General features: G+C 62.1%; 55 protein-coding genes, 2 tRNA genes and 2 pseudogenes (1 of these 59 cut by a window edge). 43 read left to right on the top strand and 16 right to left on the bottom strand.

Going from position 1 to position 56,401, the window contains the following annotated elements:
- The 4 genes from FJ418_RS02960 to FJ418_RS02975 all read left to right on the top strand — a co-directional run.
- Positions 1 to 1,725: type I secretion C-terminal target domain-containing protein (locus FJ418_RS02960; RefSeq protein ID WP_140863460.1), on the top strand; the 1,725-nt coding region annotated here is incomplete at its 5' end.
- Between the two features lie 72 nt (positions 1,726 to 1,797).
- On the top strand, positions 1,798 to 2,166 hold the full coding sequence (locus FJ418_RS02965) for a hypothetical protein (protein WP_140863462.1): 369 nt from the start codon (positions 1,798 to 1,800) through the stop codon (positions 2,164 to 2,166).
- 182 nt (positions 2,167 to 2,348) lie between these two features.
- Positions 2,349 to 3,053 (top strand): lytic transglycosylase domain-containing protein, encoded by a 705-nt coding sequence (locus tag FJ418_RS02970; protein WP_246682914.1) that lies wholly within the window; start codon positions 2,349 to 2,351, stop codon positions 3,051 to 3,053.
- A 230-nt stretch (positions 3,054 to 3,283) separates the two neighbouring features.
- Positions 3,284 to 4,531: a penicillin-binding protein activator gene (locus tag FJ418_RS02975; protein WP_140863464.1), complete on the top strand. Its 1,248-nt coding sequence runs from the start codon at positions 3,284 to 3,286 to the stop codon at positions 4,529 to 4,531.
- Between the two features lie 70 nt (positions 4,532 to 4,601).
- Here the strand turns inward: FJ418_RS02975 and FJ418_RS02980 are convergent, their stop codons facing one another.
- From FJ418_RS02980 to FJ418_RS03005, 6 genes are all read right to left on the bottom strand, one after another.
- Positions 4,602 to 5,699 (bottom strand): phosphatase PAP2 family protein, encoded by a 1,098-nt coding sequence (locus tag FJ418_RS02980; RefSeq protein WP_140863466.1) that lies wholly within the window; start codon positions 5,697 to 5,699, stop codon positions 4,602 to 4,604.
- Positions 5,700 to 5,730: 31 nt separating this feature from the next.
- On the bottom strand, positions 5,731 to 6,270 hold the full coding sequence (locus tag FJ418_RS02985) for a prepilin peptidase (RefSeq protein WP_140863468.1): 540 nt from the start codon (positions 6,268 to 6,270) through the stop codon (positions 5,731 to 5,733).
- Positions 6,271 to 6,275: 5 nt separating this feature from the next.
- Positions 6,276 to 6,815: a tetratricopeptide repeat protein gene (locus FJ418_RS02990; protein WP_140864050.1), complete on the bottom strand. Its 540-nt coding sequence runs from the start codon at positions 6,813 to 6,815 to the stop codon at positions 6,276 to 6,278.
- 66 nt (positions 6,816 to 6,881) lie between these two features.
- Positions 6,882 to 7,838 (bottom strand): type II secretion system F family protein, encoded by a 957-nt coding sequence (locus FJ418_RS02995; protein ID WP_140864053.1) that lies wholly within the window; start codon positions 7,836 to 7,838, stop codon positions 6,882 to 6,884.
- 12 nt (positions 7,839 to 7,850) lie between these two features.
- Entirely contained in the window at positions 7,851 to 8,822 is a 972-nt protein-coding gene (locus FJ418_RS03000; protein WP_140863470.1) for a type II secretion system F family protein, read from the bottom strand.
- Positions 8,822 to 10,207 carry a CpaF family protein gene (locus tag FJ418_RS03005; RefSeq protein ID WP_140863472.1) on the bottom strand — a complete coding sequence of 462 codons (1,386 nt, stop codon included), beginning with the start codon at positions 10,205 to 10,207 and terminating at the stop codon, positions 8,822 to 8,824. The genes FJ418_RS03000 and FJ418_RS03005 overlap by 1 nt, the downstream gene beginning before the upstream one ends.
- Before the next feature lie 492 nt (positions 10,208 to 10,699).
- Here FJ418_RS03005 and FJ418_RS03010 point away from each other — a divergent pair, with 492 nt between their 5' ends.
- From FJ418_RS03010 to FJ418_RS03060, 11 genes are all read left to right on the top strand, one after another.
- A complete protein-coding gene (locus tag FJ418_RS03010) occupies positions 10,700 to 10,936 on the top strand; it encodes a Flp family type IVb pilin (protein WP_140863474.1) in 237 nt (78 codons plus the stop codon).
- A gap of 55 nt (positions 10,937 to 10,991) precedes the next feature.
- The gene (locus FJ418_RS03015; RefSeq protein WP_140863476.1) at positions 10,992 to 11,228 is read left to right on the top strand and encodes a Flp family type IVb pilin; all 237 of its coding nucleotides are present in this window, start codon (positions 10,992 to 10,994) and stop codon (positions 11,226 to 11,228) included.
- Between the two features lie 116 nt (positions 11,229 to 11,344).
- Entirely contained in the window at positions 11,345 to 12,361 is a 1,017-nt protein-coding gene (gene cpaB / locus FJ418_RS03020; RefSeq protein ID WP_246682916.1) for a Flp pilus assembly protein CpaB, read from the top strand.
- 58 nt (positions 12,362 to 12,419) lie between these two features.
- Positions 12,420 to 13,862, top strand: a complete 1,443-nt coding sequence (locus FJ418_RS03025; protein ID WP_140863480.1) for a type II and III secretion system protein family protein — start codon at positions 12,420 to 12,422, stop codon at positions 13,860 to 13,862.
- Entirely contained in the window at positions 13,849 to 14,142 is a 294-nt protein-coding gene (locus tag FJ418_RS03030) for a hypothetical protein (RefSeq protein WP_140863482.1), read from the top strand. Before FJ418_RS03025 ends, FJ418_RS03030 begins: the two co-directional genes overlap by 14 nt.
- 68 nt (positions 14,143 to 14,210) lie before the next feature.
- On the top strand, positions 14,211 to 15,791 hold the full coding sequence (locus FJ418_RS03035) for a pilus assembly protein TadG-related protein (RefSeq protein WP_140863484.1): 1,581 nt from the start codon (positions 14,211 to 14,213) through the stop codon (positions 15,789 to 15,791).
- A gap of 5 nt (positions 15,792 to 15,796) precedes the next feature.
- A complete protein-coding gene (locus tag FJ418_RS03040; protein WP_140863486.1) occupies positions 15,797 to 16,339 on the top strand; it encodes a TadE/TadG family type IV pilus assembly protein in 543 nt (180 codons plus the stop codon).
- Positions 16,340 to 16,380: 41 nt separating this feature from the next.
- Positions 16,381 to 16,983, top strand: a complete 603-nt coding sequence (locus FJ418_RS03045) for a TadE/TadG family type IV pilus assembly protein (protein ID WP_246682918.1) — start codon at positions 16,381 to 16,383, stop codon at positions 16,981 to 16,983.
- Complete coding sequence (locus FJ418_RS03050; RefSeq protein ID WP_140863487.1) at positions 16,980 to 18,143, top strand: AAA family ATPase; 1,164 nt, start codon at positions 16,980 to 16,982, stop codon at positions 18,141 to 18,143. Before FJ418_RS03045 ends, FJ418_RS03050 begins: the two co-directional genes overlap by 4 nt.
- Before the next feature lie 13 nt (positions 18,144 to 18,156).
- Entirely contained in the window at positions 18,157 to 18,705 is a 549-nt protein-coding gene (locus tag FJ418_RS03055; protein WP_246682920.1) for a L,D-transpeptidase, read from the top strand.
- On the top strand, positions 18,702 to 19,262 hold the full coding sequence (locus FJ418_RS03060; protein WP_140863491.1) for a hypothetical protein: 561 nt from the start codon (positions 18,702 to 18,704) through the stop codon (positions 19,260 to 19,262). The genes FJ418_RS03055 and FJ418_RS03060 overlap by 4 nt, the downstream gene beginning before the upstream one ends.
- Positions 19,263 to 19,290: 28 nt before the next feature.
- Here FJ418_RS03060 and FJ418_RS03065 read toward each other — a convergent pair whose 3' ends face one another.
- On the bottom strand, positions 19,291 to 19,824 hold the full coding sequence (locus FJ418_RS03065; RefSeq protein ID WP_140863492.1) for a hypothetical protein: 534 nt from the start codon (positions 19,822 to 19,824) through the stop codon (positions 19,291 to 19,293).
- Between the two features lie 205 nt (positions 19,825 to 20,029).
- Here FJ418_RS03065 and FJ418_RS03070 point away from each other — a divergent pair, with 205 nt between their 5' ends.
- Positions 20,030 to 20,734, top strand: a complete 705-nt coding sequence (locus FJ418_RS03070) for a thermonuclease family protein (protein WP_246682922.1) — start codon at positions 20,030 to 20,032, stop codon at positions 20,732 to 20,734.
- Positions 20,735 to 20,988: 254 nt separating this feature from the next.
- The gene (locus FJ418_RS03075; RefSeq protein WP_246682925.1) at positions 20,989 to 21,735 is read left to right on the top strand and encodes a GGDEF domain-containing protein; all 747 of its coding nucleotides are present in this window, start codon (positions 20,989 to 20,991) and stop codon (positions 21,733 to 21,735) included.
- Between the two features lie 45 nt (positions 21,736 to 21,780).
- Here the strand turns inward: FJ418_RS03075 and FJ418_RS03080 are convergent.
- Positions 21,781 to 21,855, bottom strand: a tRNA-Thr gene (locus FJ418_RS03080).
- A gap of 225 nt (positions 21,856 to 22,080) precedes the next feature.
- Between FJ418_RS03080 and FJ418_RS03085 the strand changes: the two genes are divergently transcribed.
- The 10 genes from FJ418_RS03085 to FJ418_RS03130 all read left to right on the top strand — a co-directional run bounded on the left by FJ418_RS03085 (position 22,081) and on the right by FJ418_RS03130 (position 28,339).
- Complete coding sequence (locus FJ418_RS03085; protein WP_140863496.1) at positions 22,081 to 22,299, top strand: hypothetical protein; 219 nt, start codon at positions 22,081 to 22,083, stop codon at positions 22,297 to 22,299.
- 139 nt (positions 22,300 to 22,438) lie between these two features.
- Positions 22,439 to 23,731 (top strand): UDP-N-acetylglucosamine 1-carboxyvinyltransferase, encoded by a 1,293-nt coding sequence (gene murA, locus FJ418_RS03090; protein ID WP_140863498.1) that lies wholly within the window; start codon positions 22,439 to 22,441, stop codon positions 23,729 to 23,731.
- 92 nt (positions 23,732 to 23,823) lie between these two features.
- Positions 23,824 to 24,258: a DUF2948 family protein gene (locus tag FJ418_RS03095; protein ID WP_140648024.1), complete on the top strand. Its 435-nt coding sequence runs from the start codon at positions 23,824 to 23,826 to the stop codon at positions 24,256 to 24,258.
- 7 nt (positions 24,259 to 24,265) lie between these two features.
- Complete coding sequence (hisD, locus tag FJ418_RS03100) at positions 24,266 to 25,558, top strand: histidinol dehydrogenase (protein ID WP_140863500.1); 1,293 nt, start codon at positions 24,266 to 24,268, stop codon at positions 25,556 to 25,558.
- A gap of 2 nt (positions 25,559 to 25,560) precedes the next feature.
- The gene (locus tag FJ418_RS03105) at positions 25,561 to 26,046 is read left to right on the top strand and encodes a UPF0262 family protein (RefSeq protein ID WP_140648026.1); all 486 of its coding nucleotides are present in this window, start codon (positions 25,561 to 25,563) and stop codon (positions 26,044 to 26,046) included.
- A 235-nt stretch (positions 26,047 to 26,281) separates the two neighbouring features.
- Positions 26,282 to 26,731: a low molecular weight phosphatase family protein gene (locus FJ418_RS03110; RefSeq protein WP_281407555.1), complete on the top strand. Its 450-nt coding sequence runs from the start codon at positions 26,282 to 26,284 to the stop codon at positions 26,729 to 26,731.
- 176 nt (positions 26,732 to 26,907) lie between these two features.
- Positions 26,908 to 27,126 (top strand): translation initiation factor IF-1, encoded by a 219-nt coding sequence (gene infA, locus FJ418_RS03115; RefSeq protein WP_006200926.1) that lies wholly within the window; start codon positions 26,908 to 26,910, stop codon positions 27,124 to 27,126.
- A gap of 127 nt (positions 27,127 to 27,253) precedes the next feature.
- Positions 27,254 to 27,880, top strand: a complete 627-nt coding sequence (locus FJ418_RS03120) for a Maf-like protein (RefSeq protein ID WP_140679459.1) — start codon at positions 27,254 to 27,256, stop codon at positions 27,878 to 27,880.
- A complete protein-coding gene (gene yacG, locus FJ418_RS03125; protein ID WP_140659616.1) occupies positions 27,877 to 28,098 on the top strand; it encodes a DNA gyrase inhibitor YacG in 222 nt (73 codons plus the stop codon). The genes FJ418_RS03120 and yacG overlap by 4 nt, the downstream gene beginning before the upstream one ends.
- Positions 28,099 to 28,263: 165 nt before the next feature.
- A tRNA-Phe gene (locus FJ418_RS03130) sits at positions 28,264 to 28,339 on the top strand.
- Between the two features lie 39 nt (positions 28,340 to 28,378).
- Here FJ418_RS03130 and FJ418_RS03135 read toward each other — a convergent pair.
- Positions 28,379 to 29,542 carry a helix-turn-helix domain-containing protein gene (locus FJ418_RS03135; protein ID WP_140863504.1) on the bottom strand — a complete coding sequence of 388 codons (1,164 nt, stop codon included), beginning with the start codon at positions 29,540 to 29,542 and terminating at the stop codon, positions 28,379 to 28,381.
- 453 nt (positions 29,543 to 29,995) lie between these two features.
- Here FJ418_RS03135 and FJ418_RS03140 point away from each other — a divergent pair.
- A pseudogene (locus FJ418_RS03140) lies at positions 29,996 to 31,178 on the top strand (IS256 family transposase).
- A 475-nt stretch (positions 31,179 to 31,653) separates the two neighbouring features.
- Here FJ418_RS03140 and FJ418_RS03145 read toward each other — a convergent pair.
- Positions 31,654 to 32,556, bottom strand: a complete 903-nt coding sequence (locus FJ418_RS03145) for a GNAT family N-acetyltransferase (protein WP_140863505.1) — start codon at positions 32,554 to 32,556, stop codon at positions 31,654 to 31,656.
- Between the two features lie 235 nt (positions 32,557 to 32,791).
- Between FJ418_RS03145 and argE the strand changes: the two genes are divergently transcribed.
- The 6 genes and pseudogenes from argE (at position 32,792) to FJ418_RS03175 (ending at position 39,378) form a co-directional block, all read left to right on the top strand.
- Entirely contained in the window at positions 32,792 to 33,916 is a 1,125-nt protein-coding gene (gene argE, locus FJ418_RS03150; RefSeq protein ID WP_140863507.1) for an acetylornithine deacetylase, read from the top strand.
- A gap of 10 nt (positions 33,917 to 33,926) precedes the next feature.
- Positions 33,927 to 34,850 carry a glyoxylate/hydroxypyruvate reductase A gene (locus FJ418_RS03155; protein WP_140863509.1) on the top strand — a complete coding sequence of 308 codons (924 nt, stop codon included), beginning with the start codon at positions 33,927 to 33,929 and terminating at the stop codon, positions 34,848 to 34,850.
- A gap of 24 nt (positions 34,851 to 34,874) precedes the next feature.
- Positions 34,875 to 35,228: pseudogene (locus tag FJ418_RS03160) on the top strand (cupin domain-containing protein).
- Positions 35,229 to 35,384: 156 nt separating this feature from the next.
- Entirely contained in the window at positions 35,385 to 36,848 is a 1,464-nt protein-coding gene (locus FJ418_RS03165; protein ID WP_140863511.1) for an aldehyde dehydrogenase family protein, read from the top strand.
- 10 nt (positions 36,849 to 36,858) lie between these two features.
- Positions 36,859 to 37,902, top strand: coding sequence for a tartrate dehydrogenase (locus FJ418_RS03170; RefSeq protein ID WP_140863513.1), 1,044 nt, complete (start codon positions 36,859 to 36,861; stop codon positions 37,900 to 37,902).
- A gap of 18 nt (positions 37,903 to 37,920) precedes the next feature.
- Entirely contained in the window at positions 37,921 to 39,378 is a 1,458-nt protein-coding gene (locus tag FJ418_RS03175; RefSeq protein ID WP_140863514.1) for an NAD-dependent succinate-semialdehyde dehydrogenase, read from the top strand.
- Positions 39,379 to 39,412: 34 nt separating this feature from the next.
- On the opposite strand, the gene FJ418_RS03180 is transcribed toward FJ418_RS03175, so the two are convergent.
- On the bottom strand, positions 39,413 to 40,687 hold the full coding sequence (locus FJ418_RS03180) for an FAD-binding oxidoreductase (protein WP_140863516.1): 1,275 nt from the start codon (positions 40,685 to 40,687) through the stop codon (positions 39,413 to 39,415).
- A gap of 16 nt (positions 40,688 to 40,703) precedes the next feature.
- Entirely contained in the window at positions 40,704 to 41,372 is a 669-nt protein-coding gene (locus FJ418_RS03185; RefSeq protein WP_140863518.1) for a haloacid dehalogenase type II, read from the bottom strand.
- A gap of 320 nt (positions 41,373 to 41,692) precedes the next feature.
- Here FJ418_RS03185 and FJ418_RS03190 point away from each other — a divergent pair, with 320 nt between their 5' ends.
- From FJ418_RS03190 to FJ418_RS03220, 7 genes are all read left to right on the top strand, one after another.
- A complete protein-coding gene (locus FJ418_RS03190) occupies positions 41,693 to 42,532 on the top strand; it encodes a GNAT family N-acetyltransferase (protein WP_140863519.1) in 840 nt (279 codons plus the stop codon).
- A 10-nt stretch (positions 42,533 to 42,542) separates the two neighbouring features.
- Positions 42,543 to 43,916, top strand: coding sequence for an aspartate aminotransferase family protein (locus tag FJ418_RS03195; RefSeq protein WP_140863521.1), 1,374 nt, complete (start codon positions 42,543 to 42,545; stop codon positions 43,914 to 43,916).
- A gap of 237 nt (positions 43,917 to 44,153) precedes the next feature.
- Positions 44,154 to 44,876: an HAD-IA family hydrolase gene (locus FJ418_RS03200; protein ID WP_140863523.1), complete on the top strand. Its 723-nt coding sequence runs from the start codon at positions 44,154 to 44,156 to the stop codon at positions 44,874 to 44,876.
- A gap of 63 nt (positions 44,877 to 44,939) precedes the next feature.
- Entirely contained in the window at positions 44,940 to 46,550 is a 1,611-nt protein-coding gene (locus FJ418_RS03205; protein ID WP_140863525.1) for an ABC transporter substrate-binding protein, read from the top strand.
- An 84-nt stretch (positions 46,551 to 46,634) separates the two neighbouring features.
- The gene (locus FJ418_RS03210; RefSeq protein ID WP_140863527.1) at positions 46,635 to 47,585 is read left to right on the top strand and encodes an ABC transporter permease; all 951 of its coding nucleotides are present in this window, start codon (positions 46,635 to 46,637) and stop codon (positions 47,583 to 47,585) included.
- On the top strand, positions 47,582 to 48,433 hold the full coding sequence (locus tag FJ418_RS03215) for an ABC transporter permease (protein ID WP_140863529.1): 852 nt from the start codon (positions 47,582 to 47,584) through the stop codon (positions 48,431 to 48,433). Before FJ418_RS03210 ends, FJ418_RS03215 begins: the two co-directional genes overlap by 4 nt.
- Entirely contained in the window at positions 48,430 to 50,085 is a 1,656-nt protein-coding gene (locus FJ418_RS03220) for an ABC transporter ATP-binding protein (RefSeq protein ID WP_140863531.1), read from the top strand. Before FJ418_RS03215 ends, FJ418_RS03220 begins: the two co-directional genes overlap by 4 nt.
- Positions 50,086 to 50,161: 76 nt before the next feature.
- Here the strand turns inward: FJ418_RS03220 and FJ418_RS03225 are convergent, their stop codons facing one another.
- Positions 50,162 to 50,638 carry an Lrp/AsnC family transcriptional regulator gene (locus tag FJ418_RS03225; protein ID WP_140863533.1) on the bottom strand — a complete coding sequence of 159 codons (477 nt, stop codon included), beginning with the start codon at positions 50,636 to 50,638 and terminating at the stop codon, positions 50,162 to 50,164.
- Positions 50,639 to 50,647: 9 nt separating this feature from the next.
- Positions 50,648 to 52,723: an NADH:flavin oxidoreductase gene (locus FJ418_RS03230; protein ID WP_140863535.1), complete on the bottom strand. Its 2,076-nt coding sequence runs from the start codon at positions 52,721 to 52,723 to the stop codon at positions 50,648 to 50,650.
- A gap of 72 nt (positions 52,724 to 52,795) precedes the next feature.
- On the opposite strand from FJ418_RS03230, the gene FJ418_RS03235 reads away from it, so the two are divergent.
- On the top strand, positions 52,796 to 53,737 hold the full coding sequence (locus FJ418_RS03235; RefSeq protein WP_140863537.1) for a LysR substrate-binding domain-containing protein: 942 nt from the start codon (positions 52,796 to 52,798) through the stop codon (positions 53,735 to 53,737).
- A gap of 44 nt (positions 53,738 to 53,781) precedes the next feature.
- Here the strand turns inward: FJ418_RS03235 and FJ418_RS03240 are convergent, their stop codons facing one another.
- On the bottom strand, positions 53,782 to 54,258 hold the full coding sequence (locus FJ418_RS03240) for an Lrp/AsnC family transcriptional regulator (RefSeq protein WP_140863539.1): 477 nt from the start codon (positions 54,256 to 54,258) through the stop codon (positions 53,782 to 53,784).
- Positions 54,259 to 54,481: 223 nt separating this feature from the next.
- Between FJ418_RS03240 and FJ418_RS03245 the strand changes: the two genes are divergently transcribed.
- Positions 54,482 to 55,807, top strand: coding sequence for an FAD-binding oxidoreductase (locus tag FJ418_RS03245; RefSeq protein WP_140863541.1), 1,326 nt, complete (start codon positions 54,482 to 54,484; stop codon positions 55,805 to 55,807).
- A gap of 140 nt (positions 55,808 to 55,947) precedes the next feature.
- Here the strand turns inward: FJ418_RS03245 and FJ418_RS03250 are convergent, their stop codons facing one another.
- Positions 55,948 to 56,401 carry the 3' end of an FAD/NAD(P)-binding oxidoreductase gene (locus tag FJ418_RS03250; RefSeq protein ID WP_140863543.1) on the bottom strand. 914 nt of this gene lie beyond the right edge of the window, so 454 of the gene's 1,368 nt are visible here — the last part of the coding sequence; its start codon lies off the right edge, out of view; it ends in the stop codon at positions 55,948 to 55,950.

Below are 56,401 nucleotides of genomic sequence, written 5' to 3' on the forward strand. Positions count from 1 at the left end.
TTCACCTTTACGGTGCAGGACGCCTTCGGCAACACCAACACCTCAACCATCACCATCTCCATCAAGGACGACGTGCCACAGATACTCTCCATTCAAAACGCCGTTATGCCGAATGTCGCCGATACCGACGCCCACGGCACATGGCAGCCTGTCTTCGGCGCAGACGGCCCCAGCGCGACCGCCGCGATCGGAGTTGCAATGGGGACCGCACCCTCTGGCGAGACTTACTCGATCACCAATAACGTGGGCACCAGCGCGACCGGCGAGCAAATCAATCTGGTCACTGTGACTCCGACCACGGGGACGGCCTACACATTCTACGAGTACACCCATTATAATGCGGCAACCCATAGTTCGGAGATGCTCGCGTATCAGACGTTGGCTGGCGCTCAGTCGGGGCAGGCAAGCAATGAGTTCTTCACACTCACAATGGCGGCGGATGGGACATATGATTTCCATCTCGCAACGAACCAGTTGCAAACCACGACAACTTTTAATGGATCAAGCATCCCACCCGGTAGCAATTACTACGTGGATGTTGCCGGGACGAGCATAACCAATGGCCAACACGCGAACGATCCAGTGCCTACCTCCGGCTACGACATTCTGATCCAAGGCGGCACCAACTATGTAGTGGCAACCGGTGGATTTATGCAGGGAACTGTCAATTCAAGCCAGAACAGCTTCGGGGTGAATAATGCCCACTTTAACCCTGGCGAGGTTGTGGATTTCAAGTTCGGCACGCCGCAACTCTCGGCCTCGTTCAGCATCGCCACGCCGCCGGCAGGCGAAAGCTTCCAGGTTTACATCTGGAACTCCGCACATACGGCGTACCTGACCGAGATGCTGACGGGGAACAATGTCGGTACGTTCACTGTCGACGCAGCCCACTGGACCGGCACCGGCGTCAATGACCTGGCACATTTCAATGCCTTTGTTGCCGCGAACGGCGGCGGCTTCTCGGAGATGGACGTCGTGAATAACGGGGTCACGGTTGACCTCACATCCATCAAATATAACGAGCAAGTGACGGTGGCCGATACAGCCCTGACCTTCGCTCCCACCATCACCGATGGCGACGGCGATGTTGCCTCTAGCGGCAGCAATCTGACGGTATCCTTGATCGGCAGCCACACCGGATACCAACTGTCTGGAGCCAACGCCGTTCTCGTCGCCAGCGCGAGCGGGCACGACACTTTTACGGGGAATGGAACCAACGACACAGTCGACTTCTCCAACGCGGCGAGCTCCGTCCAGGTCAATCTCCTGACGCACACTTACAGCGGAGCAGCGACTGGCGACACGCTGACGGGAATAGAAAACCTGATCGGTTCCTCGCACGACGACGTTCTAGTTGGCGATGCCAACAATAATATCCTCACCGGCGGCGGCGGGACGAACACGATGACCGGCGGCGCAGGCGCCGACACTTTCAAAATCGACCATCTCGACATCAAGGACATCATCACCGACTTTCACGGTGCCGGTCCTGGCGGCGAAGGAGACCAAATCGATCTGACTGCGTTGTTCGATAAGGCGGACAATGTCGCCCTCAGCAATTACGTGCAATACAACAGCGCGAACGGCACGTTGAGTGTGGACAGCACCGGTTTGGGCAGCAATTTCGTGGTTGTCGCTGAGCTACAGAACGGCCCCCCCGCCACCGGCACGATCAACATTCTGTATGACGACTCGAACCATCACCAGCAGCATGTCACCATTTAGCACTTATGCGTCACCACGCTTCCATGCTAAGCATTAGCAACGCATGAATTCGCAATTCGGAGAGGGGCTTACATGAAACGTTCCGTAAGATTGCTGGCTTCGGCCGCGGCGCTGCTGCTGGCCGGGTCGACGGGGTTCACCGCCGACATCATCGGCGAGCCGGCGGTGAATTATTGCCGCACCGTCGGCACATCGGACCTGGTGCTGACCGACAACATGGTCGAGCTCAAGGACCATGTGGTGAAGCTGATGGACGAATCGGTCGCCGTCGCCAACAGTCCGGAATGGATCAACTCGTCGCGGCCGGCCTTCGTCTGGGCCTCGGAAGCCAAGGTCGCCTGCGGCATGGCCTATGGCTATCTCAAGACGAACTACAAGGACGAAGACACGCTCAACAAATGCGAGTGCTTCCACGACCGCATGGTCGAATATATGCATTGAGCTGACGGGCAAGCGGACACCGGCTGGCTGCGATGGCGGCTGACGGAAAATTGCCGAAGGCGATCGCGCTAGATCGTTTCATTGTTTCACGGAAACGGCGAAACGATCTATCTCCTTGTTTTGACGCAATTCCGAACGGAAAACCGCTACGCACTTTTCCTGGAATTGCTTTAGCGATTGCCTTGCTCGGTCTCGGTCAAACATCCGTCCACGCCAACTGGCTGGAACGGCCGCAGCCGCTGAGGGCGCGGCCGGCGCACTGCGCTGCGGCGCCGGAGCGGACCCGCGAGACATTCAAGGCATTCGCCACTTGCCAGGCGTCGCTCTACGGCCTCGAGCCGGTGCTGGCGCATGCGGTGATGGAGATCGAAAGCGGCTTCGATCCCGGCGTGCGCGGCGCCGATGGCGAAGTCGGCCTGATGCAGGTGATGCCGGCAACGGCGCGGATGCTCGGCTTTCACGGTTCGCTCGACGAGCTCGGCGAGCCCGCTACCAACATCGCGCTCGGCGTCAGATATCTGGCGCAGGCAAACAGGCTCTCCGCGGGCGATCTTTGCACCACCGTGATGAAATACCGGGCCGGGCACGGGGAAACCCGCTTCTCGGTCCGCTCGGTCAATTACTGCCAGCGCACACGCGCGATCCTGGCACGGGAAGGCCTCGATGTGGCCGGGCCGCTGCCGGTGGCGACGATCGGATTCTCCGACGTCTCGACGATCGGATTCTCCGACGCTTCCATGGACGGCGCGGTCACCGGCCAGGAGAAACGCGTCTGCGTGCGCCGATCGTTCGTGCCCGGGCCGCGCTATATGAAATGCGCCGAATATCGCAGCCCGGCGCAAGCAAGGGCGATACAGGCGCTGAGAGCGCGGCTCTTCGATGGCTAAACCATGACGCAAGAATCACGGGACGGCCAAGCAAGCAAGACGGTAAGGTCGGTTGAAGACAGACCGGGGCAAATACCTGGCGGCACATGGGTGGAAGCATCATGAAAGTTGAGCGACACGATCCGGACCTGAAGCGCGCCGCGCCGAAACGGATCGTTGCGGCGCGGTTCAGGTCTTTGTCGGATGCATGTCGTCTCCCCAAAACCGGGACCACTTTTGGGCGACATGCATTGGGGGCGATCGCTCTGGGGCTCGTCGCGGCGCTGTGCGGATGCCAGTCCAAGAGCGGCGCGTCGGATGTGCTCGATCCATCGGCGATTGCAGCACCCGCCGGCCAGGCTGGCGCGCCCGCGGCGCCCGCCCAGCAGGCAAGCGGTTCGACCCCGGGCAGTTCAGCATTGAGCACCGCGACCTCGGGCGGTCCGACCTCGGCCGCCGCCGCCAAGGCCCAGCTGACGCTCGGCGCGGGACCGACCAAGGTGGCCATGCTGCTGCCGCTTTCGGCCCCCGGCAGCACGGGCGAGAACGGCCGGAAGATGTATGACGGCGCGCGGCTGGCGATGGCCGACCTCGGCGACAAGCTTTTGACGCTGACGATCGAGGATACGCGCGGCGACAGCGGCTACGCCAAGGACCTCGCGGTGAAGGCGATCACTTCGGGCACGGCGAAGGTCGTCATCGGGCCGTCCGAGCTCGCGGCGGCGCAGCACCTTGCCAAGCTCTCCGGCTCGAAGCGGCCGCCGGTGCTGGCGCTGGCCGACAATTTCGCCGGCGGCCCCGGCGTCTATTCCGTGCGGCTCAGCGAAGCCGACAGCGCTGCGGCGGGCGCGGCGGCGATCGCCAGCAAGGGCGCCAGGAAATTCGTGCTGATGGTGCCTTCGGGCGCGGATTCGAGCCCCATCGAATCCCGTGTCGCCAACGCGCTCAGCATCTATGGCGCCACGCTTGCGGTGACGCTGCCCTATTCGGCGACGGATGGCGGCGCCAAGGTGGTGTCAGACATGGGCTCGCTAGTCGAGGCGCCCGACGCGGTGGTCGTCGCCTGCGGCGACGGCAGCCCTATCGCCGTGCTCTCGGCGCTGAAGGCAAAAGGCATTCCCGGCAAGGCGGTGACGCTGATCGGCACCGACCGCTGGCTCGAGCGGCCAATGGATCCGCTCTATGAGGGCGCCTATATCGCGACGCTCGACGAGGGCGAGACCGGGCCGATCGCCGACCGCTTCAAGGCGACCTACAAGTACCAGCCGGACGTCAACGTTGCCTATGCCTACGACATGGTGGCGCTGAGCGCTGGCATAGCGAGCTCGGCCGGCCCCGACGGCTTCAGCAAGCGGGTGCTGGAGAACACGACCGGCTTCCGCGGCTCGACCGGCCTGTTCCGCTTCCGCGCCGACGGCTCGAGCCAACGGTCGATGCCGTTTTTCAAGGTGGACAAGGGCCAGCTGAAATTGGTGGAGAAATCGACTTCGGGGTTTTGAGGGGGTAGCTTCGCACGCTGTTAGAGGAGTACGCGCCGCGTATTTGAGGGGGCGAACGCACAATCATAGGTCAGGCTGGTTCACTATCGAGTTGCCACCGAACGGACGACATTGGAAATCTGAAATAGACTAACTTTGATAGATGCCAAAAGATTGGGACTACGCAAAAAGAGGCTATCCCATCTATCGCGTAGTGCCACCCAAGCACGATTGAGCCGACAAATATGACCGCGCAAAACCCGAAAGCGGCCATACCGATTATCCGATTCATGTCGTAAAAAAAGATCGCGATCAGTGTAGCCATCCCAACGTGAAGGGATGGAAATGCGGAAATTCCGTCCCCCACTATGCCGCCGCCACTTTTGTATTGATCAATCAGATAGTTCTGGATGTTTAAGGCCATCAATGGCTGCGCGCTGTTGACGACACCTTGTAAATATCCAAACAACGGCGAAAACGGATTCTCCGGATAGAAGACGCCATAGAAGCAAGGTCCAGCGGAATCGAACAGCATGGCCGCAATATTGCCAAGAACTACCCACGAGAGAAAGTAAGTCGTAAAGAAGCGAAAGCGTCGTTCTGGATCGCCGCGCATGAAAGCGGCTGTGAAAACCGCGCTATACATGACCAGAAACCAGGACATATAGGCGTAGTCAAGAAGCACTACGGCAACCGGCGAACCAAGCATCCGGGTCAACACCACCCAGGCATGGTCGCCAAAGATTGCCTGATCCAGCCGGGCAAGATACGGGTCCGCGTAGATTGGTATCCAAAGGTGCATGGAATTCTTGACTTGCCCAAATGCGCCAAAGAATGCTGGGATGACCGCTAGAATTGGGACGCCGAGAACGAGGAAGGGAAGATCGTCTTTGATGATAACTAGAAATTCGGAGAATGGTCGTTCTGGAACTTTTCGACCTAACAGATAAATCAACCGCAGCAGATAGGTAAGGCAAACGAACGCTAGAGAGGCAGCAAAGAAATCGTGACTAAAAATGTCGATCCTAAATGTTCCTGTATGAAAAAGCTGCCAGCTAGCCCAACCGGCAATATAGATTAGAACAAGAACTAAGAATGGCCCATTCTGGACAACAGAATAGCGCACAGCCATTCTCAATTGCGCCTCTCTGCCCCGCACCCGCGCCACCAGCACCAGATCATCGACCAACCAAATTACCCGCTCATAGCCGTCTCAAGAGCTAATTAAGGTGCTCCCAAATTCCGGAGCTGGTTGCCACCACCAATGCGACATAAATCTGGAATATCATTGCGCATACGGCAGCTGCCGAGATCGGCACCCCGAATGGCACGACACCTTTCCGATCCATGTGCTGGACATAAAGGCGGAAAGCCCCTGCCGGCAGTATGAAAGGATTTTTCACGAGCAGCGTCGTGAGGACCGCGAAGACAAGGAGGAAGACGGTAAAAATTACAAGACCGTCTTGGCCAATCAAGAACGGCATTACGGTCATCAACTTGACGTCGCCCGCGCCAACCTTGCGCAGTACCCAGAAGGGAAAGAGCACAATGAGCAGGAAGAGGCCGCTAAGCGCGCTCAGTGCCATCTGGAACCATGATCCGGATTGAACGGACACAAGTTGAAGAGATCCGAGCCCAAGACAGAGGAGCAGGAGAACGCTGCGGTTGGATATCTTCTGCGTCGTGAAATCGAGCCACGCTATCCTCGCAAACAGCGGGATGGTCAAGGCTTTCAGCACCAGCGATGCGTAGAGCAACATTAGGTCTATCGTTCTATATTCTGCACACTGGAGGACAGAAGCTTCAGATTGTTGGCGACTGTCGGATCGTTGGGCGCGAGTTCGTAGGCTTTGAGGAAGTTGTTACGCGCATCCGGCAGTTTGCCACGCAGCAGGTAGGAATAGCCGACATTGTTGTAGTATTCCGGCGTCGCGCCGAGTAGCCGATAGGCACGGCCGTAGGCCATGTCGGCTAGATCGAAGCGCCGGATACGGTCGCAGGAAGCGGCGAGGCCCAGCCAAGCGACGCCGTCATTCGGCGCAAGCCTGGTCGCTTTGTAGAACAGGGCGCCGGCATTGCCGTAATTTTCTGAACGGAACTGCGTCTTGGCCTCGGTGACCGCTTGGTCCGATGCATAGTAGTCGACATCGCTGACCGTCTTCAGCCCATCGAAGGCATCGCCGAAGGCGGTATAATCACCCTTGGCAGGCTCATTGGTGCGCACGACGCCTGTGCCGTTGCTATCGGTCGACTGGCAACCGGCAAGCAGAACCAGCAGCATGCTGGCTGCAGCAGCGATGCGCATCGGCCTTGTAATTTTGTGCTCCAAGGAGCCCTCCGACTCAATTTTAGAACTTAATCATATGCCCGATCAGAAGAAAATGCCCCTCATGCGAATGACCACCGGCAGAAGGACGATCATCAACACCACGGGGAAGATGCAGATGCCCAACGGGATCATCATCTTGACCGGTAGCACGTTGGCTCGTTCCTCCGCATGAAGGATCCTCTGTGTGCGCATTTCATCGCTGTAGACGCGCAGCGCTTCGGTCAGACTGGTGCCAAGTTCCTCGGATTGCCGGAACAGCACCGCCAGGGCCCTGGCTTCTTCCAAGCCGATACGGTCGGCGAGTTCCCGCAGCGAATCGCGAAGAGGTTTGCCGGCGCGCAGTTGCAGATTCATGATCGCGAGTTGAACACCCAGCCATTTATGCGTGCCGGCCATTTCGTTGCTTACTCGCTCGACTGCCGCCTCCAGGCTCATCCCGGCATCCGCACAGGTTATCATCATATCCATGAAATCGGGAAAACCGCGGCGATAAATCTGTTTTTGCGCGTTCTCAAAGCGATCCAGCGCAATACTTGGAATGACCAGGCAAGCCAATCCGAACAGCGCGGCTCCGGCCAACGAAACAAAGCCTGGTATTTTCGGCGGCAACACCATTGCCAACAGGATGTAGCAGCCGAGAAAAGCAATGGCGACTGCGCCAATTCTCGACAAGGTGTAAAGAGCCGGTGCGCTCGCGTGGTAGAAGCCGGCACGAAACAATCGGGCCTCAAGCGCATTTGGCTCACCGCGCTCCTTCTCAAGCGCACGGAAATAGGCATTGACAGGTCGCTGGGCCGAAATCTTGACCAGCTGCTCCTGGGCGCTCAGGGACCGTCGGTTGACGATTCCCTCCGATATCAAGCTTTCGGTGACCAGCTTTCGCGTCTGAAAAGCGGGCAATAAAACGAATGCGCCAAACAGAAACAGCGCCGCCGCAGCCGCAAAAACCGAAAGGGAAACGAGAAGCTCGGAACCCAAGATGTTCGACAAGAGATCTATGTTCGGCTCCAATCAGAAATCGAAATTTACCATCCGGTACATGATGAGGTCGCCGAGCAGCGCCCATATGCCGAAGAGCGTAAACACGGGAAAGATGAGAGGGTTACCCCAGACGGCTCCGTAGTAGCTCGGAGCGACGAGCGCGAGGATGGCGAACATGACTATCGGAAAGAGGGAGATGACCCATGCCGAAAAGCGCCCCTCGGCCGAAAGCGCCCGGATCTTCATCCGAAGCTTTTGTCGTTCGCGCAGAACCTTGGACAGGTTGGCAAGGATCTCGGTGAGATTGCCGCCTGTTTTGGACTGAATGGACAGAGAGACGGACAGGAGATGCAGCCCCTCGAAGCCGACGCGCTCCGACAATTTCCGTGCTGCCTGCTCTATGCTCAGCCCGAAAGTGACCTCGTCGGCGACAATGCCGAATTCGGTACCGAGCGGGTCAGGCATTTCGCGGCCCACCAACCCAACCGCCACCGAGACCGGATGGCCGGCGCGCAGCGAGCGCACGATCATGTCGAGGGCGTCTGGCAACTGGCGGGCAAACTTCAAAATACGCTTGTTGCGGGCCCGCCGAAGAAATAGCGGGGGCAAGACAAATCCCACAAATGCAAAGGAAGCCAAGGCTGGAAGCAACGACGCTCCCGCCAGCAATTTCAAAAGCAATGCTACAATCAGTCCGGCCAGGATGAAGATCGCGGCGAATGTCAGCGGATTTCCGGTTATGCCCGACTGGGTGTAGAGCCTGTTGAGCGCAACCGCTCCAAAAATATAGTCGCCAGACTCGGTCAGCCCTCGTTCACGCAACAGACCCTGCAGGGTTTTTTCTGCAGGTGCCTCATCCTCAAGGCGCTTGAGCCGCCGATTTATCGTGCCGGTGCGATCGCGGCCTTTCACATAAGTGACATAGAGCGCTTCGGCAGCCAAAATGACTGAAGCTGCCGCCAGCACGTAGACGAAGTAGATAAGCGTCTCGCTGTTCATCATCAGAGCGGGACCTGCGGATTGAAAGCGTCCTTGGCGAAGTGGAGGCCGAGCGTTGCCGCTTCCTGGGCAAAGCGCGGGCGAATGCCGGTCGCGCGAAATTCGCCGACGATCTGTCCGTCTGCCGCTATGTCGCGGCGAACAAAATGGTAGAGTTCCTGGAGTTGGACGACGTTCCCCTCCATACCGGTCAGTTCCGAGACGGAAATAACCCGTCTGCCGCCATCGGCTAGACGCTGCGTCTGCACAATGATGTCGATGGCCGATGCAATCTGGGCGCGGATCGATTCCTGAGTCATCGGCAGGCCAGCCATGCCGACCATCTGCTCTAGACGCGATAACGCATCGCGCGGCGTGTTGGCGTGGATGGTGGTCATCGAGCCTTCGTGACCAGTGTTCATGGCCTGCAACATGTCGAAGGCTTCCTCGCCGCGCACTTCGCCGACGATGATACGGTCGGGGCGCATGCGCAGCGCGTTCTTGACCAGCTCGCGCTGGCGAACTTCGCCCTTGCCCTCGACATTGGGAGGGCGCGTTTCGAGGCGACCGACATGCGGCTGCTGCAATTGCAGCTCCGCCGCGTCCTCGATGGTGATCAGTCGCTCCTTGGCCGGGATATAGCTCGACAATGCATTTAGCAGCGTGGTTTTGCCGCTGCCGGTGCCGCCCGAAACCAGGATCGACTTGCGCGCCTGTACAGCGATCCGCAGCAGATCAATCATAGGCTGGCGGATTGAGTTGAAGGCCATCAAGCGTTCAAGTGAATAGGGGTTCCTGGAGAATTTGCGGATGGAGACGAGCGGACCGTCAACCGAGACCGGCCGCACGGCGACATTGACGCGCGAACCGTCCTCCAGACGCGCGTCGACCATCGGCGCAGATTCGTCAACCCGTCGGCCGATGGCTGAGACAATTTTATTGATGATGCGCAGCAGATGAGCCTCATCGCGAAAGCGGATCGAGGTTTCCTCAAGCACGCCACGACGCTCAATAAAGACATGGTTGTGGGTATTGATCAGAATGTCGGCGATTGAATCATCCTTGAGCAGCGGTTCAATCGGGCCGAGACCCAGCATCTCGTCGGCGGTGTCGCTGGTCAGCTGATCCAGTTCGCGCGCGTTCAATGGAACATTTTTAGCGCGCACAAATTCGCGCACGATCGGCCGGATCTCATTCAGGATCTCGTCCTTGGAGGCGCTTTCAAGAGTGGTCAGATTGAACCGGTCTATGAGATGCCGATGCAGATCGACCTTGAGCGACAGAAAATCGTCGGGCGCCGGCTCGGCCTGGGCCGGCTGCACAACGACGGCGCCATTCGTAACCGCGGGCGCCTGCGCCGATTGCGGAGCACGCTGCTCACCCGGTCCTTTGATGAAGCGACCCAACATGCCACCCCCTTCTAATTTCCCCAAGCCGGAAACTAAGCGTTAACCACGAGAGGCACAAGCGGCGCGAGGCAAAGCACCGGCAATTACTTGCGACATAGTTAAAAAAGTGACGATGATGCCACATAACTATTTCGGGCCAATCTTTAGCCTCCGGACTAAAGTCCTAGGACCTTTGGCGCGGAAACGGCGACGATGCCCCTAAGCCGTTAGATATAAAGAATTATGCAGGAACTCTAACCCATCCGCAAAAAGGCCTAGCCGTGGCCGAATTGTGAATGAATGGTTAAGGAGACTTGAAAAATGAGGCGAATCAAGCCCTTGTCCCAAATGAAAATGCCAAAAGCCGAGTATTGAAAGGTTAAGCTTCCGTTAATCCGTTTGACACTGCTTTTTCGCACGACCTAGGATTGAACGTGACGGGGGATGCTTGGGTATGGGGTTCATCCTTAGGCTCGTCTCGTCGGGTTCAAACCTCCAAAGGGAGAAATTGGCATGAAGAAGCTCATGACGATGGCCCGGCAGTTCCGCGACGATGAAAACGGCGCTGCCATGGTCGAATATTCCATTCTGATCGGCATCATCGCTGGCGCTGCGATCCTGGCGATCGTTGCCATCGGCGGCTGGGTGAGCGGGCGCTTTACGGGCCTCTGCGGCATCCTTGACGGCAAGGGCGTAGTTACCGCGACTACCAAGGGTACCTGCAAGGCCTCAGCGGGCACTGGTACCTGAGGCTATTCGACCAGGCCCGGGTCAATCGATCCGGGCCTGATCGGGGAGAACGAACATGATCCAACTTATCGATATTGCCCGGCAGTTCCGCGACGACGAGAACGGCGCTGCTATGGTCGAGTATTCGATCTTGATCGGCATCATCGCCGGTGCGGCAATCCTGGCGATCGTTGCGATCGGCGGTTGGGTGAGCGGGCGCTTTACGGGACTTTGCAGTATTCTCGATGGCAAGGGCGTGCTTTCAACGACCGCCACGGGCACTTGTAAGGCGTCAGCGGGCACAGGTACCTAGATTTTTCGACCAGACCCGGATCTAGACATCCGGGTCTGGTCGATAGCGCGGGCTGACGCGGCCGATATTTTTGGACCTTCTTGGGGTTTGGGGTTATGCGCGCAAATACAATCGTTATGATCGTTCTGGCCTGTGTCTTCGGCATGCTGGCGGTCGTCTTCGCTAACTTCTGGCTGGCCAGCCAGCGTAACGCGCTCGCCCGCGGCAATGATATTCCGAGCGACACCGTCGTTGTCGCTGCCGTTCCTCTTAAATTCGGCGACACGCTGACTGAAAACAAGCTGCGCGAGATCGCCTGGCCGGTGGGCGCGGTTCCGACCGGCGCGTTCAAGACAATTAAAGAAGCCTTGGCCGGCAACGGCACGCGCCAAGCATTGCAAGCCATTAGTACCAATGAGCCGGTTTTTGCCAGCAAGATCACGGGTCCCGGTCAACGCGCAACGCTTTCGGCGGTGCTGACGGAAGGCATGAAGGCAGTTTCCATCCGGGTCAACGACGTTCTGGGTGTCGCCGGCTTCGTCTTTCCCGGCGACCGGGTGGATATCCTCCTCACACGCACGACGAACGACAGCGGCGTCGCGAAGAGTTTCGTCGATGTCTTGCTGCAAAGTGTCAAAGTTCTTGCGGTTGACCAAGTTGCGGATGAGAGCAAGGACAGCCCGACCGTCGTCAAGGCGGTCACCGTGGAGGTCAGCACCAAGGATGCACAGAAGCTGACGCTTGCGGCTGGCGCCGGGCAACTATCCCTGGCGCTGCGGCAAGCCGCAGGTAACAAGGGCGAAGCCACGGAGCGTGTGACGGTCGCCGACCTGACCGGCGACACGCCGGAAGATGTCGCCAAGAGGCAGGCGGAACTCGACAGGCAGAAGGCAGCCGACGCTGCGGCCGCTGAAGAACGCAAGCGCGCCAACGACAAGATAGACGGCTTGGCCCAAGCCGTGAATCGGGTGGGCAGCCAGATCGACCAGTTGAGCAAGGTCAAACCTGCACCCGCTGTGGCACCCGCATCACAACCGCAAGAAGTTGTAAAGGAAGTGGTAAAATATGTGCAGCCGGAGCCGCCGGCCCGCGCTACAATCGGGGTATTTCGCGGCGTGAAGCTCGAAACATATGACGTGCCGCGTCAGAGATAGCGAACGGCACATTCGGATTTAGGGGATCCGAATGGGTCCGCAAGGGGGGACGATCTAGATGCGAATTCTTCGAGGATCACTGGCCGCCGCCGCTTTGGCCTGGTCCTGTATTTTGTTGGCGTTGAGCCCCGCGGTTCATGCCGCCGACCGCTTCATCGACGTGTCGAGTCCGTCGCTGCACCGCGTGTTCGTGCCCGTTTCTCAATCCGCAACGATCCAGGTCAACGCCACGCTGGGCGATATCGTCGTCGGCGACGAGAAGATCGCCGATGCGCAGCCTATGACCGACAAGACGCTCTACATCATTGGTAAAGCAGTCGGCACCACCACGGTCAATCTGTTTTCCGAGGACAAGCGCTCGCTGGGCGCCATCCAGATCGAGGTCGGCCAGGACGTCAGCGACATGGCGCTCGCTATTCGCCAGGTGGCACCCAAGGCTCGCATCGAGATCGGTTCCATCAACGGCAAGGTGCGCTTGACCGGCCACGTCAAGGACGCCGCGACGTTGGCATCCATCGTGGAAGTCACGCAGCAATATGGCCCCGATGCCATCATCAACGCCGTGACCATCGATGATAGCGAACAGGTCAATCTTTCGGTCCGCATCCTTGAGGCCAAGCGCAATGCGGGCCGTGATCTTGGCGTGTCGTTCAGAAGCACGAATAGCCGCGGCACGACGCGTACCGGCACCGGCATTGCCGCCGTCGATCAAGACAACGTGGTGGCTGGGACCGGGGATATTGTGACCGGACTTCTGTCCAATACCAATCCATTCGCGGCGCTGATAACGAGGGTAATCGACAACAACCTCAAGGTTGATCTGATCATCGAGGCGCTGGAGGCGAAGGGCGTCGTTCGCACGCTCGCCGAGCCCAACCTCACCACGGTGTCCGGCGAGACGGCCAGCTTCAATGCCGGTGGCGAGGTGCCTATCCGCAGCGTCCTCAATGATGCGGTCAGAATCGAATTCAAGCAATTCGGCGTCAACCTTCAGTTCACCCCGATCGTGCTTGACGACGGCAAGATCCACATCAAGCTGGCGCCGGAAGTGAGCGACCTAACCGGCTTTACCGCCGCCGGCGACCCGATCTTCACCACCCGCAAGCTGGAAACGGTGGTCAATCTGCGCGACGGTCAGAGCTTCGCTGTTGGAGGTCTGCTCTCCAGCAAGAACACGAGGCTGCAGAACCAGGTGCCATGGCTCGGCCAGGTGCCGATCGTCGGCGCGCTGTTCAGGAATTCGAGCACACAGAAGGAAGAAACCGAGCTGGTCGTCATCGTCACGCCGCATCTCGTGCGGCCGGTGAAACCCGGCGAGCAACTCGCGACGCCTTTCGACAAGACCAAACCTGCGAACGATCCGGAACTCATGTTGCTTGGCCAGCTCGAAGTCAACAAGGACATGATCCGGAAATATGAGTTGGGCGAAGGCGTCACCGGCCCCTACGGCCACATGCTGGATGTGAAATCGAAGGACAAGCTGGTCTATGTCAAGAAATAAGCTCCTGCTCGTCCTTCTCGGCACCAGCCTGCTCACGGGCTGCGCGGCCGACTATCTGAACAATTACGACACGATGACGCTGGCATCGGGCGACACGCAGAAGGCCAACCAGCTGCTGCAGACGATAGACCCGTACAACCCGGCTTCGAATAATACCAAGATCGAAGGCGATGGCGCGCGGTCCGTCGGCGTCGTGCAGCGGTACAGAGTTCCGCCGGCTGCGTCGCCAAGCACGAACATGACGGTCAACGTCGGTCCGTCGGGGACGAGCACACAATGAACTGAACGAAAGGAAGCGGTTGCATCAGGCATGCGAGGCGCCTGACACCAAGGGGTAAGGGGTAGGCCATGCTGCGGACCATTCGCGCGTTCTGGCACGATCAGAGTGGGATAGCGCTGATACTAGTCAGCGTCATGTTGCCAGCCATTATCGGCTTGTCTCTGCTGGCAATCGACATGAGCCGGATGAACAATCTGGACAACGACTTGCAGAAGGGCACGGATGCCTTGGCACTCGCTGCAGCCGCCGAATTGAGCGGCAGATCCGACGCATGGACGCGCGCCGAGAATGCCATTACCAACCTTGTATCCAATAGCACGATGTTCTCTGACGGTGGGTCCGTTTCGCTGACAACCGGGACTGGGGTTTCCACTGTAGACGCAACCTACCCTGCCTGCCGATCAAAAGGGCAGATTTCGTGGTGCTTCCTCGCAAGCATTCCAACGAACGATTCCGATCCTATTACATCGGCCAACTATGCCGCCTCGCCAATAACGACCCGCCTCATCCAGCTGTGGGCCCAGCCGGAGGGTTTCACGCCCATGTTCCCGGTCTCAGTCTCGTCTTCAGGAAGCGCGACCGACAAAAGCTATAATCTTACCGCTGTCTCGGTGGCGGGCTTCACATCGGGTGTTTGCAACTACACGCCTGTGTTCATGTGCAACCCCTATGAGATGGTGAATGGCACCAATACAGCAGGCGGCGCGACGCTGGAGCAGGCCGTAACGGATCCGGCAATCCATCGCCGGCTTATCGAACTTCGGATGGTCGGAAACAATGCCGCTTACGGCCCTGGCAATTTCGGTTTCCTGCAACCGCCTGACAGCGTCGGCAACGGTGCGCAGGCTCTAGCCCAAACAATCGCCACATCGAAGCCGCTGGGCTGCTATTCGGCACAGGGCGTAAATACCAAGACTGGCCAGAACACCGGGCCGGTTCAGGACGCCTTCAATGTCCGATTCGGGATCAATGCCAGCGGCAATGCCTTCAACAGTCCAGACTACGGTCCGGCGGAAAATGTACGCAAGGGAGGAGTACGATCCAATGGAAATTCGAACCAGTGTCCGCAATACAATCAGCTGACGTTCAACGGTCCCGGTAACAAGGGCCTGCCGAGAGATCAGACGACGCCATATATGGGCGGGCGTATGGGAGCCGGAGATTACCTGCTTCTTGGACCAGGAAACTATTGGCAGACCAATTTTGGGAGTGCCTCTTATCCCAGTGCCTGGAATACAACCACGCCGACGCGATATGAGGTCTATAAGTACGAACGTGCGGCTTTGGCGAATGGGACGCTACCCTCCTCGCCCCCTACTGCCGCTCAGTCGCTGGTCGGTGTGCAGTCAACTGGCGGAGAGGTTGGAACGCCGCCCAGCGGCTGCCAGCCACCTGTGACAACTGTCGATCGCCGTCTGCTCTACGGCGCGTTGTTGAACTGCAATGCGCTTGAAGCCGCCGGCTACGATCTAAACGGCAACAGTGCCAATCTCCCGGTCGAAGCTTTCGCGAGCTTCTTCCTTACGGAGCCGGTTCCGTCGGCCTCCGCCGACGCCTCGGTGATGGTGGAACTGGTGGACATCAGCGGACGCGAGGGGCAGGGTACACTCGACAACTTCCTGCGCGATGAAGCGCAGCTCTATCGGTGACGGCAATGTCGAACCTGCTGTCCCGCACCTTTAAGCGTTTTTGCTTCGATCAGCGCGGTACCGTCATCGTGGAGATGAGCCTGGTGGCGCCGCTGATGTTGCTTCTATCGGCAGGCGTGTTTGAATTCGGCAATCTCATCCACGACAAGCTTTTGATGGAGGCCGGTCTCACTGATGGCGCCCGCTTTGCCGCCCGTTGCAACAGCAAACTCTACACGGATGCGAGCCTCCCGGCGATCGATTGCGCAGATTTGGCAACTAACATCGCCGTGTTTGGCAATGTATCGGGGACGGCGCCCACACGTATCCCTGGCTGGCAAAAAACGGACGTAACGATCAGCATTGCCGACCCGGCCACTTGCAAAAATGCGGTCGATCCCAGCACCGGCACGGTCCTCTATCTGTCGACGACATCGCAGGTTTGCATCGTAACGGCATCCGGCACCTACGCTTACAGCAATCTAGACAGCGTTGGCCTGCTGTCATTGTTCAACATCAACACCGTCACACTTGGGGCCAGCCATCAGGAGCGGTTGATCCGATTTTGATGATGCTGAAACGATTCCTACGAGCGGAAGACGGAGCAACGATGGTCGAGATGGCCATCGCGATGACGCTTCTGCTCACTCTTACCCTAGGTTTTGTCGATTTCGGCTATGCATTTTATCAGTGGAACGCAGCAACCAAGGCAGTGCAGATCGGCGCGAGGCTCGCCTCGATCTCCGATCCGGCAGTAAACGTAGCCACACTTGCGGCAGCAGATCCGGCTACAAATCCGGGAGCGCCTATCACGGCCGGAACATACTCGTTCGAGTGCAAATATTCCGGCAGCACTGGCGCTTGCAATGGCAATTCCGCGATCTTCAACGCTGCCGCTTTCAGCCGCATTTTCCGCGGCGACACGGCAGTGACCAACGATGATGACTGTCCGGGGCTGGCAGCCAATCAACGGCCGGGGATGTGCCAGTTTTTCCCAGGCTTGCAGCGCTCCAATGTCGTGGTGACCTACACGGCCACTGGCCTTGGCTATCAGACGCGTTTGGGTGGCCCCGTGCCGACCATCACCGTGAGCCTGCAGAACATTACCTTCCAGTTCTTCTTTCTGGGCGGGCTGCTCGGGTTCGCAGACAAAACGATACCATCCATGCTGAGTACGGTAACGGGTGAAGATTTGAAGAGCACATCACCATGAACGCCATCGACACCAGAGTTCTCCCGACCAAGCGAAAGCAGGTGGCGCTGTTTTCGGCGGACGCGAATTTCAAGCGCGATGTCACCACGCGGCTCGACGCGCTGGCGATCTATGACGTCAAGGTCTCGGACGCGGCGGAGTTCCTCAAAGGGCCGCCTGTCGACAGCCGGCCCGGCATCATCATCCTCGATCTCGGCAATGGCGAACTGCTCGGCAATGCGGCGATCGTCGAGGCGCGCGCGGCCTGGGCCTCGGTGCCGCTGATCGCGATCTCCGACGAGCTCACCTCAGAGCAGACGCGGATCCTGGTGCGCATGAACGCGTCGGACTGGCTGCACAAGCCGCTCGACGCCAAGGATCTGCTCAACGCCGTCACCTTCCACGATACCGGCAGCCAGGGCACCAAGAGCCGCATCATCACCTTCATCGCCGCCAGCGGCGGCGCCGGCGCCACCACGCTGGCGATCTCGGCGGCCGAGCACCTTGCCTCGAAATCGGCCGAGCGCGCGGCTTCGACCTGCCTCGTCGACCTCGACTTCCAGAGCGCCAATTGCGGCGCCTACCTCAACCAATTCAACCAGTTCGACCTCTCCGGCATCATCGGCCAGCCGGACCGGCTGGACGTCGAGCTCATGGACGTCATCAAGCTGTCGCGACCGTCCGGCCTCACGCTCTACTCTTTCGAGCGGCCGCAGCTGCCGTTCGAGCCGCACGGTTCCGACTTCGTCTTCAGGCTGCTTGACCTCGTCGCCTATCGCTTCGACGACATCGTCATCGACCTGCCCAATATCGAGACGCCGTGGCACGATTCGGTGCTGCGGACGAGCGACGAGATCTTCATCGTCTTCGAGCTCAACGTCGCCTCGCTGCGGCAAGGCAAGCGGCTCTACAAGAAGATCCGCGAATTGCGCGGCAACAAGGTCAACATCACGCTGGTCGCCAACAAGCACAAGCGCAAATGGTTCGGCAACCACTTCTCGCGCAGCGAGCTGGAGAAGATCTTCAAGGCGCCGCACATCAAGTCGCTGGCGCTGGACAACGCGCTTCTGGCCGACGCGCTGAACCGCGCCATCCTGCCTTCCGAGGTGGATGGGCGCGCGCGCTTCAACAAGGATTTGAAACGCATGTTCAAGGAACGGCTGGACAATGCCCAGCGCTAGCTCGAAGCACCGGATGACGGCGCGCCTCGCGGCTGCCTGCCTGATCGGCATCGCGTCGATGTCGGCTTGCGGTTTGGCGGAGGCCGGATCGCCGCCGCTGCCGGCCATGGGCCCCAGCCTGCGCAAGGCGGTCGCCTTTGAGACCGGCGAGCAGCCGGGAACGATCGTCATCCGCAAAAACGAAAAGGCGCTCTATCTGGTGACGGGCCAGGGCCAGGCGCTGCGCTACCAGATCAGCGTCGGCCGCGACGGCTTCGGCTGGACCGGAACGGTCAAGGTAGCCTCCAAGACCGAATGGCCGGAATGGCGTCCGCCCAAGGAAATGCGCGCGCGCCAGCCGGAACTGCCGGCGATGGTGCCGGCCGGTCCCTACAATCCGCTCGGCGCCCGGGCGCTTTATCTGTCGCGCGACGGGCGCGACACGCTCTATCGCATCCATGGCACCAACGATCCCAAGGGCGTCGGTTTCGACGGCACCTCCGGATGCTTCCGGCTGACGAACACCGATGTGATCGATCTCTTCAAGCGCGTCGCGGTGGGCGCAAAGGTGGTGGTTGAATGACGATGATCAGCGAGCCGGACGTTCCGGCAATCGAACTCGGTCACAGGGAAGCCGCTCCGGGAAAGCCCAGCCGGGGCAGACTGATCGGTGTCCTCGCGGTGGGCGCCGCGCTCGTCACCTTCGTCAACGTGACGGCCGCCGTCTATCTCTATCGCGGCGTCAACGACCTCAAGACGATAGAGGCGCGGCTGGGAGAGCTCGGCCAGTTCGAGCAGCGGATCGGCGCCCGCATCGACACCGTCAACAACGGTTTCCAGAGCCGGTTCGAGACGCTGGACCGTCAGTTGCAGGCGAATTTCGGCCAGATCAACGGCAATATCGCCAAGTTGGAGCAAGGCCAGCCCGTCGCCGCCAGCGAGCCAGCGCCTGGCGCGCCGGAGCCAGCCCTACTCGACAACACCACGGTGGCGGATGCTTCCGCCGCCGACGAAAGCGGAGGCGATGCCGCCGACGCACGGCCCTCGTTCAAGCGGAAGGTCGCGCCTCCGGGGCCCAACCCGGCCTACCAGCGCATCCAGCAGCCCGATGGCAAGGTCTATTACAAGAAGATCAACTGAACGCGCGGGGTGTCGTTGCTGCTTTGGATTACAGATCGCGCTGCAGGGCCAGCATGCGGACTGCGCGGGCTTCGGCGCGCTGCCTGGTCTCGTGCAGGAACGCGACATGGCAGTAAGCGCAGGCCGCGAGACCGAGGCATAGCACCAGGCAGTTCTGCAAGCTGAGGTCGACCATCACCGAGAACTGAAGCCCATGAGGCGTAACGAAGGCGGCAATGGTGCTTGCCGTTTCCGCGTGGCTGCTCAGCGCCATCATGAACCCGGCGAAAATAATTGCAGCATGATTGGCGAGGAAGAAGCCGCCGGACCATTTGGACCGGCTGGCCATCCAGCAGGCGCCTGCCACGAAGACGATAATGGCAGCATCCAGCGCCAACGACCCGCCGAGATAGACATGCGCCTGCTGCCAGAACATGGTCGAGAACGGGCGCAGCTCCAGCCAGGCATGCCACACAGCGGGGCTGGCCGGATAGAAGCCGAGAAGCATTGCTGCCGCTCGCTCCGCCGCCAGCAGAAGCAGCACCAGAGCCGGAAAGGCAAAAAGCAGTATCGGCTTGCGCATCGTGTCATCCCCTCGACATCCGATCACCGATTCTAGGCCGCATTGGTTGCGCGACACTTAACGCAACGCCTTGCTTTTCAAGGATTGTCGCTCATGTCTAATGTATGATCCGGTTCAACGGGGGTGACGCCGTGTCGACAGGAGCTAACGGGTTGGGCTCGGGCGGCATCATCGACAGCCGCCGCGACCTCGCGGGGTTCCGCGCGTGAGCCAGGCGAATCCGCCCGGCCGCCCGTTGCTGGCGTCCGCGCTCGGCGGTCTCGGGCTGCTCGCAGGCATGGCGCTGATCGCCGAGGGCGGGCGCCGGCTGCCGCCCGCTTCGATCGCATCGGCTCAGGGCGCCGGTGACCTGAAGGCGGCCTCCCATGCCCCGATCCATGACGCGCGGCCGGGCCAGCCGGCGCGCAAGATCGCCGAGGATCTCATTGCGCCGCCGCCGCTCGACCCATCCCGGATCGAGCGCATCGAACCGCGTCCTCCGCTTGGCGAACTCGGGCTTGCGCCGCGACCGAAGACGCCGATGCCGCAGGATTGGCGCGAGACCCTGCTTTTCGGTCCGGTCGCGACCTCCTCGGCGGTCTTCGAAGCCATGGGACGCACGGTCGCCATCAGCGGGACGGTCGACATAGATCCGGACAGGACCTGCACATTCGACGACACCGCCTGGCCCTGCGGCCAGCGGGCGCGGGCCGTCTTCAACGCCTGGCTGCGCGGCCGGGCGCTGAAATGCCTGCTGCCGCCGGACGCCGACCGTTTCGCCATCGCGGCGCCCTGCGCGCTGGGCAAGCAGGATGTCGGCGCCTGGCTGGTTTCAAACGGCTGGGCGATGGCCGCTCCGACCGGCATTTACGGCAAGGCGGAGGTGGTGGCGAGAAACGCCCGGATGGGCATTTTCGGCCCACCGCAATAACGCGACAGCGGGAAAGTCAGTGGCCAGTTCTCCTCGCGGACTTGCGTGAAAGCAGAATGGTCAGAGCGGTTCAGCAATTCTAAAACCTGGGCCGACGACCGGGCCGGTCATCAGCCGCGGGCCGCGGCCGCTGGCGCGCCGGATTCAGCGCTTGCCATGGAGAAGATGCTGACTTGCATCAAATTGTACGCTTTCCTGACACCGAAATCGTAACCGGCCTCCTGTAAATGATGTGTCGAACAGGAGATTGGCCCTTGACCACGAAAACACCGACCGCGCCGGTTCAAACGTGGAAGCACCTCATCTTGCTGGCCGTGCTTGGCACCGCCGCCTGCGTCGCGCTTTCGCTCGGGTTGAACTACCTGCTGCTTTTCAGCGACAGCCTCACACCATTCGGCCGCGGGGCCGTTACGGCAATCGTCGTGCCGATCGTCATCGGTCTGCCGTTGTTTGCCCTCACCGGCTGGCAACAGATCGAGATGCGCCGCTACCGGCAGGAACTCACCAGGTCCGGCACCTATGACCAGTTGACCGGCTGCCTGAACGGCAAGGTGTTCACCTCGATGGTCGACAGGAGGGCGGCGAGACCGGTCGGCCCGCGCTCGGGGGCCTTTCTGGTCATCCATCCGCAACATCTGACGTCGATCAACCTGCGTTTCGGCCTCGAATGGGGCGACGAGGCCTTGCGGCTGATCGCGTCGGCCATCCGGTCCGCGGTGCGCAAGGACGATCTGATCGGCCGGATCGGAACCTCGATGTTCGGCGTCTTCCTGCCGAGCGCGAGCGAAGAGGACGCCAAGGACGTGGGCGAGCGCATTCGCGGCACGGTCGGCGAGATCTATTTCGCGCCGAAAGGCGACAAGGACGTGCTTGCGATCAGTGTCGGCGGCGTCATTTTCGAGCGTGAGCTGGATTTCGAGGACATGTTCCGCTTCGCGGAGGAAGGCATGGCCGAGGCCTCGGACGAAGCCGGCCTGCGGCTGTCGCACGTCACCAACTGAGCCGGCGTGATCGCCCGACAGGCTCACTTCGATGTTCTGGAAAGCTGGTGCTGCGAGAGAGGATTGAACTCTCGACCTCTCCCTTACCAAGGGAGTGCTCTACCACTGAGCTACCGCAGCCTGCGATGGCGGCGCTTCTGCCATATCGAACCGGTAAGCGCAAGGCCAAGAAAAACCCAAAGGGTCGCATCTAATTCTTGCCGGCAATTATGCGGGTTTGGGGCGGCATGCGCGGCTGATCCATAGCGTGAAATCGGCTCTCGGCCCGCTTCCATGACATGGGCGCGTTAAAATGCTAGCCATTGCGGAATCGCGGCCGGCTGACCGCCGGCAAGGGATCGGACGATGAACGACAAGGCAAATCCACCGAAAAAGGCAAATCCACCGAAAAAAGGCGACGGCGAGCGCAAGGACCGGCTGGCCGAGGCGTTGCGCGCCAATCTGCAGAAGCGCAAGGCGCAGACGCGGTCGCGGCGCGCCCGCGACACTGACAAGCAGCGCGCCCGCGACGCGGATTTAAGGTCCGAAGGATTGCCGGCTGCTGGAAAAATGCACAAGGACTGACCAAATCAGCCATACTGGCCGGTCACAGTTGGTCCGGTTTCAAGAAAATCCTATTTCTTGAACCAAGCCGGCCAATGGTCTAAGCCGGGCGCATCAACCGATTGAAACCGGCCTGTTCTGGCCGAGGGGACGTTTTCTCATGGATCGCATCAGAATTGTCGGCGGCAATGAGCTGGCCGGCACCATTCCGATCTCGGGCGCCAAGAATGCGGCATTGCCGCTGATGATCGCCTCGCTGCTCACCGACGACACGCTGACGCTCGAAAACGTGCCGCATCTGGCCGATGTCGAGCAGTTGATCCGCATCCTCGGCAATCACGGCGTCGACTACTCGGTCAACGGCCGGCGCGAAAAGCAGCAGGAAGGCTATTCGCGCACCATCAATTTTTCCGCCCGCAACATCGTCGACACCACCGCGCCTTATGAGCTTGTTTCGAAGATGCGCGCTTCTTTCTGGGTGATCGGACCGTTGCTGGCCCGCATGGGCGAGGCCAAGGTGTCGCTGCCCGGCGGCTGCGCCATCGGCACGCGCCCGGTCGACCTGTTCCTCGAGGGCCTGCAGGTTCTCGGCGCGGAGCTCGACGTCGACAATGGCTATGTCATGGCCAAGACCAAGAACGGCCGCCTGATCGGCAATCGCTACGTGTTTCCCAAGGTGTCGGTCGGCGCCACCCACGTGCTGATGATGGCGGCCTCGCTCGCCAAGGGCGAGACAGTGCTGGAGAACGCCGCCTGCGAGCCGGAAATCGTCAATCTCGCCGAATGCCTGATCGCCATGGGCGCCAGGATCCACGGCGCCGGCACCTCGACCATCACCATCCACGGCGTCGAGGCGCTGTCGGGTGCCCGCGTGCGCGTCATCCCCGACCGCATCGAGACCGGCACCTACGCCATGGCCGTCGCCATGACCGGCGGCGACGTGATGCTCCACGGCGCCCGACCCGATCTGCTGCAGACCGCGCTCGACGTTCTTGTCGAGACCGGCGCGGAGATCACGCCGACCAATGAGGGAATCCGCGTCAAGCGCAACGGCGCCGGCATTGCGCCGGTCGACGTCACGACCGCCCCCTTCCCCGCCTTCCCGACCGACCTGCAGGCGCAGTTCATGGGCCTGATGACGATGGCCAAGGGCAAGTCGCGCATCACCGAGACGATCTTCGAGAATCGCTTCATGCATGTGCAGGAGCTCGCCCGGTTGGGCGCCCACATCGCGCTTTCCGGCCAGACGGCGATTGTCGACGGCGTCGCCAAGCTCAAGGGCGCGCCCGTGATGGCGACCGACCTGCGCGCCTCGGTGTCGCTGGTGATCGCCGGCCTTGCCGCCGAGGGCGAGACCACGGTCAATCGCGTCTACCACCTCGACCGCGGCTTCGAGCGGCTGGAAGAGAAGCTTTCCGGCTGCGGCGCGGTGATCGAGCGGATTTCGGGCTGACGCTTACCCGCATCTGCCTCGGGCGAGTTGCACCGGCGGGAAAGACCGCATAACAGAGGGCTGAATTATCAACCTTCAGGTGCGCATTCGGCATGGCAGCTCTCAAGCTCATCGCGCTCGACGAACAGGATCTGAGCATCGTCTCGGCGCATGTCCAGGATGCCGTGATAAAGGTCTCCGATCTTGAATATCTGCCGGCGGCCAAGCGCTTCGTGCTGACCATGAACCGCTTCGTCTGGGAAGCGAAATCCGGCCTGTTCCGCCAGCACAATGAACGGCGCCAGAGCGTTCTGCATTTCGATCGCGTACTCGGCGCCAAGACCAGCGGCATTGCGCGCGACAAGCCGGCCGAGGTGCTGTCGCTGCTGGCGATCAGCTTCATCGCCATCAGCAAGCCGGCTGGCATCGTCGAACTGGTGTTTTCGGGCGGCGGCACCATCATGCTCGACGTCGAATGCGTCGAGGCACGGCTTGCCGATGTCGGCGGCTCCTGGGAAGCCACCTCGCGACCCGTGCACAGAGGCTAAAAGCGCAATGGCGATTACGCTCCGACAGCAGGACGCCGATTTCGAGCAACGCTTTTCGGCCTTCCTCACCACCAAGCGCGAGGTGTCTGCCGACGTCGAGGCCGTGGTGCGCGGCATCATCGAGCGCGTGCGCGCCGAAGGCGACAAGGCGTTGATCGACTACACGCTGAAGTTCGACAAGGCCGATCTCAACGCGCTCGGCATCGCCGTCTCGAAGGACGACATCGCCAAGGCCTATGAGGCGGCTGATCCGGCGACCGTCGAGGCGCTCAAATTCGCGCGTGAGCGTATCCGTTCGCATCACGAGCGGCAGAAGCCCAAGGACGACCGCTATACGGATGCCGCCGGTGTCGAGCTCGGCTCGCGCTGGACGGCTATCGAAGCTGTCGGCCTTTACGTGCCGGGCGGCACGGCGAGCTATCCGAGCTCGGTGCTGATGAACGCGGTGCCGGCCAAGGTCGCCGGCGTCGAGCGCATCGTCATCGTCGTGCCGGCCTCGGGCGGCGTCATCAATCCGCTGGTGCTGGTGGCCGCCGACCTTGCCGGCGTTTCCGAGATCTACCGCGTCGGCGGCGCGCAGGCCGTTGCGGCCCTTGCCTACGGCACCGAAACGATCGGGCCGGTGGCCAAGATCGTCGGTCCGGGCAATGCCTATGTCGCGGCAGCCAAGCGCCAGGTGTTCGGCACCGTCGGCATCGACATGATCGCCGGGCCGTCGGAAGTGCTGGTGGTGGCCGACTCCGACAACGATCCGGACTGGATCGCGGCCGACCTTCTGGCGCAGGCCGAGCACGACATATCCGCGCAGTCGATCCTGATCACCGACAACGCCGAATTCGGCAAGGCGGCGGAGCAGGCGGTCGAACGCCAGCTCAAGGTGCTGCCGCGCGCCGAGACAGCGGCCGCGAGCTGGCGCGACTTCGGAGCGGTGATCCTGGTGCCGACGCTGGAGGCCTCGCTGCCGCTGGTCGACAGGATCGCGGCCGAGCATGTCGAGCTCGCTTTCGACCATGCCGAGGACTTCTTTTCCAGGATGCGCAACGCGGGCGCCGTGTTCATCGGCCGCCATACGCCGGAGGTCATCGGCGACTATGTCGGCGGCTCCAACCACGTTTTGCCGACGGCACGCTCGGCGCGTTTCTCGTCAGGTCTGTCCGTGCTCGATTTCGTCAAGCGCACCTCGATCCTGAAGCTCGGGCCGGATCAACTCAAGGCGCTGGCGCCCGCCGCGATCGCGCTTGCCAAGGCGGAAGGCCTCGATGCCCATGCCCGCTCCGTCGCGATCAGGTTGAACATGTAGCGATGTCCGGCCACGACCAAATCCGCGACAGGCTGATCGACGTCGAGCTCGACGAATCGATCGGACGTTCGACGCCCGACGTCGAGCACGAGCGGGCCGTGGCGATCTTCGACCTCATCGAGGAGAATAGGTTTCGGCCGATCAATGATGACGGCGCCGGTCCATACAGGCTGAAGCTTTCGCTGGCCGAGTCACGTCTGGTCTTCGCCGTCAGCCGTGAAAACGGCGCCGAGGTGGTCACCCACATCCTGTCGCTGACGCCGCTGAGGCGCATCGTCAAGGACTACTACCTGATCTGCGAAAGCTATTACGAGGCCATCCGCTCCTCGACGCCGAGCCACATCGAGGCGATCGACATGGGCCGGCGTGGCCTGCACAATGAGGGCTCGCAGACGCTGATGGACCGGCTCGCCGGCAAGATCGAGATCGACTTCGACACGGCGCGCCGGCTGTTCACGCTGGTCTGCGTGCTGCACTGGCGGGGCTAGATCAGGATGATGTTTCGTTGAAACACCGTCCTGATCCAGCTCTTTGTTGGAGCATGATCTTTTCCGAAAACCGGTTCCCACTTTTCGGGATCATGCTCTTTTGTTGGAGCATGATCTTCTCCAAAAACCGGTTCCCACTTTTTGCGTGCGCTGACCTCCGGTTCGGGATCATGCTCTCTGGTTGGAGCATGATCTTTTCCAAAAACCGGTTCCCACTTTTTGGGACCATGCTTTAGTGGCCGCCCTGCCGCACTCGATCCTGTTCCTGTGCGGCATGAACGCCGTGCGCTCGCCGATCGCGGAACAGTTGGCGCGCCGCATGCTTCCGGCCACCACCTTCGTCGCTTCCGCCGGCGTGCGCGCCGGCGAGCGCGATCCGTTCGTCGACGCGGTGCTTGCCGAAGATGGCCTGTCGCTTGGCGAGCGCCAGCCCAGGACGCTGGAGGAGCTCGAAGACGACTATTTCGACCTGATCGTCACGCTGGCGCCGGAAGCGCATCATGCGGCCCTCGAGCTCACCCGATCGCTCGCCGTCGAGGTCGAATACTGGCCGATGCCCGACCCGACCGACACCGGCGGCACGCGCGAGCACATCATGGCCGCCTATCGCGACGTGCGCGAGCGCCTGAAAACCCGCATAAGTCGACGTTTTGCGGCACCGGGGGCTGAAAGCGCCCCGGATTAAGCTTGTTCACAAGCGGATGATTATCATATAGGTTCCGCGCAAATTCCGGTTGGAGTCGGGTGATTTCAGGTCCGACTCCAGATCAAGAGTAGAGCATGATGTCGTCCGAAAACCGCTTCACACTTTTCGGCATCGTGCTCTAGGCGCCGGAACGCCCATCCAAGCAAAGGTATCGAATGCCGAAGGAAGAAGTCCTCGAGTTTCCAGGTGTGGTCACCGAACTGCTGCCCAATGCGATGTTCCGCGTGAAGCTCGAAAACGAACACGAAATCATCGCCCACACGGCCGGCCGCATGCGCAAGAACCGCATCCGCGTGCTGACCGGCGACAAGGTCCTGGTCGAGATGACGCCTTACGACCTGACCAAGGGCCGCATCACCTACCGTTTCAAGTAACAGTCCGCGCGAAGCTAGAGCCGGATGATTTCAGGCCTGTTCGACCTGAAATCATCCGGCTCCAAATCAAAGAGTGGAGCATGATGTTGCCCGAAAACCGCTTCACACTTTTCGGCATCATGCTCACATGAGCATCCTGCAGAAGCTCGTGCTTGCCTCGGGTTCGCCGCGCCGCATCGAATTGCTGCAGCAGGCTGGCATCGAGCCGGACCGGGTGCTGCCCGCCGATGTCGACGAGACGCCGCTGCGCGCCGAGCATCCGCGCTCGCTGGCCAAGCGCCTTTGCAAGGACAAGGCCGAGAAGGCGCTGGCCTCGCTGAAGAGCGAGGAGGACTATGCACCCGCCTTCATCCTCGCCGCCGACACGGTGGTGGCGGTCGGGCGGCGCATCCTGCCCAAGGCCGAGACGATCGACGATGCCATCAACTGCCTCGGCCTGCTTTCCGGCCGCTCGCACCGGGTCTATTCCGGCATCTGCCTGATCACGCCCGGCGGCAAGCTGCGCCAGCGGCTGGTGGAAACCAGGGTGCGCTTCAAGCGGCTGCCGCGCGAGGAGATCGACGCCTATGTCGCCTCGGGCGAATGGCGCGGCAAGGCTGGCGGCTATGCCGTGCAGGGCCTGGCCGGTTCGTTCGTCGTCAAGCTGGTCGGCTCCTACACCAATGTGGTCGGCCTGCCGCTCTACGAGAGCGTGGCGCTGCTTTCGGGCGAGGGCTTCAAGGCGCACCAGAACTGGCACGCTTCGCGCTCATGAGTCCGGACGACAAGGTCACGCCGCTGAGGCCGAAGCGGCCCTGCCCCGAATGCGGCAAACCCTCGGCGCGCGAGCACTACCCGTTCTGCTCGGCGCGCTGCAAGGACATCGACCTCAATCGCTGGCTGAAGGGCGCCTATGTCATCCCCGTCCGCGACGGCGAAGAGGAAGAAGAGGACAGCCCGAAGCCGGGTCCGACGCCCAAGGACGAGCCGTGAGCGCAGCCGGCGACGGGCCGTTTCCCGGCGATTTTTCTTTCCTGACGAAATCAACACCTAGGCGCTGGACAGGCAGAATTCCCGTGCTATAACCCACGCGCTTTCAAGGGGCGCCGCCGGCGCCCTTCGCGAAACCCGGCGGGCGTATCCCTTTAGCCGGCACAGGCCCAGATAGCTCAGTTGGTAGAGCAGCGGACTGAAAATCCGCGTGTCGGTGGTTCGAATCCGCCTCTGGGCACCATCCCCTCTTGGGGTCCGTTCCGGACACATGGGTTACGGTTTATACCGGAGACATGGGTAACACTTTTGGCCCGAAGGGGTTTTGGAGCGGTTCGAGCCTGCATGTCTCATCATCGAAGTATCCCAAATCATAGTCCATGAAGCTAGTCAGCCAGATATGGTCCTCGACCTGTTTGATGCCGACGGTCTGGCCGGCAAAGACGAGGCTGAGGTTGATCTTCCTGCGATTGTAACAGATGCGGCCGCAGGTGGTGACGGTGACGGCCTTGTCGTGAACCGGATAGTCGAGATCTGGCAGGCCGGCATAGGGCCGCGTTGAAGGTTGATAGCGCTCGGCTGGACAGTCCATGTCGAGCGCCTGATGCGGGCGTTCTGAATTGAACTCATCGATGAAGTCATCGAATCTGGCCTGCTGCTGAAGAAAATTGGCGCCAGCCGGTTTGGTGGTTTCCTTCTTCAGGGTGAGGTGCATCCGCTCATGGCGCCCGTTCTGCTGCGGGCAGCCCGGTTTGATGCGCTCGATGTCGATGCCCAGGCGTAGCCACCAGACCGACAGCTTGCTGAGGTTGAACAGCGCATTGGGGCAGGCAAAGGGAACGCCATTGTCGGTCCTGATCGCACTGGGCAGGCCGAACTCCTTGAAAACGCTTTCGAACACGGTGAAGGCATAGGCCTCCTTGGTGGTCGACAGCGCCTCGCAGGCGATGAGATACCGGCTGGCGAAGTCGGTGATCGTCAGCGGATAGCAATAGCGCCGATCGGCGAGCATGAACTCGCCCTTGTAGTCGGCACACCAAAGATCGTTGGGGCGATAGCCGTTTGAAAGCGGTGTCCCCGTCGCCCTGTTGCGCCTTCGCTTGCGATGCTCGACCATGCCATGCCGGTCCAGAACCGCATGCACCGTCGAGATCGCGGGCCGGTGCACATCCGGGTACAGCCTGGCCAACCGCTCGCGTATCTTCGGCGCACCCCATGTCGGCTTGTCCTGCTTCAGACGCACAATCAGCTTCTCGATTTGAAACGGAAGCTGATGGGCATGGCGGTAGGGCCGACGCGACCGATCCGTCAGCCCTTCAAGGCCGCTGTCGTTGTAGCGCGTGAGGATCTTGTAGCCGGTCTTGCGCGAGATATCGAACTCACGGCAAAGCACGGCCATCTTCTCGCCGTCCAGCAGCCGGGCGATGAACTTCAGCCGCTCTTCCATGACGTTACACTCCTTCCAAGGCACCTTGCTCTCCTCGCAAAGGGCCGAAAGTGTAACCCATCTATCCGGAATGAACTGTCACCCATCTCCCGGGAAGGGCACTTCTCCCGACATTCCCTTTCGCCGAAGCTCCTACGCTTGAGTTTCTCCAAAGCACTGAAATTGCTCATCTTTTTACAAGAAAGGGCGTGGGCAGGCGTCTTTCGCGGAATTTCGGCGTATTTGGTCCAACGGAGCGCAGGGGTGGTATTTCCGTTGGTATTGGACATCCTGTTGGTATCGAAACAGCCAGAGGGAGGTCTCACGAATGGCCCTTTCTGATGTGAAGTGCCGAAACGCTCGCCCCGCTTCCAGGTAGTGTGCTTAGAGTTCTGGGAATTCGCTGAGAGAGGGGGCGGTCATGGCAGGCTGGTGATGTTCAACGTCACCTGATTCCCGCGAAGGAACGCCCCCATGACCAAGACTGAAAATAAGACTGCCGGCGCCGCCGTTAAAGACATTCTGTTTTCGAACCCAGAGGGTTTGCACGAAGTGATCCGTGCGGTGATGCAGGAGGTGCTCGAGGCCGAGATGGAGGAGGCGCTGGGGGCTTCGAAAGGCGAGCGCATGCCGGAGCGTCTGGGCTATCGCTCGGGCTATTATGGCCGCACGCTTGTCACCCGTGTCGGCAAGCTTGAGCTGCGGGTTCCTCAGGACCGGCAGGGGCGCTTCTCCACCGAGCTGTTCGAGCGCTACCAGCGTTCGGAGCGCGCCTTGGTGGCGACGCTTGCCGAGATGTATGTGCAGGGCGTGTCGACCCGCAAGGTCAAGGCGATCACCGAAGAGCTGTGCGGGCATGCGTTCTCGGCCTCGTCGATCTCGGCCATCAACAAGCGGCTGGACGAGAGCCTGAAGGCCTTCGCCGAGCGGCCGCTTCAAGAGCCCTTTGCCTACCTCATCCTCGACGCCCGCTACGAGAAGGTGCGCGAGGCCGGCATCGTCATGAGCCAGGCGGTGCTGATCGCGGTCGGCATCGACTGGGACGGCCGGCGCCAGGTCCTGGCCGTGGAGATGGCCAATCGCGAGAGCCGTTCGGCCTGGAAGGACTTCCTCGTCGCGCTCAAGGCGCGCGGCCTCAGGGGCGAACTGGTAGTGTCCGACGACCATGCCGGCCTGGTCGCGGCGACCGGCGAGGTGATCCCGCAAGCCGCCTGGCAGCGCTGCTACGTGCACTTCCTCAGGAACGCGCTCGATCACCTGCCGAGGAAGCATGGCGACGACTGCCTGCAGGAGCTGCGCTGGCTCCACGACCGGCGCGATCTTGCCGAGGCCAAGGCCGATCTCGCCAATGGCTTGCCAAATGGTCGGGCCGCTATCCGCGGCTGACGACGTGGGTGGAGGAGACCATCGAGTATACGCTGACCTTCTTCCGCCTGCCGCGCCAACGCCACAAGCATCTGAAATGCTTGAACGGCTCAACGAGGAAATCCGTCGGCGCACCTATGTCGTGCGCATCTTCCCGAACACCGAAAGCTGCCTGCGCCTGGTCAGGGCGTTGGCCGTCGAGACCAACGAAAACTGGATGGAGGCAAGCCGATACATCAACATGGACGACCTGCGCGAGCACAAGAAGCTCGCCCTGCGCCAAGCCGCATGACCAGTATCCATGGCCGCCCCTTTTGCAGAACTTGACGCACACAACCCGCTATGTCGACTCGGCCCGCCATCCTGCTTCGTTCAGCCGCACCCCCAAGACTTTCCGGTATCACCACCACGGTTGTGACGGTATTGAACACCAATCGACGGCGCGCCGTATTGATTGGTGGGCCCGGAGGATGGGCAAAAACCATTGATTTTATTTGATTTTTCGTGGGCCAAGTTTGTCGGTATTCCGGTATCGTTCCGTATGGTTCTGCGACGCTTCACCATCGAAGCCTGGCTACATCTGTGACCCGTATTGATCCGCGCTCGCCTCACAATTTGGAAGGCTGTGACACTCCAGTTTCGTCCGCTGCGTTTGATCCAGCATAGTTGCGAAAAACCGTCTTGCCTCGATGTCGGTTCTCCCGCCTAGCGCAGCAAGAGTGCCGGCGAGGCGTGGACATCTGCGACGGCACGCATCCTGGACTGAACTACCCGAGCGTTTGACTGGCAAGGGCATAGGTCACCGGCGCAGTTGCACCGCCGACGGCAAAATCAGTGAGGCGTTTGCCCATCGACATGGTGAGCACTGTATCGAAAACCGGCAACCCGCTGTGCGACAGAAAGGCGGCGAACTCGCCACTGTCCATGTGGGTGTCGATCCGCAGGAAAGATCCTGAATGATCGGCCACGTGCGACTGGACGACCGCGACGGCGTCGGCGTCGTTTCCGGCCACGACCGGTCCCACCACAAGGCCCCGCCCGAACGGCCGACAGAGCGCAAAAGCCTTCAGCTTATCACCGCTGAAAAGACCATAGCCGGTCGAGTGCGCGAACAGCTTCTCGATGAGCATCGCCCGCCTTACGCCAAATCCTGCCGCGTCGAGTTCGATCGCTGCGGGAACATCCTTCGCGCCCAAAATCCGGACGTCGCCCCGCGCCTCCTTCAATCTGCCGATTGCTTCGGTGCGAGCGATGCCCTGGCATTGATAGACGGTCTTCTCCGGCTGGAAGTCGAGTGAGAGATAGAGCCGCCTTGCCGCGCGCGTTGCGTTCAGGCGCAGATCGCGCCCGGCGACCTTCTCGAAGACCCGCTTCATCAGCCATTGCCCCGCCCCCAGCGTCTGCAGCCGCGGCGAGGTGATGACCATCCCCACGGTGGCGAAATCGGCACCATGCGCGAACCACATGGCCGAACCGAGAACCCGGCCGATCTCGTCGAGCGCCACGAATCCCTCTCCCGATTCACGCAGGAATTGCCAGTCCTCGGCGCGATGCGGCCATCCCACGGCGAGTGAGTGCGCGTGCAAGCGGTCCAGTTCGACGCCTTCGATGTCGCCGATCCGCATCGAGAATGTGTCGATTTTCAAGCTTCCGGACGGCTTCAAGTCCATGCCTCTGAAAGATTCCCGCAAAATTGACGACACCCCGCAGCCGCCCTCTGTCTACCAACGCTAAACAAACAGACCCGTACGATTTGCTTGAAAGTCACGTGCCAACGCAAGATTCAACTGAAACATTTCCGCTTTCGGCATGCAATCGCGTCAGAACGCACACATCCTTCCGGCAATGTTGCAACTATGGTCGACGGCACCGATCCCGGCGAACCCGAACGTTTTGAGGGCTGGAATGGACGTCTTCGACATCCTCGATCGTCTCGTCGCCTTTCCATCGGTCGCCGGCAAGCCGAACGGCGATATTGCCGACTGGGTCGAGGCCTATCTGGCAAAACATGGAATGCAGGTCACCCTGCTTCCGGGGCCGGAAGGCGACCGCACCAATCTGTTCGCGACGATCGGCCCCGCCGACGTCCCTGGCTATATTCTGTCCGGCCATATGGACGTTGTTCCCGCCAGCGAGCCGCAATGGAGTTCGAGCCCTTTCGCGCTGCGCAAGGAGGGCGACCGGCTCTATGGGCGCGGCACCACGGACATGAAGGGATTTCTGGCCGCAACACTCGCGGCTGTGCCGATGCTTGCGGGACTGCGCCTCGCCAAGCCGATCCATTTCGCCTTCTCCTATGACGAAGAGGTGGGATGCCGCGGTGTGCCGCATCTGATTGCCCGCCTTCCCGAACTTTGCGCAAAACCGCTCGGCGTCATTGTCGGTGAGCCGAGTGGCATGCGCGCCGTGCGCGGGCACAAGGGCAAGGCGGCGGCTCGGGTGACGATCCGGGGCCACGCCGGCCATTCCTCCCGGCCCGATCTCGGGCTCAACGCCATCCATGCCATGGCCCATGCGCTGAGCGCGGCCGTGAGCGAAGCTGAACGGCTGACACACGGTCCGTTCGACGCCGCCTTCGAGCCGCCCTACTCTTCGCTGCAGGCGGGCGTCGTGGCGGGCGGACAGGCGGTCAACATCATCCCCGGCGCCTGCAGTCTGGACCTCGAGGCGCGCGCCATACCCGGAGTCGACCCGGCAATCCTGCTCGCACCCGTCAAGGCACGGGCCGAGGCCCTTGCAGCCGATGGCTTTCGGGTCGAGTGGACACCGATGAGCGCCTACCCTGCACTGTCGCTGCCGCAGGACGCGGCACTCGCGACATTGCTGAGCGAACTGACCGGCGAAACGCCGCTCGCCGCCGTCAGCTACGGCACGGAGGCCGGGCTCTACCAGGCCGCCGGGCTCGATGCGATCATTTGCGGACCCGGCGACATCGACCGCGCCCACAAACCCAACGAATACATCCTTGCCAGCGAGCTCATCGCCTGTCAGCGATTGATCGAGGCCCTGGGCGCCCGCTGCGCGGCATGAAAGGAACGGAATGACATTCCTGTTCAATTCCGATGCGCGCCGCGGCGCGATCTTCCGCGAGGCATTCGCGAGAGAACTGCCTGGCGTCCCCTTCACGATGGATGCCGCGACGGTCGATCCCGACGCCGTGCGATATCTGATCAGCTGGACCGTGCCGGATAACCTCGCCCGTTACAGGAAACTGGAAATCCTGTTTTCCATCGGCGCCGGCGTCGACCAGCTTCGCCTCAATGCTGTGCCTGAGAATGTGAAGATCGTGCGCATGATCGAGGAAGGCATCGTGCGCATGATGCAGGAATATGTGACGCTTGCCGTGCTCGCGCTCCACCGCAACCTGCCTGGATATCTGGCGCAGCAGCGCGCCGGCGAATGGGCCGATATCGCGCAGCCGCAGGCTGGATCGCGCCAGGTCGGCGTTCTCGGCCTCGGACAGCTTGGCCAAGCCGTCCTCGACCGCCTGAAGCCCTTCGGCTTCCCGCTTGCCGGATGGAGCCGCTCCCCCCGACGGATCGAGGGCGTGACCTGTCATCATGGCGAGCTCGGACTGGAGGAGATGCTCGCAACCAGCGACATACTGGTCTGCCTGCTGCCGCTGACCGAGGAGACGCGTGGCTTGCTCGATGCCGGCTTGTTTGCGCAACTGCCCAAGGGCGCTGCGCTCGTCCACACCGGCCGGGGGTCGCAGCTCGACCACGAAGCCCTTGTCGCCGCGCTCGACAGCGGCCATCTTTCTGCGGCGATGATCGACGTCACCGATCCCGAACCACTGCCAGCGGGCCATCCGTTCTGGTCGCACCCGAAGGTCATCCTGACCCCGCATGTCGCCAGTGTCACCCAGCCCACCAGCGCTGCGCAAGCCGTTGTCGAAAACATCCGGCGTTATCGCGCCGGTCTTGATCCCATCGGGCTCGTCGATCGGTCGCGCGGCTATTGAAGTCCAACATGAAAAGGCCGTCCCTTGTCCCTGCTCAAGACCGTCGATCCCAGCCCTGCCTTCCAGCCGCGCGAATCCGGGGCGCTGCCTGAACGGCTGATTGCCGGCAACCCCGCCTTCAAGACCTGGGCGCAGGACGCCGCCAAGGACAATCTCGTCCACACTGGCGTCTGGGAGGCGACTCCGGGCGAGACGCGCTAGATCAAGGGGGAAACGTTCGAATTCTGCCACATCCTGTCCGGTGTGGTCGAAATCACGCCCGACCGCGGCGAGGCCGTGACCTACCGCGCCGGCGACAGTTTCGTGATGAAGCCGGGCTTCACCGGTGTCTGGAAGACCATCGAGACGGTGCGCAAGATCTATGTGACGGTGGGCTAGACAGAACCCTCGGGCCAGGAGGGCCAGCTTCCCGCGAAAGATTTTGCCGTCTCTCGCGCCCGGCACGCAACATTCGTCGGCGGTGGATCACCGAACAGCGAATGCTGCGTGCCGGCAAGCGCTAGGCTCGGATCAATGCTGCCGAGTGGTTTGCCCATGAGCCTGAGCTTCGATCCCGATACGATCCCCCTTCCCAATGGCCATTTCATCGGCGGGGAACTGATTTCGACCAAGGGCGGGATCGAGATGCGTCGCCCCTCCGACGGCAAGGCCTATGCCGACTGTCCCGTGGCCGGCGTCGATATGGTCGACCGTGCGGTGGAAAGCGCCAAGGCGGCGCTGAAGTCCAGCAACTGGGGCGGTGTTCGGCCGCGCGAGCGGACGAAGGCGCTCCAGGCCTGGGCCGACCTGATTGAGGCGGAAGCCGCAACGCTGGCCAGAATCGAGGCTCTGTGCTCCACCCGGCCCGTCGGCCAGCTCGTTGCCGGCGACATCGCCGTCACCGCCGAGCAGATCCGCTTCTTTGCCGAATTCGCCGACAAGGAAGGCAGCGAGCTCGCGCCGACCGACGACGCCAGTCTCGGCATGATCATGAGCGAGCCCTATGGCGTGGTCGGGGCGATCACGCCGTGGAATTTTCCGATCTCGATGGCCGGCTGGAAACTCGGCCCGGCGCTGGCGGCCGGCAATGCCGTCGTTCTGAAGCCATCGGAAATGACGCCCTTCTCGACCGTCTATATGGCGCAACTCGCCGTCAGAGCCGGTCTGCCGGCGGGGCTTATCAACCTGGTGCTGGGCGACGGTCCGACGACCGGCACCGCGTTAACGGGCCACGCGGAGATCGCCAAGATCAGCTTCACCGGCTCGACCCGCGCCGGATCGGCCATCATGGAGAATGTCGCCCGCACCGGTGTCAAGCCGATGACACTGGAACTCGGCGGCAAGAGCCCGCAGATCGTCTTTGCCGATGCCGATCTGGACAAGGCCGCAATGGCCATCGCCGGCAGCGTCACTTTCAATGCCGGCCAGGCCTGCGTCGCCAGCACGCGCTTGATCGTCGAGAGGAACGTGGCGGACCGGCTGACGGCCGCGATCCTGGAGAAGATGAGGACAGCACGCCCCGGCCCGACCTGGGACGACGCGACCCAATATTCGCCAATCATCTCGGAACGGCAGCGGGCGCGTATCGATGACATCGTGCGGGCCGCGATCGGGGCCGGCGGCAAATGCCTGACCGGCGGCGGCCTTATGGACAGTCCAGGCTATTTCTACCGGCCGACGCTGATCGCAGATGTCGACCAAGACAATCCAGCGATCGTCGAGGAAATCTTCGGTCCTGTCCTGACCGTCCAGACCTTCGAGAGCGAGGAGGAGGCGTTGGTGCTGTCCAGCCATCCGACCTACGGGCTGGCGTCGGGCCTGTTCACCGCAGACCTGTCCCGCACGATCCGTTTCGCGCGCAAGCTCGAAGCGGGCACCGTCTGGGTCAACCGCTACAGCCGCTCGCGCGACCATATCCTGCCGACCGGCGGCTACAAGCGCTCCGGCATCGGCAAGGACCTTGGCCGCGAGGCCTATCTCGCCAACCGCAGGACCAAGAGCGTCCTGATCAGCCTCTAGAGAGATGCCGATGAAATCCTATTCGATCGCCCTGATCCCCGGTGACGGTATCGGCCGCGACGTTACCTCTGCCGCCTGGACGGTGCTGGAAATGGCGGCCCAACACTCCGGCTTCTGCCTGACCGCAACCGAGTTCCCCTGGTCCTGCCGCTTCCTCAAGGAAACCGGCCGCATGATGCCGGAGGACGGCATCGAGACCTTGCGCGGCTTTGACGCCATCCTTCTCGGCGCCGTCGGCTGGCCGGCGGAGGTGCCGGATTCGGTTTCGCTGCACGGTCTGCTGCTGCCGATCCGCAAGGCCTTCGTGCAATACGCCAACATCCGGCCGCACCGCCTGCTGCCGGGCGTGACAGGCCCGCTGCGGGCGGAAGGCTTCGACATATTGTGCATTCGCGAGAACACCGAAGGCGAATATTCCGGTGCCGGCGGGCGCGTGCATCAAGGCACTCTGGACGAGGTCGCGGTGGAAACCTCGATCTTCACCCGCGCCGGCGTCGAACGCATCCTGCGCTTCGGCTTCGAGCAGGCGCGGACACGGCGCGGCAAACTTGCATCCGTCACCAAGTCCAACGCGCAGAAATACTCGATGGTGTTCTGGGACGAGATCACGCGAAAGCTGGCTGCGGACTATCCTGACGTCGAAGTGACAAGCTATCATGTCGATGCGCTCGCCGCGCGCATGATCATGGCGCCGGAGAGCCTCGACGTGGTGGTCGCCTCCAACCTGTTCGGCGACATACTGACCGACATAGGCGCGGCGATCCAGGGCGGGCTCGGCTACGCCGCCTCCGCCAACATCAATCCCGACCGCTCGGCGCCGTCGATGTTCGAGCCGGTGCACGGCTCGGCGCCCGACATCGCGCATCTGGGCATCGCCAATCCGATCGCCACCATCTGGTCGGGTGCCATGATGCTCGACGATCTCGGCGAAAAGGCCGCGGCCGAGCGCGTGATGAAGGCGCTCGAAGCGACGACCGCGCGCGGTGTTGGAACCATTCCCGGCAAGGACAAGACAGACGCCATCACAGCCGCCGTCGTCGCGGCACTCAACTGATTTGCAAGGCCGTTTGCGATGAAAAACCTGAAAGACAAAAGCCTCTTCCGCGAAGCCGGCCTGATCGGCGGTCAGTGGGTCGCTGCCGGCTCTGGCAAGACCGTCGATGTCATCGATCCGGCGACCCAGGCGGCGATTGGCTCAGTGCCCGACATGGCCGGTCGGGAGACCCGCGCGGCCATCGAAGCTGCGGCCTCCGGATATCGGGACTGGAGGAAGAAGACCAACGCCGAGCGCGCGGCTCTGCTGGAAGCCTGGCATGGCCTGATGCATGCGCATCTTGACGATCTGGCGCTGATCCTGACTGCCGAACAGGGCAAGCCGCTGGATGAGGCCAAGGGCGAGATCCGCTACGGCGCCTCCTTCGTCAAATGGTTCGCGGAGGAGGCACGCCGCGTCAACGGCCACACTATCCCCTCGCCCACATCCGACCGCCGTATCATCGTGATGAAGGAACCGGTCGGCGTCTGCGGCATCATCACGCCGTGGAATTTTCCCAACGCCATGATCACCCGCAAGGTCGCGCCGGCGCTGGCCGCCGGCTGCACGGTGGTGATCAAGCCGTCCGAGTTCACGCCCTATTCGGCGCTGGCGCTCGGCGTGCTCGCCGAGCGTGCGGGCATTCCGGCCGGCGTCATCAACATCGTCACCGGCATGCCGTCCGAAATCGGCAACGAGATCATGGCGAACGAGGCCGTGCGCAAGATCTCCTTCACCGGCTCGACGCGGGTCGGTTCGCTGCTGATGCGCGGGGCGGCCGACAGCGTGAAGCGGCTCAGCCTCGAGCTCGGCGGCAATGCACCCTTCATCGTCTTCGACGACGCAGATCTCGACCTCGCCGTCGAGGGCGCGCTGGTCTCGAAGTTCCGCAATGGCGGCCAGACCTGCGTCTGCGCCAACCGCATCCTCGTCCAGGCCGGCGTCTACGAGGCCTTCGCCGCGAAGCTCACCGCGCGCGTCAACACCATGACGGTGGGGCCTGGCACCCAGGCCGGCGTCGCCATCGGGCCGATGATCAACATGGCGGCGGTCGAGAAGATCAACCGCCATGTCGAGGACGCGCTCGCCAAAGGCGCGACGATCGTCACCAAGAAGCCGGTGCTGCCGGAGGGCCCTCAGTATGTCGCGCCGCTGGTGCTGGCCGGTGCGACGAATGAAATGGACCTCGCCGGCGAGGAAACGTTCGGTCCGGTCGCACCGCTTTTCCGTTTCGAGACGGAAGAAGAAGCGATCGCGATCGCCAACGGCACGCCCTATGGGCTTGCTTCCTACTTCTACACCGAGAACCTGAAGCGCGCTTGGCGCGTCGGCGAGGCGCTGGAGTTCGGCATGGTGGGCTTGAACACCGGCTCGGTTTCGATGGAGGTGGCGCCGTTCGGCGGCGTCAAACTGTCCGGCCTCGGGCGAGAGGGCGCCCAGGCCGGGATCGAGGAATATCTCGAGATGAAGAGCTTCCACATCGGCGGGCTCGGCTGAGGCGGTTCTTGCCGAAGCCGGGCCGGATCGGCGATCACTGAATCCGGTCGAGCGCCTTGTAATAGAGGCCGACCATCGGCAGGAACCAAGGCTTGCCGGAATAACCGGGAATGGACGGCCACTCGAGCCCCTTCATCGGATTGCGATCTTCGCGGCCGAGCATGGCATCGGCCAGGATCATGCCGAGATGGGTGGAAAGCTGCGCGCCGTGGCCGGAATAGCCCATCGCGTACCAGACCCCGTCATGGTAGCCGGCGCGCGGGAAACGGTCCTTGGTCATGTCAACCAGCCCGCCCCAGCAATAGTCGATCTCGACCTTGGCGAGTTGCGGAAAGATCGCCGCGAGACCCGCCTGCAAGATCTGTCCGCTCCTGGCGTCGGAGCGCTGGTCCGATGTCGCAGAGAAGCGTGCGCGGCCGCCGAAGATCAGGCGATTGTCCGGCGAAAGCCTGAAGTAATTGCCGATGTTCATCGAGGTCACGCATGTCCGGTTGCCGGGCATTGCCGCGGCGATCTCGGCGTCGCTCAGTGGCCGCGTGGCGATGATGAAGCTGCCGACGGAAATGATCCTGCGGCGGAAGTAGCTGAAATTCGGAGTCGTGTAGGCGCCGGTCGCCACCAGCACATTATCGGCACTGATGCGGCCGCGCGAGGTGGTCAGCTCATGCCTGCCACCGGCGTGCTTGCGATCGGTGACCGCCGCGTCCTCGTGGATCACGGCGCCGTGGCGGGCGGCTGAAGTGGCGAGACCCGCCACATAGCGGCCCATATGCATCATGGCACTCTTCTTCGACAGCATCGCACCGTGGAAGGGTGAGCCGATCTCGGACTTGAGATCTCCCGCCGACAGCAGCGCCGTATCCGGATCCACCTCGGCATGCAGGGCCTCGAAGTTGCGGGCGATTGATGCAAAATGCTGCGGCTTGGAGGCGAGCTTCAGCTTGCCGGCGCGGCGGAAATTGCAGTCGATGCCTTCCTCGGCGACCAGCGCCTCGATGGTGTCGACGGAATCGTCCAGCGCCCGATAGAGCGCGATTGCCCGTTCCTTGCCGAGCTCCGCTTTGGCGGAGAGGTAGCTGTGGGCGAGGCCGTTGTTGAGGTGCCCGCCATTGCGCCCGGATGCGCCCCAGCCAACACGCTCCGCCTCCAGCACGGCCACCTTGGCGCCGGCCTTCGCCAATTGGCGCGCGGCGGCTAGGCCGGTGAAGCCGCCGCCGATGATGGCGGCATCGTAATGCCCCTCGACGGGGCCTTCCGCCCCGCCGGAAAAGACAGGGGCCGTGTCGTGCCAGTAGGAGACGAACTTCATCGGCAATCCGCCTGTTTCAGAGACCGACGACGCCTGGAAGACCCGAAATGTCTGATATCTCGACATAGCCGTAATACGGGTTGGCCGGTTCGTGGCCGCGATTGACCCATACCTTGTTCTTGATGCCGAGATCGTGCGCGGACATCAGGTCGTAGCGGAAAGAGGACGAGCAGTGAAGAACGTCCTCCGGGCCGCAACCAAGCCTGTCGAACATGTATTCGAAGGCTCTGAAACGGGGCTTGTAGGCCTGCGCCTGCTCGGCTGTGTAGACGGCATGGAACGGCGCGCCGAGCTTTTCGACATTGGACATGATCTGCGCATTCATCGCGTTGGACAGGATGACCAGTGGAATTTCCTTGGCGACCTTCGCCAGGCCCGCTGGGACGTCGGCGTGAGGTCCCCAAGTCGGCACGCGCTCATAGACCATCCTGGCGTCGTCCGGGCTGAAGGCGACGCCGTTGCGCTTGCAAGCGCGCTCGAGCGCATTGTGGACGACGTCGGCATAGGGCTTCCAGTCGCCCATGATCTCGTCGAGCCGGTAGGCTGCGAAGTTCCTGATGAATTCCTGCATACGCGGCTCGTCGAGCCGGCTGCCGTAGAGGTCGCGCGCCGCTTCCGCCATCTGGAAAAAGGTCAACGTGCCATAGCAGTCGAAGGTGATGTATTTGGGCCTGAAGGAAGCCATGTCCGTCGATCTCCGGTGGAAGCGCATCCGCGCTGGGATGTCTTTCATCATAGGACGGCAGGCGGCGGCCCACCTGACCGAAATAGGCCTTCCGAAAGCAGAAAGTTCCGTATCCGCTATCCGGTTTGGCACGCTGTAGCATCTGGCGTGCCGATTGTGGCGGTGTGCGCGGTGTGAGGCGCATCCCGCCGCGGACGGTGTCAGCACAAGATGCGGCGCACCCATCGCGCTACGGCGAAAGATACTGTCGAAGCCAAAGCCTTCAGATGATCTGCGGCGCGCCGATGGTCGAAACTTGTCGTCAGACGGAAGGATGCCTCATGCCGCAGGGCGACATCGAACTCCGGGCCTTCGGGCCCGACCATATCGAGGGAGCCTTAGTGCTTTCTCGCCAGGAGAATTGGCCGCACCGCCCGCAGGACTGGCAGATGGCGCTGCAACTCTCGAACGGCGCGGTCGCGCTCGACGGTCAGGGCCGCGTCACCGGAACCATCCTGGTAACGCCCTACGGCGCGGATTGCGCCATGATCAACATGGTGATCGTCGACAGGAACACGCGCGGCAAGGGGCTTGGGCGCCGGCTTATGAATCAGGCCTTCGCCTTGGCCGGGGACCGTCCGCTGCGACTCGTCGCGACGACGGACGGCATGCCTCTCTATGAGAAACTGGGATTCGTGCCCTCCGGCACCATTCTGCAGCATCAAGGCGAAGTTACGGAGCTTGGCGAGCCCAATGGCGTAGAGGTTGCAAGCATCGACGATCTGCCTGAAATCAAGGCGCTGGACCGCGACGCCTATGGCGCCGACCGTGGAGCTCTAATCGATGCGCTGGCCGAGCGCGGCCAATTCGCCGTCATCCGCCGCGACGGCGCCATCGAGGCCTATGCCGCGATCCGCCCGTTCGGACACGGCGAGGTGATTGGTCCGGTCATCGCGGGGGGTATCGACGAGGCGAAGGCCCTGATCGGCTTCTTCGCCGCCCCGCGCGCCGGCGCCTTCCTGCGCGTGGATACCGGCAGCGGGACCGGCATCGCCGGCTGGCTCGAGGAAATCGGGCTCACCCATGTCGGCGGCGGCGTGGCCATGGACCGTCCGCCCAAGACGGTCGCGGCACAGGCCAGGCCAAAAGTTTACGCCCTCGCCAACCAGGCGCTCGGCTAGGAGGACAACAATGCTCGCCAATTCCCTGATCGAACTCGACCGCGCTCATCTCATCCACCCGGTCTCTTCATACCGTGGTCATGAGGCGCTCGGCGTGCGCATCTTGAAATCGGCGAAGGGCGCGACCGTGACCGATGCGTCCGGCCGGCAACTTGTCGACGGTTTCGCGGGGCTGTGGTGTGTCAACGCCGGCTACGGCCACGACAGCATCGTCGAGGTGGCGGCCCGGCAGATGCGCGAGCTTCCCTACGCCACCGCCTATTTCGACCTCGGCTCGGAGTCGGCCATCCGCCTCGCCTCGGAGCTGGCCGAGCGCGCGCCGGGAGATCTCAATCACGTCTTCTTCACGCTTGGCGGGTCGGACGCGGTCGACAGCACGATCCGTTTCGTCCGCTACTACTGGAATGCCAAAGGCGAGCCGCAACGCGATCAGTTCATTTCCATCGAACAGGGTTATCACGGCTCGTCGGTGGTCGGCGCGGGCCTGACCGCCCTGCCCGCCTTTCACGCCGGCTTCGGCATTCCCTTTGAATGGCAGCACAAGATCCCCTCCCCCTATCCATACCGCAACCCGGTCGGCGAGGACGGCAAGGCGATCATCGCCGCATCGCTCGCCGCGCTAAAGGCCAAGATCGAGGAGCTCGGGCCGGAGCGGGTCGCCGCGTTCTATGCAGAGCCGATCCAGGGCTCCGGCGGCGTCATCGTCCCGCCGAAGGGCTGGATCAAGGCGATCCGCGAACTCTGCCGGGAGTACGGCATCCTGTTCATCGCCGATGAGGTGATCACCGGTTTCGGCCGCACGGGGCCTTTGTTCGCCTGCACTGATGAGGACATCGTTCCCGATTTCATGACGACGGCGAAGGGTCTGACCTCGGGCTATGTTCCCATGGGCGCCGTGTTCATGGCCGATCATGTCTACGACGTCATCGCCGATGGCGCGGGCGCCTCGGCCGTCGGTCACGGCTATACCTATTCCGCCCATCCCGTCAGCGCCGCCGTCGCGCTCGAGGTGCTGAAGCTCTACGAAGACGGCCTTCTGGAGAATGGCATCAAGGCCGGCGCCCGCCTGATGGCAGGACTGGCAAGCCTGAGCGACCACCCCCTCGTCGGCGACGTGCGCGGCCGCGGCATGCTTGCCGCGATAGAACTGGTGGTCGACAAACAGAAGAAGACGCCGCTTCCGGCGTCGGCCATGCCGGCGCGGCGCGTCTTCGACAGGGCTTGGGACAATGGCCTCATCATCCGTGCCTTTGCGCATGGCGTTATCGGCTATGCACCGCCACTCTGCTGCACCGATGCCGACATCGATGCGATCATCGAGCGCACGCGCCGGACGCTCGACCAGACGCTTGACGATCCAGACGTCCGCCAGGCCCTGGCATGATGGCGGCGAAGTATGTCGTGTCTCGAAATATCGCCGGGGCAGACGATTTCGCAATTTTGTGCCGCCCCCTCACGCCTTTTCGGCGAATCCAGCGCGGGGGAAGTGCCAGACTGCTGAGAAGACAAGGCCAGAAAGCCCGGATTTCCAGGCCTTCGAAAAAGGCCGACGCCCCGGACAGCACGGAATTTTGTTCTGTTCAACACGTGCAATTCGGCCGCATGCAGAGGAGACCCAGTCTTGGCCAGGGGCTTTAGCGAATTCAAATACATGACCTTCGATGTGGTCGGCACGCTGATCGACTTCGAAGGCGGGATCACGACCTGCCTGGCGGGAATTGCCGCCGAGGCCGGCGTTTCGATCGATGGCGAGGAGGCGCTGGCCCTTTACCGGCAGGCCCGCTACATGCCCGATGCGAGTCTGTTTCCCGACGATCTCGTGCGTGTCTACACGGTCATCGCACCGCGTCTCGGCCTCCCTCCCGAGGAGAAATACGGCATGCGCCTACGGGACTCCGCCAGTGTCTGGCAAGGCTTTCCTGACAGCGCGGCGGCATTGGCGGACCTTGCGAAGTCGCACAGATTGATCGCCATGACCAATGCCCGGCGCTGGGCGCTCGATCATTTCGAGAAGCAGCTCGGTTCGCCCTTCTTCGCCACCTTCACCGCAGACGATACTGGCACGGAGAAACCGGACCCGGCCTTCTTCCAGAAGGTCTTCGATTTCGTGGCCTCCCCGGGCGACAGCAAGGACGACATCCTCCACGTGGCGCAAAGCCAGTACCACGACATCGGCATATCCCGGGCGCTTGGCATGACCAATTGCTGGATCGAGCGCCGGCATGCCCAGAAGGGCTATGGCGGCACGATCGAGCCCGAGCGCTTCACCGCGCCTGACTACCACTTCACGTCAATGGCGGCCCTTGCCGCCGCCGTGCGGGAAAGCCTGAAGCAACGAACCTGAGCCCAAGCCCGGAAAGCCGCAGCAAGACGAGCAACCCGGAAAACAAACAGAAAGGGGAATGATATGACCGACAAGATCACGAACTGGACCAGCGCAGACGATGCCATGGTCGAAAATGCCATTCGGCGGGGCGCGAGCCGCCGTGAACTCCTCAAGATGCTGCTGGCCGGCGGCGCCGCGATTGCCGCAGGCAGCGTGGTGCTTGGCCGTGCCACCAATGCCGTCGCCGCCACGCCGGTTTCCGGCGGCAGTTTCAAGGCCGCCGGCTGGTCTTCCTCGACCGCCGACACGCTCGATCCGGCAAAGGCGTCGCTGTCGACCGACTATGTCCGCTGCTGCTCGCTCTACAACCGCCTGACTTTCCTCGACAAGGATGGCGTCACGCAGATGGAGCTGGCCGAAAGCTTCGACAGCAAGGACGCCAAGACCTGGACCGTGAAGTTGCGCAAGGGCGTCACCTTCCACGACGGCAAGGACCTCACGGCCGACGACGTCGTCTTCTCGATGAAGCGCCATCTCGATCCGGCGGTCGGCTCCAAGGTCGCCAAGATCGCCGCGCAGATGACCGGCTTCAAGGCGGTCGACAAGTCGACCGTCGAAATCACGCTCGCCGATCCGAATGCCGACCTTCCGACCATCCTGGCGCTGCATCACTTCATGATCGTCGCGGATGGCACCACCGATTTCTCCAAGGGCAACGGCACCGGCGCCTTCGTGCTGCAAACGTTCGAACCGGGCGTGCGGTCGGTCGTCACCAAGAACAAGAACTACTGGAAATCCGGCAAGCCCTACCTGGATTCGTTCGAATTCATCGCCATCAGCGACGACAGCGCCCGCGTCAACGCGCTCTTGTCCGGCGACATCAACTTCGCCGCCTCGATCAATCCGCGCGCGATGAAGCTCATAGGCGGCCAGCAGGGCTTCGAACTGTCGAAGACCACCTCGGGCAACTATACGGACCTCAACATCCGGCTCGACATGGATCCGGGCAATAAGGCCGACTTCGTCGCCGGCATGAAATACCTCGTCAACCGCGAGCAGATCGTCAAGTCGGCATTGCGCGGCCTCGGCGAAATCGGCAACGACCAGCCCGTCTCGCCGGCGAACATCTTCCACAATGCCGAGCTTAAGCCGAAGGCCTTCGACCCGGACAAGGCCAAGTTCCACTTCCAGAAGTCGGGCCTGCTCGGCCAGTCCATCCCCGTGGTCGCCTCCGATGCCGCGACGTCGTCGATCGACATGGCGGTGATCATCCAGGCCGCCGGTGCCGATATCGGCATGAAGCTCGATGTCCAGCGCGTGCCGTCCGACGGCTACTGGGACAATTACTGGCTCAAGGCGCCGATCCATTTCGGCAACATCAATCCGCGCCCGACGCCCGACATCCTGTTCTCGCTCCTCTACGCCTCCAACGCGCCGTGGAACGAAAGCCAGTACAAGTCCGAGAAGTTCGACAAGCTGCTCGTCGAGGCGCGTGGCTCGCTCGACCAGGCCAAGCGCAAGGAAATCTACGGCCAGATGCAGACCATGGTCTCCGAGGAGGCCGGCACCATCATCCCGGCCTACATTTCCAACGTGGATGCTCTCTCCAGCAAGGTGAAGGGTTTGGAGGCGAACCCGCTCGGTGGCATGATGGGCTACGCAATGGCGGAATATCTCTGGCTCGAAGCCTGAGAGGCGCCTGCCAGGGACCGGACAGCCGGTCCCTGGCACCCATTGCGCAACATGGCTTGGCCGAACGCAACCGCAGGAGCTTCCATGACGTCTGGGGTTCTAAACCTCGTGCTGAAGCGGCTGGCGATCGCGGTCGTCACGCTTCTGATCGTCCTGTTCGCCGTGTTTTTCGCCACCAGCATGCTGCCCGGCGACACCGCGTCGATCCTGCTTGGCCAGGCGGCTACACCCGAAGCCGTCGCCGGCCTGCGCGAGGCCATGCATCTCAACGATCCGGCGATCCTGCGCTTCCTGCGCTGGCTTCTCGGCCTGCTCCACGGCGATCTCGGCACTTCCTATGCCAACGAGATGCCGGTCGCGGCGCTGATCGGCGGGCGCTTCGTCAACACCATGGAGCTCGCCGGCATCACCACGCTGCTCTCGGTGCCCCTGGCGCTGACGCTCGGCATCACCGCCGCGATGCTGCGCGGTTCGCTCTACGACCGCACCGTCACCATTCTTGCGATCGGCGTCATCTCCGTGCCGGAATTCATGGTCGCGACCCTCGCGGTCCTGCTTTTCGCCGTTTATCTCAAATGGCTGCCGGCGCTGTCCTCGGTCAATGAGGCGCATACGCTGACCGACCTCGTGCGCATCTATGCCATGCCGGTGATCACGCTGACCTTCGTCATCTCCGCTCAGATGATCCGCATGACCCGCGCCGCGGTGATCGAAACGCTCTCCACGCCTTATGTCGAGATGGCGCTGCTCAAAGGCGCCTCGCGCGGCCGCATGGTGCTCAAACACGCGCTTCCCAATGCGCTCGGGCCGATAGTCAACGCGGTTGCGCTGTCGCTGTCCTATCTGGTCGGCGGCGTCATCATCGTGGAGACAATCTTCAATTATCCCGGCATCGCCAAGCTGATGGTCGATGCGGTCGCGACCCGCGACCTGCCGTTGATCCAGAGCTGCGCGATGATCTTCTGTCTCGGCTACCTCTTGCTCATCACGATCGCCGACATCTTCGCCATCATGTCCAACCCGAGGCTCAGATGACGATGGCGCGTGTGGCAGCTTCCCGACGGTCCTTCCTGGGCCACAGCTACAATCTCGTGGGCGTCGTGGCCTCGCTGGTCATCCTGGCGTGGACGCTGATCGCCATCTTCGCGCCCACCATCATTCCCCATTCGATCGGCGACATCGTCGACGACGATTATTTCGGCCCGATGCGTCAGGGCCTATGGCTCGGCTCGGACTATCTGGGGCGCGACATGCTCTCGCGGGTGCTGATGGGCGCGCGCTACACCGTCGGCATATCGCTCGCCGCCGTCTGTATCGCCTGCTTTTCTGGCGTCGTGCTGGGGATGATCGCGGCCGTCACAGGCGGCTGGCTCGACACCTGCCTCAGCCGGTTCCTCGACGCCATGAACTCCATTCCCAGCAAGCTGTTCGGCCTTGTGGTCGTCGCCGCGGTCGGCTCGTCGATCCCGGCGCTGATCCTGACGCTTGCCGTCATCTATATCCCCGGCGCCTACCGTTTCGCGCGGGCGCTCGCCGTCAACATCAACACCATGGACTTCATGACCGTCGCTCGCGTCCGCGGCGAAAGCATCGCCTATCTCATCGGATCCGAGATCCTGCCCAACATTATCCGCCCGGTACTCGCCGACTTCGGCCTGCGGTTCGTCTTCATCGTGCTCTTGCTCTCCGGCCTGTCCTTCCTCGGGCTCGGCCTGCAGCCGCCGCTCGCCGACTGGGGCGCGCTGGTGCGCGAAAACATAGGCGGCCTGCCCTTCGCGGCTCCCGCTGTCATCGTTCCCTCGCTGGCGATCGCCAGCCTCACCATCAGCGTCAACCTGCTGATCGACAACCTGCCGCAGAAGATCAGGGACAGGGACGCATGACCAATCTCGTCGAGGTCAGGAACCTGAGGATCGAGGCGACGACCGACGCCGATCGTGTTGTTGAAATCATCAAGGGCGTCAGCCTTGACATCGCCGACGGCGAGATCGTCGCCCTGATCGGCGAGAGCGGCTCCGGCAAGACGACGATCGCGCTCTCGCTGATGGGCCATGCGCGGCCTGGCTGCCGGATCACCGGTGGCGAGATCAATGTAAACGGCAAGAACATGGCCGCACTTACCGAAAAGCAGCGTGCCAGATTGCGCGGCACCGACATCGCCTATGTTCCGCAAAGTGCCGCCGCCTCCTTCAACCCCTCGTCCACCATCATGGAGCAGGTGATCGAGGTTACGCGCATCCACCGGCTGATGCCGCCCGAGCAGGCGCGAAAGCGCGCGGTCGAGCTGTTCAGGGCCTTGTCTTTGCCGGATCCGGAAGGGATCGGCGATCGTTATCCGCACCAGGTTTCAGGTGGGCAATTGCAGCGGCTGTCGGCGGCGATGGCGCTGATCGGCGATCCCAAGCTGATGATCTTCGACGAGCCGACGACGGCACTCGACGTGACGACGCAGATCGACGTGCTGAAGGCATTCAAGTCGGTCATGCGGGCCGGCGGGATAGCGGGAGTCTACGTTTCCCACGACCTCGCGGTCGTCGCCCAGATCGCCGATCGCATCATTGTGCTGAAGGGCGGCGAAGTGCAGGAGGCCGGCACCACGGCTCAGATCCTATTGGCAGCCCAGCACCCCTACACGCGCGAACTGCTGGCTGCCTTCGAGCCGAAACCGCGGCAAGCACATGCGGACGCGGGTGCCGGCACGAAGCCGTTGCTGCGTATCGACAATGTGACCGCCGGCTATGGCTCGGTGCGGGCCGACGGACTGCCGCTTATCCGCGCTGTCAATTCCGTCAGCCTGGTCGTCGAGAAGGGGCGCAATCTTGGCGTCATCGGCGAATCCGGCTGCGGAAAATCGACGCTGGCGCGCGTCATCGCCGGCATCCATCCAGCGGCGGCCGGCGACATCGTCTTCGATGGCAGGCAACTGGAGCGCGCCTCGGGCAAGCGCAACCAGGAGCAACTGCGCGAGATGCAGATCGTGTTCCAGTATGCCGATACCGCCCTCAATCCGGCCAAGCCTGTAGAGGACATCATCTCCCGGCCGCTGGCCTTCTATCACGGGCTCGACCGGCAGACGCGCTCGAAGCGCGTCGACGAACTGCTCGATATGGTTCGCCTGCCCAGGACGCTGCGCTACCGTCGCCCGTCGGAGCTCTCGGGAGGCCAGAAGCAGCGCGTGAACTTCGCGCGCGCCCTGGCGGCCGGACCCAAGCTCATCATCTGCGACGAAATCACCTCGGCGCTCGACACGGTGGTGGCGGCCGCGGTGATCGAACTGCTCAAGGAGCTGCAGCGCGAGCTGGGCCTTTCCTACATTTTCATCAGCCACGATCTCTCGGTCGTCGAAGCGATCTGCGACGAGATCATGGTCATGTATAATGGGCAGCGGGTTGAACAGATCACGCCCGACAGACTGCAAGCGCCAAGCCATCCCTATTCCAAGCTTCTGTTCTCCTCCGTGCCGAAGCTCGATCCGACGTGGCTCGATGGCCTCGTCCGCGACCCCGAACTGGTCAGCCAGTACGGCCACCGCTGATGCATGTCGCCCAGAAGTGTGCAGCGGTTCTGGGGCAACGACATGCATCAAAGCAAAAACGATAGGCGGCAGAGCCTCACCTTGGAAACAGGCTGGGCAACGGCATATGCGCCTTGACGATGGGAGATTTCAGCACCACGAAGCTGAAACACTTGTCGATGCCGATATCCATGTCAGTGAGCCGCTCCACGATCGCCTGATATTCGGCAATCCCACCCGTGACGAATTTCAAGAGATAGTCGTAACGGGCGGAAACGCGGTGGCATTCGACGGCCGCGTCAACCTTGTCGATGGCGGCAAGGAAACGCGCGAAGTCGATCTGGCGATGGTTCTTGAGCGTGATTTCCGTGAAGACGGTGAGCGTACGCCCCAGCTTTGCGATGTCGATCTGCGCCGAATAACGCACGATATAGCCTTCGGCCTGCAGCCTCTTCACCCGCATCAGGCAGGGGCTGGGGGAGAGATCGACCAATTCCGCCAGTTCCACATTGGTGATGCGGCCGTTCTTCTGCAGCTCGTACAGAATCTTGATGTCAATCCGATCGAGTTTCATCGGCCCTGTCTACAATTGCGAGCAGAGCCGGTAGGCCTCGTAGATCGACGAGTAGATGTCCCTGCTGGCAACTGCGTCTCCTATGCGGTGCAGGACGAACGAACCGGCAGCCTGGGGACCTTTGTCCCCCTGCGTTTCTGTTCCCGTCATGAGCGCTATGTCGGTGACGCCGTTGTTGGCTGAGCGCGCACGCAATTCCTGGTAGGTATCCTCCATGGGCACCGTGCCGCGCTCGACAATGAGTTGGGCCGCGGTCATTTCCGTTTCCGCACCGGTGAGTTCATGCCGGAACGTGGCGGCGATCCCATTGCCTTGGCGCGCTGCCTTGACCAGACGCACATCGCTGACGATGCGTATGCCGCGTTCCGAGGCGCGTTTGCGGAAACTCACCCGGTCCGGATAGGGCGTCTCGATCGCCAGCGTGTCGTCCGCCATGGCCAGGCTGACCATGCGCCCGGGGCGGGCAAGATGCAGGGCGCAGGAGACTGCCGCCTGGCGCCCGGTCTCATCGTAGATAAGCACGTCTTCCTTCGCCGGCACGACCCCGGTCAGGACGTCCCAGACGCTGTCGCAATGCTCAGCGCCCTCCAGCCGTTCCATGTCCGGAATGCCACCGGTGGCGATGATGACCGCGTCCGGTTGCTCGGCAAGGATGATTTCCGCGTCCGCACAGGTGTTGAGACGGACTTCCACGCCCAGGCGAGCGAGCTCGTCGGTACGCCAGTCGACTATGCCGATGAGATCCTTGCGATCGGACGCCGACGCCGCGACGAGCACCTGCCCACCAAGTCGCGGCCCGGCTTCGAGCAGGCTCACTCTGTGGCCGCGCTCGGCGGCGACCCTTGCCGCTTCCATCCCGCCCGGACCGCCGCCGACCACGACCATCCGCTTCGACGTTTCGGCCCGGTCAATGATGTGGCTGATGATCGTTTCGTGGCCGCTGGCCGGATTATGGATGCACTGCACCTTCTTGTAGAGGCAGTAGGACGCGCCGACGCACGGGCGGATACGCTCTTCTTCTCCCCGCATCACCTTGTTGACGATATCAGGGTCGGCGATATGCGCCCGCGTCATGCCGACCAGATCGACAAGGTTCTCGCGGATCGCATGTCGGGCGGTAGCTACGTCCCTGATGGCCGCCGCGTGGATGACCGGCAGTCTTGTTTCTCGCTTGAACTCTCCAACCTGTGGCAGAAACGGCGCGCTCTTGGTGAACATGCCCGGCATGTTCTGCTCGGCCAGGGATAGGTCGGTGTCCATGCGGCCGAAGATGCAGTTGAAGAAGTCGAGATGACCTTCCCGCTCGAACAGCCTGGCGAAGGCAAGGCATTCCTCGAAATCCGATCCGCCCTCGACCGCCTCGTCGATCACGAACCGGATGCCGACAGCGAAATCGTCGCCCACCGCGCGGCGGATCGCCTCGTGAACCATCAGGCCGAAGCGCGCGCGGTTTTCCAGTGAACCGCCGAAGCCATCCGTGCGCCTGTTGGTTCTGAGCGAGAGGAATTGCCCGATCAGATGCCCGCCGGTGACGGTTTCGACGCCATCCAGACCCCCGTCCAGGCAGCGCCTGGCGGCACTTGCGTAGTCCTCGATGATCCTGTCGATGTCGGCGGCGTCCATCTCCTTCGGAAAATTCCGGTTTCGCGTCTCGCGAATGCGCGATGGCGCCACTGGAGGCAGCCAGTTCCCGGCATAGGCGGTGGCGCGCCGGCCAAGATGCGAGACCTGGCACATGACGGCAGCGCCGTGGCGATGCACTCGCTGCGACAGCGACTGGAGATGAGGCACGATGCGGTCGGTCGAAAGGTCCAACTGACCGCCGCCCCAACTCGAGTCGGGCGAAGTCATGGCGGAGCCGCCCGCCATGGTCATCGCCAGGCCGCCGCGCGCTTTCTCCTCATGGTAGCGCTGGTAGCGCTCGAGCGGCAGGCCGCCATCGTCCAGCATCGAGGCATGGCTGGTGCTGACGACGCGATTGCGCAGCGTCAGACCCTTGAGCCGAAACGGCTGAAGCAGTGGATCGCTGGATGTGTTGCCTGCTTGAAATCCCGCTACCTTCACGTTCTGCTCCGCCCCATTCATAAGGGTTATACTTCGCCATTTCCGGGATCGCGGAAAGCTTGTAAATTGTTGGGGTGTCTATACGCTGAGCGTATGGCTGGCTTTGCTAAACTCGTTCCCTCCGCGCGCGGACTGCTTGTCTTCGAAGCTGCTGTCCGGTCGGGTAGCTTCACGGCTGCGGCGCGCGAGTTCAACGTGACGCAACCATCGATCAGCCGCAGCATTGCGCAGCTCGAGGCCGATTTCGGTATTCCTCTTTTCACGCGGGGTCCAACGGGATTGGCCCCGACGGCAGAAGGACGTGCCCTCTATTCGGTTGTGCGAGAGGGATTTGACGGCATCGCCGAGGTGATCCGGAGGATCAAGCAGAACAGCGCTGCAAAGCCGGTGGTGACCCTTTCACTTTCGAGCTCTCTGGCAACCTATTGGTTCGTTCCCAGGTTAGGGGCATTCAACACGAGATTTCCTGACGTCGACCTGAGGTTCGAACTGATCGCGGGCGTTCTGCGAGGACCAGCCGAGAATGTCGACCTTGCCACGAGAATCCTGGCTGATGACGACACCCACTATCACCACTGGGCATTCTCGCCGGAAATCATAGTTCCGGTATGCAGCCCATCCTATTTGTCGGCCCACGGTCGGTTGATCCATGCCGGAACCGGGGAAGGTCATGCCCTGCTCCACCTGACCGACGCCAGGGAGCAGTGGCTGGACGCCTGGGGCAGTGTAGCGGACCGCAAGACCAGCGGGGCAAAGTGGCTGGAATTCTCGGACTACGCGGTCGTGCTTCAAGCCGCGATGAACGGCGAAGGCGTGGCGCTCGGCTGGCTCAGCAATGTTTCAAGGGCGTTGCTTCAGGGAACCCTTGTCCCTGCCTCGGACAGGCAGATCAAGACGGGCCGGATCCATCAGCTGATCGCATCGCGCTCAAGGCCGGTACGACCTGTCGTCTCCGACATCCGCGCGTGGATGATCGCCGAGATGCAAGCCGAATTGAAAGCACTGCATCCGATATTGCGGTCGGACATTTTGTAGCGGGCTCCGGCGACAAGCGCGGAGCGCGGAGCGGTCGCCGCTAACTACCTCGGAAACAGGCTAGGCAGCGGCATGTGCGCCTTGACGATGGGGGACTTCAGCACCACGAAGCTGAAATACTTGTCGATGCCGATATCCATGTCGGTCAGCCGTTCCATGATGGTCTGGTACTCGCCGATGCCGGCGGTCACGAATTTCATCAAGTAGTCGTAGCCGCCCGACACGAGGTGGCATTCGATGACCTGGTCAATCTTCTCCACAACGGCGAGAAAGCGGGCGAAGTCCACCTGGCGGTGATTCTTCAAGGTGATTTCGGTGAACACGGTCAGCGTCTGGCCGAGCTTGCCAATATTGACCTGCGCGGAGTAGCCTTCGATGTAGCCCTCCGACTGGAGCTTCTTGACCCGCATCAGGCACGGGCTTGGCGACAGATGCACCAGATCAGCCAGTTCCACATTGGTGATGCGGCCGTTCTTCTGCAATTCGTGAAGAATTTTGATGTCGATCCGATCCAGTTTCATGGCCGTCTCCGCGAAACGCATGCCACAGCACAAAATGCTGACTTGCTCGTAGGCATTGACACTACCACAGCCCGTTGGCCTGTCCATCCAAGCGGGCAGCGCTTTGAAACGCAGCAGATCTCGATTTCGACCGGGCTGCCGGAATAAAATTCTGCTTCAGCTTCATCTGCGGCAGCGGCTGCCTGCACAACACGGTAGATTGGCGCGTCAAGGCAGAGAAACCATGCGCGCACCACTGCAGCAAATCGAGACATCTGACCAACTGCCGCGAACCGCGGACGCGGTGGTGATCGGCGGCGGCATCGTGGGTGTCTTCGCAGCCTATTACCTGGCCAGGCGCGGCATGCAGGTCGCGCTTGTCGAAAAGGGCCGAATTGGCGCCGAGCAGTCCTCGAGGAACTGGGGCTGGTGCCGCCAGCAGAACCGCGACGCACGCGAACTGCCGATGGCGACCCGAAGCCTTGATCTGTGGGACGGTTTTGCTGCGGAAACGGGCGAAGACACCGGCTTTCGCCGCTGTGGCCTGCTCTATCTCAGCAATGACGAGGCGGAACTGGCCGGCTGGGCGCGCTGGCGTGACTTCGCCAGGACGGCCGGCGTCACCACGCATATGCTCGACGGCGCCGAGGCCAGCGAGCGGGGCCGAGCCACTGGCCGGACCTGGAAGGGCGGCGTCTTCTCGCCGACCGACGGCACCGCCGACCCGTCGCGGGCCGCACCCTCGGTCGCCCGCGCCATCCTCCAGCTCGGCGGCTCCGTGCACCAGAATTGCGCCGCGCGTGGCATCGAGACCGAGGGCGGGCGCCTGAGTGGCGTGGTCACCGAGAGCGGGACGATCCGGACCAAGGTAGCGGTGCTGGCGGGCGGCGCCTGGGCATCCTCCTTTTGCCGGCAGTTCGGTTTCCGCTTTCCGCAGGCGTCGATCCGCTCCTCCATTCTGTCCGTCTCGCAAGGCGCGGCGGATCTGCCGGATGCGCTGCACACGGCAGGAATTTCGGCCACGCGTCGTGGCGACGGCGGCTACACGCTCGCCATAAGTGGACGCGGCCGCGTGGACGTGACGCCGCAGCAGCTGCGCTTCTCGTCGCAGTTCCTGCCCATGTTCTTGAAGCGGTGGCGCAGCCTCGCGCCCGGCAGCCTGCAGGGCATGTACTCGGGCCACGAAACGCTCCGCCGCTGGCGGCTCGACCAGCCGACGCCGATGGAGCGGATGCGCATTCTCGATCCGGCCCCCGACCAGGCGACCATCCGCCTGACCCATGCCCGTGCGCTCGAGCTGTTGCCGGCGCTGCGCAAGACGACGATCAGCGCGGCCTGGGCCGGCTATATCGACAGCACGCCGGACGGCGTGCCCGCCATCGGCGAGATCCCTACCCTTCCGGGTTTCTTCCTGGCTGCTGGATTTTCGGGGCACGGCTTCGGCATCGGGCCCGGCGCTGGACACCTCGTCGCCGATCTGATGACCGGGTCGCAACCAGTCGTCGACGCGACATCCTACGATCCACGGCGCTTCGGTGCTTCCGTGTGGGGGAAGGTCGCCGATTTCTAGGGCAATTCCAGGGAAAGCGTGAAGCGGTTCTCCGTCCGGAATTGCGTCAAAACAGATAATTGGAGCAGTTAACCGTTTCCATGAAACGGTGAACTGCTCCAAGACGTGACGGATGCCGAGGCGCGGTTTTCGCAATCGCGTCAGCCTTGCCGGAGAAAGGCACCGATAGGCGCAGGCCGCACAGGGGCCTGCCCGCGAAACCGGCCGATGGCGTCGGGCGTGCAGCCGGTCTGCGCCGCGATGAGTTCGACGGTGGCCAGTTGACAATAACGCCCCTGACAGCGCCCCATGCCGACGCGCGATAGCGATTTCACCCTGTTGGCCTCGCCACCGCCATGCTCCACGCTCTCACGTATGCCTCCTGCGGTTGCGTTCTCGCAGCGGCAGACGATCGCGTCGTCAGGGAGCGCCCGCGCCATCGCCTCCGGCCAGGGAAAGGCGATAGCCAGACCGCGGGCAAAGCGCTCGAGCCGCGCGAGCTTGCGCAGGTCGGCGCTAGTGGAGGGAGCCGGAATTCCGAGATCGGACAGGCACGCCGCCGCCGCGAGGCGGCCGGCAATCTCCGCGCCGTCCGCCCCAAGCAGGCGAACCCCG

Origin of the sequence: Mesorhizobium sp. B2-8-3, assembly GCF_006440815.1 — a bacterium.
GTDB lineage: Bacteria > Pseudomonadota > Alphaproteobacteria > Rhizobiales > Rhizobiaceae > Mesorhizobium.

Bases quoted from the DNA above. Each gene is read 5' to 3' on its own strand.
- FJ418_RS03040 (WP_140863486.1), top strand. From the start codon at position 15,797: ATGTCGAACCTGCTGTCCCGCACCTTTAAGCGTTTTTGCTTCGATCAG.
- argE (WP_140863507.1), top strand. From the start codon at position 32,792: ATGGACGTCTTCGACATCCTCGATCGTCTCGTCGCCTTTCCATCGGTC.
- murA (WP_140863498.1), top strand. From the start codon at position 22,439: ATGGATCGCATCAGAATTGTCGGCGGCAATGAGCTGGCCGGCACCATT.
- infA (WP_006200926.1), top strand. From the start codon at position 26,908: ATGCCGAAGGAAGAAGTCCTCGAGTTTCCAGGTGTGGTCACCGAACTG.
- FJ418_RS03065 (WP_140863492.1), bottom strand. From the start codon at position 19,824: ATGCGCAAGCCGATACTGCTTTTTGCCTTTCCGGCTCTGGTGCTGCTT.
- yacG (WP_140659616.1), top strand. From the start codon at position 27,877: ATGAGTCCGGACGACAAGGTCACGCCGCTGAGGCCGAAGCGGCCCTGC.
- FJ418_RS03230 (WP_140863535.1), bottom strand. From the start codon at position 52,723: ATGAATGGGGCGGAGCAGAACGTGAAGGTAGCGGGATTTCAAGCAGGC.
- FJ418_RS03005 (WP_140863472.1), bottom strand. From the start codon at position 10,207: ATGTTGGGTCGCTTCATCAAAGGACCGGGTGAGCAGCGTGCTCCGCAA.
- FJ418_RS03035 (WP_140863484.1), top strand. From the start codon at position 14,211: ATGCTGCGGACCATTCGCGCGTTCTGGCACGATCAGAGTGGGATAGCG.
- FJ418_RS03135 (WP_140863504.1), bottom strand. From the start codon at position 29,542: ATGGAAGAGCGGCTGAAGTTCATCGCCCGGCTGCTGGACGGCGAGAAG.
- FJ418_RS03180 (WP_140863516.1), bottom strand. From the start codon at position 40,687: ATGAAGTTCGTCTCCTACTGGCACGACACGGCCCCTGTCTTTTCCGGC.
- FJ418_RS02990 (WP_140864050.1), bottom strand. From the start codon at position 6,815: ATGCGCATCGCTGCTGCAGCCAGCATGCTGCTGGTTCTGCTTGCCGGT.
- FJ418_RS03095 (WP_140648024.1), top strand. From the start codon at position 23,824: ATGGCAGCTCTCAAGCTCATCGCGCTCGACGAACAGGATCTGAGCATC.
- FJ418_RS03030 (WP_140863482.1), top strand. From the start codon at position 13,849: ATGTCAAGAAATAAGCTCCTGCTCGTCCTTCTCGGCACCAGCCTGCTC.
- FJ418_RS03000 (WP_140863470.1), bottom strand. From the start codon at position 8,822: ATGATGAACAGCGAGACGCTTATCTACTTCGTCTACGTGCTGGCGGCA.
- FJ418_RS03105 (WP_140648026.1), top strand. From the start codon at position 25,561: ATGTCCGGCCACGACCAAATCCGCGACAGGCTGATCGACGTCGAGCTC.
- FJ418_RS03190 (WP_140863519.1), top strand. From the start codon at position 41,693: ATGCCGCAGGGCGACATCGAACTCCGGGCCTTCGGGCCCGACCATATC.
- hisD (WP_140863500.1), top strand. From the start codon at position 24,266: ATGGCGATTACGCTCCGACAGCAGGACGCCGATTTCGAGCAACGCTTT.
- FJ418_RS02985 (WP_140863468.1), bottom strand. From the start codon at position 6,270: ATGTTGCTCTACGCATCGCTGGTGCTGAAAGCCTTGACCATCCCGCTG.
- FJ418_RS03050 (WP_140863487.1), top strand. From the start codon at position 16,980: ATGAACGCCATCGACACCAGAGTTCTCCCGACCAAGCGAAAGCAGGTG.
- FJ418_RS02965 (WP_140863462.1), top strand. From the start codon at position 1,798: ATGAAACGTTCCGTAAGATTGCTGGCTTCGGCCGCGGCGCTGCTGCTG.
- FJ418_RS03170 (WP_140863513.1), top strand. From the start codon at position 36,859: ATGAAATCCTATTCGATCGCCCTGATCCCCGGTGACGGTATCGGCCGC.
- FJ418_RS03235 (WP_140863537.1), top strand. From the start codon at position 52,796: ATGGCTGGCTTTGCTAAACTCGTTCCCTCCGCGCGCGGACTGCTTGTC.
- FJ418_RS03015 (WP_140863476.1), top strand. From the start codon at position 10,992: ATGATCCAACTTATCGATATTGCCCGGCAGTTCCGCGACGACGAGAAC.
- FJ418_RS03175 (WP_140863514.1), top strand. From the start codon at position 37,921: ATGAAAAACCTGAAAGACAAAAGCCTCTTCCGCGAAGCCGGCCTGATC.
- FJ418_RS03085 (WP_140863496.1), top strand. From the start codon at position 22,081: ATGAACGACAAGGCAAATCCACCGAAAAAGGCAAATCCACCGAAAAAA.
- FJ418_RS03225 (WP_140863533.1), bottom strand. From the start codon at position 50,638: ATGAAACTCGATCGGATTGACATCAAGATTCTGTACGAGCTGCAGAAG.
- FJ418_RS03215 (WP_140863529.1), top strand. From the start codon at position 47,582: ATGACGATGGCGCGTGTGGCAGCTTCCCGACGGTCCTTCCTGGGCCAC.
- FJ418_RS03120 (WP_140679459.1), top strand. From the start codon at position 27,254: ATGAGCATCCTGCAGAAGCTCGTGCTTGCCTCGGGTTCGCCGCGCCGC.
- FJ418_RS03055 (WP_246682920.1), top strand. From the start codon at position 18,157: ATGACGGCGCGCCTCGCGGCTGCCTGCCTGATCGGCATCGCGTCGATG.
- FJ418_RS03010 (WP_140863474.1), top strand. From the start codon at position 10,700: ATGAAGAAGCTCATGACGATGGCCCGGCAGTTCCGCGACGATGAAAAC.
- FJ418_RS03210 (WP_140863527.1), top strand. From the start codon at position 46,635: ATGACGTCTGGGGTTCTAAACCTCGTGCTGAAGCGGCTGGCGATCGCG.
- FJ418_RS03220 (WP_140863531.1), top strand. From the start codon at position 48,430: ATGACCAATCTCGTCGAGGTCAGGAACCTGAGGATCGAGGCGACGACC.
- FJ418_RS03195 (WP_140863521.1), top strand. From the start codon at position 42,543: ATGCTCGCCAATTCCCTGATCGAACTCGACCGCGCTCATCTCATCCAC.
- FJ418_RS03245 (WP_140863541.1), top strand. From the start codon at position 54,482: ATGCGCGCACCACTGCAGCAAATCGAGACATCTGACCAACTGCCGCGA.
- FJ418_RS03155 (WP_140863509.1), top strand. From the start codon at position 33,927: ATGACATTCCTGTTCAATTCCGATGCGCGCCGCGGCGCGATCTTCCGC.
- FJ418_RS03045 (WP_246682918.1), top strand. From the start codon at position 16,381: ATGGTCGAGATGGCCATCGCGATGACGCTTCTGCTCACTCTTACCCTA.
- FJ418_RS03205 (WP_140863525.1), top strand. From the start codon at position 44,940: ATGACCGACAAGATCACGAACTGGACCAGCGCAGACGATGCCATGGTC.
- FJ418_RS03060 (WP_140863491.1), top strand. From the start codon at position 18,702: ATGACGATGATCAGCGAGCCGGACGTTCCGGCAATCGAACTCGGTCAC.
- FJ418_RS03165 (WP_140863511.1), top strand. From the start codon at position 35,385: ATGAGCCTGAGCTTCGATCCCGATACGATCCCCCTTCCCAATGGCCAT.
- FJ418_RS03240 (WP_140863539.1), bottom strand. From the start codon at position 54,258: ATGAAACTGGATCGGATCGACATCAAAATTCTTCACGAATTGCAGAAG.
- FJ418_RS03025 (WP_140863480.1), top strand. From the start codon at position 12,420: ATGCGAATTCTTCGAGGATCACTGGCCGCCGCCGCTTTGGCCTGGTCC.
- FJ418_RS03145 (WP_140863505.1), bottom strand. From the start codon at position 32,556: ATGGACTTGAAGCCGTCCGGAAGCTTGAAAATCGACACATTCTCGATG.
- cpaB (WP_246682916.1), top strand. From the start codon at position 11,345: ATGATCGTTCTGGCCTGTGTCTTCGGCATGCTGGCGGTCGTCTTCGCT.
- FJ418_RS03185 (WP_140863518.1), bottom strand. From the start codon at position 41,372: ATGGCTTCCTTCAGGCCCAAATACATCACCTTCGACTGCTATGGCACG.